Here is a 55,504-nt window from a genome sequence, read left to right as displayed (position 1 = left end):
TCGTGGCCTTCGGGTCCCCCTCGATGGGCGTCGAGGTCATCGAGGAGGGAGAGATGGAGCCGTTCTTCGCCGAGGCGCTTCCGGGGCTGAAGGGGAAGAAGGTCGCCATCTTCGGTTCCTACGGATGGGGCGACGGGGAGTGGCTGCGCACGTGGGCCGACCGCTGCCGCAGCGGCGGCGTAACGCTCATGGACGACGGCCTGGCGGTCAACGAGACGCCGGACGATGCGGCCATTGCGAACTGCACGGCCTGGGGGGAGAAGCTGGCGGCGTTCTGATCCGTCCCCTATCCCGCCGGACTGGAATACAAAAGGGACCGCCCTGCCGGGCGGCCCCTTTTTTGCCGCCCCGCATCCCGGTCCCCTCGAGGTCAGGAGTTTTCCCAGCCGACCGTCACTCCGCGATCACGGCCATAAGCGTCAGGGGCCCCTCCCGCGATACCTCGAGCCCATGCCGCTGTCCCCGCATCGTCAGGGAGACGTCGCCCGGCCCCACCTCGCGCCGGGACCCATCGTCGTCCGTATAGATTCCCTTACCGGAGAGGACGATGTAGATCTCCTCGTCCGTCTCATGCGTGTGGAGCCCGATGCTCGACCCCGCTTCGAAGGTCATCCTGCTCACCATTTTGAAGCGGCTCTCCGCCGGGCCCTCGCCGCGCGCTATAGCGGAAAGACACTGAGCCTCCCCGACTCCCCCCTGGACCTCACGCCTTATCGTCGATTTCTGTTCGGCCGTCTTGAACAGCATGGCACATCCCGCCCCTCCATGTTTTTGTGCCCCGCGTTTCTCAAAAAAGCAACGCCGGGCAAAGCCTCCCGCTCCACAAAAAATTATACCCTCCCCGGATGGCTTCGGCCCTCGCCGGAGGATGAACGCCCCCGGCCCGAAGAACAAAAAACACGGGCCTCGGAATTTTCCGGAGCCCGTGCCGCATTGTTCCCCCATGACGTCGGGACGGCCAACCTGTCGCTACGCCCGGGCTTTGTCTCCGTTCGCCCCGTCCGTCTGCGGCTTGTCCTCAACGCGCGCGCGCTCCTGAATCTGGTTGCGGATATCGTGAGGCGAAGGCATGTTGGCGACAAGAATCTCGTAGCTGTCGGTTCCGGAGGAGGCGACGGCGATATCCCCCACGTTCAGAATGCGCTGTATGATCCGCTGGGTCACCTGAACGGTCCGGATGCTGCGCATCCCGATCTCTATGGACTCCCGCTTCAGGATGCCCTTCTCGAAGGCGACCTCGTCGGGACGGACGATCAGCGCGGTCTCCATGCGCTTGAAGAACATATTGCCGAAGACGACGAGGACGAACAGCACGAAAAATCCCCATAGAGCTTTCTGATAGGCGGCATCCATGGAGACATTGAGTGAGACGATGGCGACCAGCACGAGACATGCGACCATCGCCGCAATGTGCAGACAGAAGCTCCTCCATGCGGGTTTGTAAACGTACTCTTCCTTGTTTTGCGCTTCCTTGTTCATCGTACCGGCCTTCCCTTCGGATTGTCTTGTTTTTTCAGGTCCTGATTTCCCGCTTCCATCTCGGCTCGAACCTGCCTTGGCTCAAAACCATACCGCTTTTCATTATAACAAGAAGCGGAGGAAATGGCGGCGTGTCTTTTTATAATTTTTTCGTTTTCCCGCGCCTCCTTCAGGGCCTTAAACGAGAAGGACCGGATGAAGTCCGTCCCCCGGGCGGACGACCGGGGGAGAAAAGGGACAGATCGTGCTAAAGTATGGAGGGGAGGTGGCAGCGCAATGGACTGGAGGAAACTGGAGCGGGACCTGATCGACATCCGGCGGGACCTCCACCGCTATCCCGAGGCGGCCTGGACGGAGTTCCGAACGTCGTCGCTGATCGCGGAGCGGCTGGAGCGGCTGGGCTGCAAGCCCAGGGTCGGCCTGGACACGGTGGAGACCTCTGCGGTCATGGGGCGCCCTTCGGAGGAGGAGATCGACCGGCACATCGGGCGTGCGGTCACCCAGGGCGGCAACCTCGCGTGGATCGAGGCGATGCGGCGCTATCCCGGGGTCGTAGCGGTGCTGGACACCGGACGTCCCGGCCCCGTCGTGTCGCTGCGGTTCGACATCGACTGCGTGGAGGTGGACGAGGATACCTCGCCCGACCATCGGCCCGTCCGGGAGGGGTTCGCCAGCGTCAACCCGCATCTGATGCACGCCTGCGGACACGACGCCCACACGGCCATCGGGCTGGGTGTGGCCGAGGTGTTGACGGCCAGGGAGGGGCTGCTGAACGGGACCGTGCGCCTGATCTTCCAGCCCGGCGAGGAGGGCTGCCGCGGGGCCTACGCCATGACGCGCAAGGGCGTGGTCGACGGATCGGACTACTTCCTGGCCATGCATATCGGCGGCGGAGTGCCGTCCGGGACGTTTGGCCTGAACTCCCTGGGGTATCTCAGCACGACGAAGCTCGACGCGCACTTCACGGGCCGACCGGCCCACGCGGCGGGTGCGCCGCACGAGGGATGCAACGCCCTGCTGGCCGCGGCGACGGCGGCGCTGGGACTTCACGCCATCGCGCCGCACCGGGACGGGGCGATGCGGGTCAATGTCGGGGTGCTGAACGCCGGGACGGGCCGCAACGTCATAGCGGAGCACGCGGACATGAAGGTGGAGACCCGGGGCGAGAACCAGGAGATCGCCGACTACGTCTACGCACGCGCCGTCGAGGTTCTGAACGGCGCGGCGGCCATGTACGGCACGACGGTCGAGCTGGTGAAGGCCGGGGCCGGCACCACGGCCTCGGGGGACGAGGAGCTCGTCGCGAGGGCCAAGGAGTCGGTCCTGGCCCTGAACTGTTTCCGCGAGGTCGTCGATACCGTCCGGGCCGGGGGCAGCGAGGACGCGACGTGGATGATGCGCCGCGTCCAGGAGCAGGGCGGCCGGGCCACGTACATGGCGCTGGGCTCGGACATCACCGCGCCGCACCACAACGGCAGGTTCGACCTGGACGAGCGCAGCATCATCCAGGGGGTCCGGGCCGTCGCGGCCATCACGGAGGGCCTGCTGAGCTTGAAATAGTCGGGGTTCGGGGGCGCCTCCCCCGAAGCACTCGCGTTACCCTTACGGAGGTAGGATGATGAAGAAAAACATTGGTCCGATAACGGCCGGCTTTCCCACGCCCGTCGTCCTGGCCGGGACGACGGACGCGGAGGGGCGCCCCAACCTCGTCACGCTGGCCTGGGTGGGCGTCTGCTGTTCGGAGCCGCCCGCCATCCAGATATCGGTCCGTCCGGATCGATACAGCCACGCGGCCATCACCGAACGCGGGGCGTTCAGCGTCTGCGTTCCCTCGAAACGTCACGTGGACGAGACGGATTTCTGCGGCATCGTGTCGGGCCGCAGATACGACAAGTTCACCCTCGCGGGGCTGACCCTGGAGCCCGGCCCGGAGCTGGGGCTCCCCCTGGTCGCCGAATTTCCCCTCTGCTTCGAATGCCGGCTGATGCACACGTTCACCGTCGGGTCGCACGACCTGTTCGTGGGGCGGATCGTCTCCTGCATGGCCGAGGAGTCGGCGCTCGACGACCGGGGGCGCCCGGAGTCGGCCAGGCTGGACCCGCTGGTCTTCATGCCGGGGGACGGGTACTACGGACTGAGCCCCCGCATCGCGCCGGGCTTCAGCGTGGGCAGGCGCTTCCTGCCCAGAAAGGGGAACGATGGAAACGGCAGAGCTTCATAGCGTGCTTTTCTCCCTGGGGCTGACCCTGTTCGCCGGGCTCTCGACGGGGATAGGCAGCGCCATCGCCTTCTTCGCCAAGCGGACCAACACCCGTTTCCTGGCCTTCTCCCTCGGATTCTCCGCGGGGGTGATGATCTATGTCTCCATGACGGAGATCACGACCAAGGCCAGGTCCGAGCTGGTCGGAGCCGTAGGGGACAAGCTGGGGTCATGGCTCTCCGTGATCGCTTTTTTCTGCGGTATGATCGTCGTCATGCTGATCGACAAGTTCGTTCCCTCCCACGAAAACCCGCACGAGCTGCACCGCGTGGAGGAAATCCGGGGCGACGCCGGCGAGAGGGGACGGCAGCACGCCCTGATGCGCATGGGGATACTGACGGCGCTGGCCATCGCCATCCACAACTTCCCCGAGGGCATCGCCACCTTCATGGCGGGGCTGCACGACCCTCAACTGGCCATTCCCATCGCCGTGGCCATAGCGATCCACAACATACCGGAGGGAATCGCGGTCTCGGTGCCCATCTACTACGCCACCGGGGACCGCCGTCGCGCCTTCGGTCTGTCGTTTCTGTCGGGGATCGCGGAGCCCCTGGGAGCGCTGCTCGCCTGGCTGATCCTGGCCCCGTTCCTGAACGGGGTGCTCTTTGGCCTGATCTTTTCGGGGGTCGCCGGGATCATGGTGTTCATCTCCGTGGACCAGCTTCTGCCCTCCGCGCGCAAATACGGGGAGCACCATGTCTCGATCTGCGGCATGATCTTCGGAATGGCCGTGATGGCGGTCAGCCTGCTGCTTTTCCTGTAGTCTCCACTCTCTCCGTACGCCCCGAGGGGCGGCTTTCTCCATAGGCTATCATGGTGCGGAGTGCGGAGGGATTCCCCAAAGCGGTATGGGATTGCGGGAGGGGCTCGACCGGTGCGTCTTCCGCTGGAAGGAGTTGCCGAATGTACGACGTTCTTCTGAAAAACGGTATGCTGGTCCTGCCCGACGACGTGTTCGCCGGGGACCTGGCCCTGAGGGGCGGGCGCATTGCCGCGCTGGGATCCGGACTGGACGGTCCGGCCGCCGAGACGGTAGACGTGTCCGGCAAGCTGGTGCTGCCCGGGGCGATCGATCCCCACGTCCACATGGAGCTGCCCGTAGGGGGAACTCGCTCCTGCGACGATTTCCTGACGGGCACGCGCGCGGCGGCGGCCGGAGGCGTCACCACGATCCTCGACTTCACCGTGGGCAGCCGCGAGACGACGATGGTCGACGACCTCTCCGCCCGACTGAAGGCGGCGGCCCCGTCGGTCATCGACTACGGATTCCACGCGGAGATGGTGGGCTGGACGCCCGCACGGCTCGACGAGATGCGCGAGGTCGCGGAACGGGGCGTGCGCAGCTTCAAGTTCTTCACGGCCTACGCCGCCTCGGGGCGGCGCACGGAGAACGGTCCCCTCTTCGAGTCCATGAGGGTGGCCGCGGAGCTTGGGGCCGTGGCCTCGGTCCACGCGGAGGACGAGAGCCTGATTCAGGCGCGGCTGGCTCTGATGGAGGACTCGGAGAAGGCCCGCATGACGGCGCTCGGGCTCTCGAGGCCCGACCTCTGCGAGGCCTCGGCCGTGCACGAGGTCGTCTGGCTGGCGGACCGAGCCGGGGTTCAGGTCCACATCATGCACCTGAGCTCGGCGCTCGGGCTGGAGGAGGTTCGGGAGGCGCGCCGCAGAGGGACGGACGTGACGGCGGAGACCTGCCCGCACTACCTGCTGCTGACGGACGAGGTCTACGGCCGGCCGGACGCACGCTTTTACTCCGCCTCGCCGGCGCTTCGCGGGGAGGCGGACCGCCGGGCGCTCTGGGACGCCCTTGCGGCGGGGGACGTGGACTTCCTGTCCACGGACCACTGCCCCTTCACCTGCGCTCAAAAGGAGTGGAAGGGGGCGTTCGACCGCCTACCCTACGGAATGGGCAGCGTGGAGCTGATGCTGCCCCTGGCCTATTCCGAGGGCGTCCTGGGAGGACACCTCACGCTCAGCGGCCTGGCAGAGAGAACGGCCGCCGCTGCGGCAAGGCGTTACGGGCTCTGGCCGCGGAAGGGCGGCCTGCTGCCCGGGGCCGACGCGGACGTTGCGGTCCTGGACCCGGCCACGGAGTGGACGGTCTCCGCAGGGATGCTTCATTCGAGCTGTGACTTCTCCCCCTACGAGGGACGGACGATTCGGGGAAGGATCGAGCGGACCTACTCCCGCGGGGAGCTCGTCTACAGCCAGGGGACGTTTCCGGCCCGGCCGGGCCGGGGACGTTTCCTGGCGCGTTGAGGCCGTCGGACGCGGCGCGAGGTGACGGCGATGGCATGGGAAGGGACAAAGCGATGGATTCTGTTTGCGGCGGGGATGCTCTGCGGCATCGAGGCGGGGCACCTCTTCTACCTCGACCGCCCGTCGGCCGGGGGAGCGTTCCTGCTTCTGGCGGGGATGTTTCTGCTCTTCTCGCAGAGGGAACGCGACCGGCGCGAGGAGGAGCCCCCCGAGGAGATGCCGGCGGAGCCCGAGGGCGGCATCGAGGCGAGGCTGGCCCTCTTCGTCGCGGAGGAGGCTTTGAACGGCCTCAAGCGGATCGGGCGCACGATGCCCCCCTCCTCCATGGAGGTGGCCCAGCTGGAGGACCGGCTGAACGCGCTCCTCGGCGGCATGGGCGTCCCCGCTGAGGAACGAAGGCAGCTGGCCGAGGAGTTCGAGAAGCTCAAGGGACGGGTTCGGAGGAACGAAGGGCGAAGGGCCCTGAGCCAGAGCACGCGGCTGTAGCGGCTCAGGGACCCGCCCCGCCGCCGCTACGAGCCCCGGCCCAGAAACGTCTTGATGCAGTCCGCGACCCGCTTCACGTCCGAGTCCTCGAGAAGCGGGAACATCGGCAGGGAGATTGCGCCCCGATAGTAGCGCTCGGCCTCGGGAAAGTCGCCCCACCGGTAGCCGAACCGCTTTTTGTAGTACGGATGCAGGGGGACGGGCGAATAGTGCACCTGGAGCCTGATGTCGTTCTCCGCGAGGTGGGCGAAAAGGGGCCCGCGCGCCTCCGCGTCCACCTGGATGGGAAACAGGTGGTAGGCGTGCCCCTCGTGCGCGGGGGGCAGGGTCAGCCCCCGGACGTCCGCCAGCAGCTCCCGGTAGAGAGCGGCGATCTCCCGGCGGCGCCTCACGAAGGCATCCAGCCGGCGCATCTGGCTGAGCCCCAGGGCGCAATTCAGGTCCGTAAGCCGATAGTTCCACCCCAGAGTCTGCATCTCGCAGTGCCATGGCCCCTCGGGGGCCTCCTCGAAGTCCTCGGGGGTCCTCGTGATGCCGTGGCTGCGGAACAGCCGGAGCGCGTGAGCGTATTCGTCGCTTCGAGTCAGGACGGCCCCGCCCTCGGCGGTCGTGATGTGCTTCACGGGATGGAAGCTCAGGACAGTCATGTCGGCGTCGAAGCCGATCTTGTGCCCGTCCCGGTCGCCGCCCAGCGCGTGGCAGGCGTCCTCGATCAGGACCAGCCCGTGCTCGGACGCCAGCCTTCGGAACGGCTCCATGGCGAACGGATATCCGCCGAAGCTGACGGGCGCAACGGCCCGGACCCGGCCCTCCTTCGCCTCCTCAACTTCCCTCAGCTTCGCCTCCGCCTTGACGGGGTCGAGACAGAGGGTGCCCGGCTCGATGTCCGCAAAGACGGGCTCGGCCCCCACGTAGAGCGCGGAGTTCGACGTCGCCGCAAAGGTCATGGGCGTGGTCAGCAGCCGATCGCCGGGCCCCAGCCCCGCCGCGGCCATGGCCCCGTGCAGCGCCGCCGTTCCGTTGACGAACGTCACCGCGTGCTTCACGCCGGCGTAATCGGCCAGGGACCTCTCGAATGCCGCCACGGTCGGGCCTTGGGTGAGCCAGTCGCCCTTCAGCACATTGACGACCTCCGCGATGTCGTCGTCGTCAATCCACTGCCGCCCGTAAGACAAGTTCTTGGTGTTCACGCTAAATCCCCCTCCCGAGTTCAAGGAAGACACATCCCAGCACACCGGGCCGCCCCGGCTCCGTTTATTGTAGCATCCGTTGGAGCACCGGGCCGTAGGGTCACCATCCGCTCCTGAACCACCGCCGCCTCGTGAATATGCAACAGACCGGAAGCAGCCAGAGATAGACGGCACAGGGAAGGGTACCGGCCGACACGCCCGGCATCGTCAGCGGTACGGGATGGCCCCCCATTTTTATACAGGATGCCTTGGGACATTCCTTCAAGGAAGCGCCGATCAAGACGAAGGGGAGCGGCCATCCTTGCCCGGCCGCTCCCCCAAGCTACTTCACAAACATCCTTAAAAGCTGCGTCTCACCGCGGAAAAGCATGGACGGAGAAATATTGGGACATCCAGTGATCCGTCTCTGCACTCTCACCGATACTTTCCCAACAGGCCCAGTTTTTCGATCTCATCACGAATTTCACGCACTACCGCCTCACATGCCGGCTGGATAGGCAGGCGCGGCACGCCGCCATAGAACCCCGCCAGGTCCATCGCGGCTTTCATCCCTCCAATGCCGTAGCGTGCGGTCACACAGGAGTTCAGATGCAAAAGGCTCAATTGAATTTTCCGGGCGCTCTCGACCTCTCCTTTGCGGCAAAGCGCATACAGTTCGGCACAGAGGTCAGGCGCTACATTAGCCACAGCCAGGGTGCCGCCACATCCGCCCAGCAGCGTGGTGGCGAAAAGATAGCTTCCGGATCCGGCAAAGACCGAAAAGCCCTCTGACGCCCCCGCGATGATCTCGGCAATCTGGACGATATTGCCTCCGGAGTCCTTGACCCCGACGATATTGGGATGCGCGGAGAGGCGTACGACCAATCCGGAGGAAAGGTTGATGCCGCTGTTGCCCGGCATGTTGTAGACCATGACGGGGACCGGGCAGGCGTCGGCTACGGCGCAGAAGAACTTCTCGAGCGTCCCCTCGTTCAGGTCGCGCTTGTAGTAGCTGGGGTTGATCACGAGGGCGGCATCGGCTCCGCGATCGGCCGCAGCCTTGCTCAATTCGATAGTCTCCTTCAATGACTCGCACCCGGTTCCGGCGATCAGAAGTTTATTTGGAGAGATCCCCTTACGAATGGCCGAGATCAGGTCCAGCTTCTCCTGGCCGGAGAGCATCGCGAATTCCCCGTTGCTTCCCAAGGCGACAATACCGGCAAGACCCGTTCGGTCGAACTTTGTCAGATTCTCGGCAAACTTTCCGAAGTCGATGGCTCCATCGGCGCCAAAGGGCGTTGCAATAGGAGCGAAGACTCCCTCAATCTTCTTCATGATCCGTTTTCCTCCTTGTCTCCTTGTCCGCTAGACCACGAGGGCCCTTCTCATCCTTTCGACCGCCTCGAGCAAGTTTGCCATGGAGGTGGCGTAGGTCAGGCGGATGTTCTTTCGTGCCGCCTCTCCGAACGCCTGCCCCGGGGTCACCGCGACATGGGCCTCTGAAATCAGGTATTCCGCGATTTGCCAGGAGTCATAGTCCTTGTAGTCGACCTCCGGGAAAAAGTAAAAAGCACCCTCCGGCAGAGGACAGCGGACCCCCGGGATAGAATTGAGGGCCTCCGCAATCCGTCTCCGGCGCTTATCATACTCCTGCCGCATCGTCTTGACGCAGTCCTGAGGCCCCTGCAGGGCCTCCGTTGCCGCGGTCTGCCCAAACGAAGCCGCGCAGGTGACGACATGCTGCTGCACCTTCAAAATTTGCTCGGATAGAACGGACGGGGCCGCCAGATAGCCGATCCTCCATCCGGTCATCGCATAAGCTTTGGACATCCCATTGACGACAACGGTCCGATCGCGCATCTCGGGCAGCGTTGCAATGCTGACATGACGATGCCCATCGTAGACCAAATGTTCGTAGATCTCATCGCTGATCACCCAAAGATCATGCTTCAAGGCCACTTCGCGAATCACCTGGAGCTCTTCGGGACCAAGGACCCGGCCCGTAGGATTGTTAGGTGAATTGATTAAGATAGCCTTCGTACGCGGCGTGATTTTTCGCTCCAGCAATGTGGAGCGGACGGCGAAGTTATCGGCGGGAGAAAGGGACACGGCAACGGGGCGTCCGCCAATAAGTTCGATCAGCGGGCGGTAGCTGACCCATGCGGGTTCAAGATAGAGCACCTCGTCTCCCGGGTCCAGAAGGGACTCCAGAGCGATATAGAGCGCCAGTTTGCCGCTGGCCGTCGCGACGATCTCCCTGTCGGGGTCGTAGGAGAGTCCGTTCTCGCGGGAGAGCTTTTCCGCGATGGCCTTGCGGAACGCGGGGATGCCCTGGCTGGCGACATAGTGGGTCTGCCCGCCGCGTATGGCCTCGACCCCCGCATCCACGATATGGCGGGGAGTATCAAAGTCGGGGTCACCACCCCCGAGGTTAACGACATTCACGCCCTGCTGCTGGAGAGACCGGGCCCGATCCGATATGGCCACGGTGCTGGAACCCTTCAAGGCCCCAATCTTCTGTGAAAAATTCGGCATGGAAAGGCCTCCTTTTCCATGGAGTCAATCACTATCGAAAACGCTGCGATCCAACTGGCCCAGCCTGGACGCACAGACGGTACTTCCCACCAGGTCTCCGGTAATATTCGCCGTCGTGTGGGCAATATCAATAATCGGCCATATGGCGGCAAGGATGGGGATCAGGGAAAGCGGCAGGCCCAGCGTTTCCAGAAGGACCGTGGACATGACGATACCCGCTCCCTTCACACCTGCCGCTCCAATCGAAAGGAGCAATCCCAGATAGACGATCTGAAAAAGCAATCCCGGCGTAATGGAGACCTGAAAGAGATCCAGCGCGAAGACCGCGATAACCCCTATCGCGACGGCCATTCCGTTCATGTTGACGGTATTCCCCAAGGGAAGCGCAAAGCCGTAAATTGGTTCCGGCAATCCCAGCTTCTCCTCGGCAACCTGCATCGAAACAGGCAGCGTGGCTGCACTGGAGGTGGTTGTAGCGGCAACCAGCATGGCGGGAAAAATATGACGAAAGAAGCGCAGGACAGGCACCGAGAAGAATCTGAGAATCGGAGGATAAATCACGAGCAGGACAATTCCCACTGCAATGTAGTCCGCCAGGATGAACTTTAGAACGGCAGACATCATTTTATCGCCAATGGTCCCGACAAGAATGGCAACAAGGGCAAAGATACCGTAAGGGGCGAACTTCATGACAAAGTCCGTTATCTGGATCATGACCTCCGCCCCCTCTTGAAGGAAGCGCCTGAAGTTTTCCGTTTTTTTATCCAGGAGCAACAACGCAATCCCGACGATCAGAGAAAAGAAAATGATCTGGAGCATATTAGCGTTGGCCATTGCCTCGACGGGATTGGTAGGAATCCAGTTGAGAATCGATGCAACAACCGAGTAGCTCGCTGCCTTGATTTCGCCGACTGTGCCCAGAATGCCTTCGGCACCGATTCCCGGCCTTATTACAAGGGCCACGGCACAACCTACGGCAGCAGCCAAAAGTGACGAAAGGAGATAATAGGTCACGACGAAGCCTCCGACCCGGCGCAGGTTGGACGGGCTCCCCATCTTAGTGACGCCGGAGGAGAGAGTGAAAAAGACAAGCGGAACAATCAGCATACGCAACAGACGTATAAAAACATCTCCCAATGGCTGAAGAATCTCGGCCTTGGGACCGGCGACCCAGCCGACAACGATGCCCAGGAGAAGCATGACAAAAATTTTTTTATGCAGCGCCAATCCGGACCAGTATTTCATATTTTCCACACTCCTTTTATCCTTTTCGATTTTTCGCAGGAAGCGGAACGAATGAAGACAGGGGAACGTGGTTATGCCTTATACCTTCTGAAGGACGACAGATTAAGTCTTTCGGCAACGGGAAGAAGATCCAAGAGGTCGAACAAAGACTCCCCGTCATGAATTTTCTGGAGCAGTAACGATTCTTTATGCGCCACCGCTTCGGCCGATTCCGCAACGAGATCGGCCATTGCCGCCGGGACGACAACAACCCCATCCGCATCGCCGACAACGATATCCCCGGGTGAGACGCTGACACCGCCACAGGCGATCGGAACATTCACCGAGCCAGGCGAGTCCTTAAATCCACCCATAGGGGAAATTCCGGCCGAAAATACGGGAAAATCCATGGCAATGATTTCCAGCTTGTCACGGACTCCCCCGTCCATGACAAGACCCCCCAGAGATTTCTTCTTGGCCATGGCCGTCATCAGGGCTCCCCACAGTCCGGTATCGCGAAAACCGCAGGCATCGACAACAAGCACGTCACCAGGATGAGCCATCTCAAGCGCTACATGGCACATGAGGTTATCTGCCCTGTAGGTCTGCACCGTCAATGCAGGACCCGAAAGACGCATGGCATCGCTTAAGGGTTTGATCGAGCTGTGAACACAGCCGAACCGACCCAGCGCATCCCCGATTGCAGGCACCGACAGACGCCCCAAGCGCTGGATCGTCTCAGCGGAGACGATTTCGACCCGATCGTTGATTCTGAACATCGTCTTAGTCCTCCTGCGCAATGGAATAGGCGAGATGTGCACGTCTCCCCTTCAGGATAACGTATAGATGTAAAATTGAAAAACAACAATACGTTATACTATATATAAATATTTTTTATATTTTTGAGGGGAAGGAAGGAATTGAAGTGAACGAGCGAGGCATGGAGGCCTTCACCGCCATAGTGATGGGACAAACCCTGGGGCGCGCGGCAGAATTACTGAACCTGACGCAATCGGCTGTGAGTCATCGCCTTAAAGATTTGGAAGCAGAATTGGGCGCAATCCTGATCGACCGCCGAAAGGGGCTGAAAGCGATTCGCCTGACTCCGGCAGGTCAAGACTTTTTACCCTTGGCAATGCAGTGGCAGGAGCTTCATGGAAAGGTGGCCGGTTTCGCTTCCAAGGTTCCGGCTCACGCCCTGAGAATCGGCAGTGTCGACAGCATGAACAATCACATTTTGCCTCCTCTGTTTCAAGCGCTGAGAGAAAACGAGCCTCCCGTATTCTGCGAAGTTTCGACCAGCAATTCTGCCGTCCTCTATCACAAGATCGAAAGCCGGGAGGTGGATGTCGCTTTCGTACTACAAGAACTGCATTTTCCCTACGTAGCGGCGAAGCCTTTTACCCGAGAGCGCATGTTGGTGTTACGTACCGGCCGCGATAACCTTCCGGAAGAGGTCCGAGCCGAGGATCTGGAACCTCGTTTCGAGCTGCGTTTTCCGTGGGCCAGCCCCTATCAGCTCTGGCACGATAGAGTCTGGCCCCCTGAAGAAGTGGGCGAGCTTTCCGTGGACACTCTCCTTTTGATACGCAATCTGCTCCGGGATGAGCGCCAGTGGGCCATCATTCCCGAGTCATCCATCCCCTTCATGCTGGAACGCAATCTTAAAGTCCAGGCTCTGATTCCCCCGCCTCCAGACCGTTTGAGCTACAAGCTGACTCATCGCTATCCGAAAAGCACGACCGTCGAGGCTTTGGAAATCCTGGATCATTTGATCACAAAACTGGACTTCGTCAATGCTTACGCCGGACTGCTGTAGTTCGGCGTATATTTTAGAACCCTTGAGCGCCCTGCCCGCAGACGGCCCGGAGTTGCGGAATCACTCCCCGACCCTTCGGAACGCGCAGGAGACCAGGTGATCGTTCACCATGCCCGTCGCCTGCATGAAGGCGTAGACGATCGTCGGGCCGACGAAGCCGAACCCCAGGCGCTTCAAATCCCGGCTGATGCGCTCGGACAGAGGGGTCCGGGCCGGAATCTCGCCCGCCTCGCGCCACGCGTTGACCAGGGGCGTGAAGTCCACGTAGCGCCACAGAAAGTCGTCCAGCGTCCCGTGCTCCTCCCGCAGTCTCAAGTAGGCCCTCGCGTTCCGGACCATCGTCCGGATCTTCAGCCGGTTCCGGATGATGCCCTCCGTCTCCATGAGCTCGGCAATTTTCCGCTCGTCGTATTCGGCCACGATCAGGGGATCGAAGTCGTCGAACGCCGTCCGGAGCGCTCCCATCTTGAACAGGATGGTGGACCAGCTGAGCCCGGCCTGCATCCCCTCCAGGCAGAGCATCCCAAAGAGGCCCTGCTCGTCGTGCAGCGGAACGCCCCACACCCGGTCGTGATACGCACGCTCCAGCGGGCTTCGATCCGCCCATGGGCAGCGAATGATCTCTCCGTCCATCTTCATTCCTCCGCTCCGAATCGGTCCGTCCCCATCGTCATCGCCGCGGCCTGGCCGGCGGGGGAAGGGGCTTCGTCGTACTCTTGAGCCACAGGGAGATGTACTGGTCGTGCAGAAAAGCGGGGTAGTCCTGCGTCAGAGGGGGACGTCCGAACGAGAAGACCTCCGGACGGGACTCCAGGAGGCGGCGCAGCGCCTTGGGCGTTCCTCCGTCCATGACGGCCGTCACCTTCCCCTCCTTCCTGCGGTCGAGCTCCTGGATCAGGAGTTCCTGTTCCTTTCCCTTGCTCCACGCGGCCCAGTCGGCGGAGGCGGGACGCTCGATCCGGCAGCCCGCGGCCTCGAGAAGGGCCCCGCTGTACCCCGTCAGGTCGTACACGGGGATGTCCCGCAGAATCTGTCGCCCCGCGAGCACGGATCCGGAAAGCCGCGCCTGGAACTCCGCCAGACGGCGCTGATAATAGGGGTAGTTCGCGGGGTCCCAGTCCGCAAGCACGGTCAGCACGCGCTGGGCGACGAAGGGAAGCACCGACGGGTCCGAGAGCGCGGCGTCGATCTGCGGCGTCTCGATGGGAAACGGCAGGTACAGCGCCCTGAAATTGGGAAACTTGCCGGCATCCAGCCGGACACGGCGGGCATCGTCGGAATCGAGCGCCATGACCCGGGCGTCCTTGCTCAGGGAACGAAGCGTCCTCCCCCGCGCGGCCGGCACGGCGTCCCCGTTCGGGTTCCACTCCAGGAGCGGCGCGACCGCGACGTTCGGGCCGCCGATGAAGGAGGTCAGCAGGGCCAGCCAGGGCAGGGTCACGACGACATTCAGCACCTCGGCCCCGGCGCGGATCGGCAGAGTCAGAAGGAAGGCAAGAAGGAGGAGAAGCCTCAGCCCCCTCACGGAGGACACACCCCGCCTTCGTTTTCCGCCGCATCGAGGTCCTGCAGAACCAGCCCGGCGGCCAGCTCCTCCGCCTCCCTGCGGCTCGCCCCGACCGCGACGCGGTCGGCGTTCCCCACCCGGAGCCGGACCTGGAAATGGGGGGAATGGGACGGGCCGGAGACCGAGACGACCTCGTAGTGCGGGATCCCAAGGTCCCGGGCCTGCAGCAGGATTTGGAGGCGGGACTTGGCGTCCAGCTCCGCGCCGTCCTCCCCGGCGGCATCCGGGCCGCCGAAAAACAGGCGGCGCACCACGCGCTCCGCCTCCGGGACGCCGCCGTCCAGACAGACGGCCCCGATCAGGGCCTCCAGGGCGTCCTCGCAGAGGGAGGGCGGGAGGTCCCGATTCCGCATGGACCGGCCGAAGAGAAGGGCCCCCGCGAGGTTCAGGGACTCGGCCCTGCGGCAGAGGGAGGCCCCGCAGACCAGCGCCGAACGCATCTGCGAGAGCTCGCCCTCGGTCGCGTCCGGGTGCCGCTCGAACAGGATGCGCGCGACAAGGAAGCTCAGGACGGAGTCCCCCAGGAACTCCAGGCGCTCGTTGCTGAGCGACAGGCCGTGTTCGTGGGCGAACGAGGAATGACAGAGGGCCTCCTCCAGAAGCCCTCCGTCCTTGAAGCGGTAACCCAGCGTCTCCTGGAGCCCTTCCAGGTCTCGCCGGGCGAGCCGGGCGGCGTCCCCCTGACGGAGGTACGGCTCAAACGAAACGCTGAAAGGCGAGGACCCCGTTGTGCCCGCCAAACCCAAAGCTGTTCACCAGCATCCGGTCCACCTTCTTCTCCACGCCCCGGCCCGTCGAGAGGTTGATGTCGCACTCGGGATCGGGGGTCGTGTAGTTCAGGGTGGGATGGATATAGCCCTGCTCGATGGCCTGGAAGGAGGCGATGGTCTCGAGCGCCCCGGCAGCGCCCAGGCAGTGCCCGATCATGGACTTCGTGGAGGTGACGACGACGTCCTTCGCCCGCTCTCCGAAGACCTTGTGCACCATCATGGACTCCATCTTGTCGTTCAGCCCGGTGGAGGTCCCGTGGGCATTGACGTAGTCCACCTGCTCGGGGGACCAGCCGGCCATCCTCATGGCGTGTCTCGTGGCGTAGAGGGCGCCCTCGGCCTCGGGATCCGGCGCCGTGATGTGGCCGGCGTCGCAGGACGTGCCGTACCCCACAAACTCCCCGTAGATATGTGCTCCCCGGGCCCTTGCGTGCTCCAGCTCCTCGAGGACCAGCACCCCGGCCCCCTCGCCCATGACGAACCCGTCGCGGTCCTTGTCGAAGGGACGGCTGGCCGTCTCGGGGGAGTCCATACGGGTGGACAGCGCCTTCATGGAGGCAAAGCCCGCGATGCTGATGGCACGCAGCGCGGCCTCGGTGCCGCCCGCCAGAATGACGTCCGCGTCGTCGCGGACGATCGTGTGATAGGCCTCGCCCAGGCTGTGCAGCGAGGTCGCGCAGGCCGTCACAATGCAGAGGTTCGGCCCCTTGGCCCCGTGCACGATGGCCACGTAGGCCGTCGACATGTTGCTGATCATCATCGGGATGAAGTACGGGCTGACCCGGCGGGAGCCCTTCTCCATCATCGTCTTGAAGTTGTTGAACGAGGTCTCGATGCCGCCCTGCCCCGTTCCGATGTAGACCCCGAAACGATAGGGGTCCATGCTTTTGGTGTCCAGCTTCGCGTCCTCCACCGCCAGCTTCGAGGCGGCCACCGCAAACTGGATCGCCCGGTCGGAGCGCTTGGCCTCCTTGCCGTCCATCCACCGCGTCGGGTCGAAGTCCTTGATCTCGGCGCCGAACGTCACGGGGCAGTCCCCCAGCTCGAACGTCGTAATGGGGCCGACCCCGTTCCTCCCCTCCCGGAGCGCCTTCCAGTAGGCGTCCTTCCCCGTGGCGATGGGGCTTATGGGCCCAAGGCCCGTAACGACCACTCTTCTCATCTTCGTTTCACTCCCTGGCCGTGCCGTTCTATACGATAACGCCCGCCGCACGAAAGGGGGCGGGCCGCAGTTCTCATATTCCAATCATTCGACAGCCGTCTCGGTCCGCAGATTCAATAACGGGGGGAAGGCGTTCCTCCCCCCCTCGGACAACGGCGTTACTCGTCAACCCCGATCTTGCTCAGCGTGTAGCTCAGCGCCTCGCCCACCGAGGTGAGCTTCTCGGCGTCCTCATCGGGGATCTCGATGTCGAACTCCTCCTCGATGCCCATGATCAGCTCCACGATATCCAGGGAATCGGCGCCCAGATCCTCCACGAACGTCGCCTCCGGGACGATCTGATCCTCCTCGACGTCAAGACGCTCCGTGATGATCTCCTTCAGCCTGGAAAGGACTTCCTCCTTCTTCATTGTTCCTCACCTCCCTCCAGCAATATATCCTTAACACATCGTCATTCCGCCGTCAACCGCCAGGACCTGACCGGTGACGTAGGAACTCTCCTCAGAGGCAAAAAAGGCCACGGCCCGCGCCACGTCCTCGGGCGCCCCCATGCGTCCCAGGGGGATCTGCCCCAGGATCGCCTCCCGGACCTGCTCCTTCAAGACGCCGGTCATGTCGGTTCCGATGAATCCCGGAGCCACGACGTTGACCGTCACGCCACGCGCGGCGTACTCCCGCGCCACGGACCGGGAGAAACCGATCAGCCCCGCCTTGGACGCGCTGTAATTGGCCTGCCCGGCGTTGCCGACCAGCCCCACGACCGAGGCGATGCTGACGACGCGCCCCCACCGGGCCTTCGCCATGCCCCGGATGGCTGACTGCGTGCAGTAGAACGCGGAGTTCAGGTTGGCCGCCAGCACGGCGTCCCAGTCCTCGCTCTTCATGCGCATCAGCAGGTTGTCACGCGTGATCCCCGCGTTGTTGACGAGGATCTCGACCGGGCCCATCCCGGCCTCGACGGCCTTGAACAGGGCCTCGACCTGGAAGCGGTCCGAGACGTCGGCCCTGAAGGCCGAGGCTCGCGCGCCCAGCGCCGCCAGTTCGCCGCAGAGCGCCTCTGCGGCCTCCGCGCTGGCGTTGTAGTTCACCGCGACGTCGCACCCGTTTTTTCCCAGGGCCAGGGCGATGGCGCGGCCAATCCCGCGCGAGCCCCCCGTGACCAGGGCCAGACGGCGCGCCATCAGGCGGACCTCAGGGCCGCGGCCATGGCCTCCAGCGTCTCGGGCGTCCCGGCGGCCATCAGGTTCAGCCCCTTGCGTATCCTCTTGTTCAGGCCGCAGAGCACCTCGCCGGGCCCCAGCTCCAGGAACGTGTCCACGCCGTCGTCGGCCATGAAGGCCACCGAGTCCGACCACAGCACGGGACTGAAGGTCTGCGCATAGAGCGCCGCCTTGATGTCGGCAACCGTCGACACGGGCCTCGCGCTCACGTTGGCCACGATCGGCCAGCGCGGATCGGACCATGCGTACGTCTCGAACTGCGCCTTAAGCTTCTCGGCCGCCGGCATCATCAGGCGGCTATGGAACGGGGCGCTGACGTTCAGCATCACGGCCTTGCGGGCCCCGCGGGCCTTGGCGGCGGCAACCGCCCTGTCGACGTACTCCGCGATGCCCGAGATGACAACCTGCCCCGGCGAGTTGAAGTTCGCCGCCTGGCACTCCTCGTTCGGGGCGACCTCCCTGCACACCGCGACGATGTCGGCAGGCTCCAGCCCCATGACCGCGGCCATCGCCCCAACGCCCTCCGGCGCGGACTCCTGCATCCAGCGGCCCCGCTTGTTCACGAGGTCCACCGCGTCGCGGAACGCCAGGACGCCCGAGGCCACCAGGGCCGTGTACTCGCCCAGGCTGTGCCCGGCCCCGCAGGCGGGGGACAGCTTCACGTCCAGCTCGTTCTCCAGGGCCCGGAGCGCGGCGACGCTCGTCGTCATGATGGCGGGCTGCGTGTTGGCCGTGAGCTTGAGGGTCTCGTCCGGCCCCTCGAAGATCAGGCGCGCAAGATGCTGGGACAGGGCGTCGTCGGCCTCGTCGAAGACGGCCCTGGCCGAGGGGAAGGCCTCGTAGAGGGCCTTGCCCATCCCCACCTCCTGAGCCCCCTGCCCGGGAAAACACAGTGCGTATTTCATATGAGTCGGTACCTCCCAAATGTCACAACTGCTCGTCGTTCCTTACGGGACGCGTTGAACCCGACGATCGAATCCGACAAAGGGACCTCGAGGGGCCTCCGCCCTATTCGGGGTCGACGTCGCAGCATCCCTGAATTTTTTGCAGAACGTCCCGCGCCTCGCCGAAGAGCCGCTCGACGATCCGGCGTGCGGGCAGGATATCGTTCACCATCGCCGCGGACTGCCCCGACATCAGGGACCCCCAGTCGGTGTCGCCGTCCACGACCGCGCTGCGCAGGCGTCCCGTGCCGAGCTTCTCGATCTCCTCCAGAGGCGCCAGACGCGCGTCCAGTTTGTCGAACTCCGCGGTCAGCTTGTTGCGCAGGCATCGGACGGGATGCCCCGTGCGCTGGCCCGTCACCGACGTGCTCCGGTCCCGGGCGTCCAGGACCGCCTGCTTGAAGTTTTGGTGCACGGTGCACTCCGTGCAGCAGATGAAGCGCGTCCCCAGCTGCACGCCCTCGGCCCCCAGGGCGAAGGCTGCGGCGACCCCGCGCCCATCCGCGATGCCGCCGGCGGCGATGACGGGGATCTTGACGGCCTCCGCGATCTGCGGCACCAGGACCATCGTCGTCAGCTCCCCGATGTGTCCCCCGGCCTCCATGCCCTCCGCCACGACGGCGTCCGCCCCCTGCTTCTCGACGCGGCGCGCCTGCGAGACGGACGCGATGACCGGGACGACGATCGTCCCCAGCGGTTTCAGGCGCTCCAGCACCTTTCCGGGGCTGCCCGCCCCGGTCGTGACGATCGGAAGCCTGTGCCTGGCCGCCAGTTCCAGGGCGTCCGACGCCGTCGGGGACATCAGCATGATGTTGAGCCCGAAGGGCCGGTCCGTCAGGCCCTTCGCCTTGAGGATCTCCTGATCCAGGATCTCCGGCGGGGTCGCCGCCGCGGCGATGACTCCGATGCCGCCGGCATTGCTCACGGCCGCCGCCAGGGCGGCATTGGCCACCCAGGCCATGCCCCCCTGCAGAAGCGGATATTCCGTCCCCAGCAACTTGCATACGCGGTTGTTTACGATCATGAAATCCCTTCACCTCGATCCAGGGGACAGGCCCCTTTTAGCGAAAAATCAGTGCAGTTCCTTGCCCAGCTCCTCACGGATCTGCTCCACGCCCTCACCGACAATGAAGTTCCGGGCGGCCGAAAGCGCCCCCAGAACGGCCGGGGCCTTCGAGCGGCCATGGGCCTTGATGACCGTCCCCTTGACGCCCAACAAGGGGGTCCCCCCGTATCTCTCGTAGTTGAAACGCGCCCAGAGCGACTTGACCATGGGGACCATGAAGAGCATCCCGAGCTTCGGAAGGATGCGCCGTCCCACCTCCTGGCCGATGATGGACTTGGCCCCGTGCATGAGCCCCTCGCCGAACTTGAGGATCACGTTGCCCATGAAGCCGTCGCAGACCACCACGTCCGCATGTCCCCAGGCGATGTCGTCGCCCTCGACGTACCCCTTAAAGTTGAGGGAACTCTCCGCGATCAGGGCGCGCGCCCCGGCCACGGACTCGTCGCCCTTGATCTCCTCCGTGCCGTTCGAGAGGAGCGCCACCTCGGGGTTCCGCACGCCCAGGATCTTCCTGGAGTAGACGCTGCCCATCAGGGCGAACTGGTAGAGGTTCTCCGGCTTGCAGCGCACATTGGCCCCGACGTCCAGAAGAAAGGTGCAGCGCTCGATGGTCGGCAGGGGCGCACCCAGGGCCGGGCGGTCGATGCCCGCCAGACGCCCCACCACCAGCACCCCCCCCGCGACGATCGCGCCGGTGTTCCCGGCGGAGACGCAGCCCTGAGCCTCTCCGCTGCGCACCATCTCCATCGCGACGCGCAGGCTGGAGTTCCGCTTCCTGCGGATGGCGACGGCAGGCTGCTCATCCATCTCGATGATCTCGGGAGCGTGAACGACCCCAAGCCGCGCCCGCACCTCCGAGGATGCGGCCTCGAGATGCGGGAGGATCCTCCCCTCGTCCCCCGTCAGCACGACCTCCAGATCGGGGAAGGCCTTGCAGGCGTCTATCGCCCCCTTGCAGATCTCGTGCGGGGCGTTGTCCCCTCCCATCGCATCCAGAGCTACGGTCATTTTTTTCATTATATGGACACAGTCCCCTTATTCTCTTAGAAGGATTTTCGCTTCGCTTGGAATCCATTTCCCCATTCCGGGGACGACCGGAACGAAGGCAACCTACAACGGTACATCCGGCGCCGCCTCGCGTCCTTTGCGGATTCGGGAGTGGGCGCACGGGCGCTCTTCCGCTCAGCCGCCCCGAACCTCGACGATGAAGCGCCCGACGAAGATCTCCTTGTCCCCCACCCGGGTACGGACGCTGACGATGCGCCGCCCGTCGCGGCCCACCCCCATCTTGGCCCGGGCGATCAGGGTATCGCCCACAAGGGCGTGTCCCTTGTACTCCCCCCGCATGGAATCCACGATGACGACCTCGGCCTCCACCGCGGCGACCGCTATCGAGCTGGCCTGGGCATAGATGTAGTGATCCCAGATGATGTCCGTGGACCGGAAGGCCATCTCCCGCGTGGTGCGCAGGACGGAGAGCGCCCAGCGGTCGGGCTCCAGCTCCAGCAGCTCCCCCACGATCTCGCTTCGGCTCAGGGAGCGCAGCTTGCTGTTCGCCTGCTGCGCCATGCAGCGCACCCGCTCGCGCAGCTCCGGGACGCCCATCAGGGCGCGGTCCAGACGCACCGTGCTGACACTCACGCCCAACGTGGCCGCGAGCTCCCGGTCCGTAGCCATCGGATTACCCTCGATAATCCTGGCAAGGCGCTCCTGGCGCAGCTTTTTGGTGAGCCCGGCAAATTTGGCGATCTTAATGTTTTTCGTGCTTTCCGCGGTCTTGATGGCAGACGCCCCCGTTTCGGGATACCCCGCTCCTCCGGCAGACAGATCCAATTCCACAAACAGGCCCTCACCCTCCCGATGTTGGCCGGTGGCGAGATCCGAAGGAGGATGACAAACCGAACTTAGCACCAGGTATCAATAGCTGTTACGCTGACCTGAGTTGCAGTATAGGGGTGCCGGGCCCGATCGTCAAGAGCCGAACGACGACCCGATCTCCGCGTCGTCCGATGAAGGAAAGGCAACCCTGAGATTCTACATATCTCGGTCCCGGCAGAGACCGCTTCGAGGGACGCGCGCCCCCACGGAGAAGACGCGGCGCCGGCTCTTTCCCAAGCAGGCGCCGCGCTTGTTCAAGACAACACCGATGCACCCCATGACGGAAGCGCTTTTGCCTCCGCCCCCACAGTCACCGGACGGGCGCGGCCAAAGAGCCCTCCGCCTCGCCGCTACCCGGCCGCGGGGACCTCCACCGTCACCTCGCGCTCCTGGATCTTCTCCGTATCCCCCCAGTCCTTCGGGGACGCGACGGAGAGCTCCGTGAGGTTGAGCGTGGTCCCATCATCGGAGACCGACTGCAAGACGTAGCTCCTCGTCCCGTCGGCCGCCTTCAGGACCGTCTCCGCCCCAACCGCCGCGTCGTACAGCACGGCGGAGAGCCACAGCGACACCCCCTGAAAGGCGCCGCTTTTGGTATCACGGACGTCGTCTATTCGGGTAAAGGCAAAGCGGTGCGGGCCGACCCAGGCCAGTCCGCCGCGCAGCCCCGGGAATCCGGGCCCCTTCTCCATCCCCTTGCCGTCAACCGTGAAGAGCGTGAAGAACATGTCGGGGCGCGCTCCGCCGGTGACGAGCACCAGCCGCCCGCCGTCGGGGCTCCAGACCAGGTCCTGATACTCCTCCCGGGCGTCGAGGGGGATGAACGCCACGCTCCTCCCGTCCGGGCCAAAGAAGAAAACCCCGGTCTCCTCCTTTTGGACGGCCTCGGACGTCTCGCTCCCCACCACACACCAGAGGGCGATGCCGTTCTCGATCCCGTCGGGAACCTGATGGACCTCACAGTCCAATGCCATCCCCCCGCGGGTCACGCGCCCGTTCTCGAGGGCGAAGCCCGTCGGGACGGGAATCGGCGCAGCCGCCGCGGCGCCCGCCAAAAACAACGCCAGAACACAGAACACCACCATGCCGTATCGTTTCATTCTCTCCAACCGTCCTTCCATCTCCGACTTGATCCGGCCTGTTCGCCGGCGATCTTCAGGGACCTGTCTCCCTATGCCAGGGAGAGTATAGCCCACTTATACTTCCCGTTCCACCTGCAGGGCTTCGTGACCGCCTGGAAGGCTGCGTGGCGGTCCTTCGCCATGATGGCGTCGGGGCCGAATCACGAGCCCGTCGCCGTCGTGATCGACGAGGACCTTCCACAGGGAAGGGGGAGGACCTTCCGGATGAACTGGAAATCGTCGCAGATCAGGCAGATCTCGCCATCGCAGTTCAACATTGTTCCTCCACAGACGGGAGCGACCATGCCCTCGTTTCAGAATACCCCAAACTTCGAAGGCCCAAGCCGCAAACAGGGCAATGGACAGAATCCATCACCAGGTATCAATCGCCGTTACGCCGATCTGAATTGCGGTGCGGGGGCTTCCGCCCCCGCAGTCAAAGCCATGGGAGCGAAGCGAGCGGCTGCCGAAAGACTCTCCTATTGTTGTTGCCAACTCCGAAATATGTTGATAAACTTGGATCGAGGTGAGACGTTTTGAGACAAGATCTGGAAGAATGGCTGAAGGGGAACACCGACAAACTGAAGAGGCTGGAGGCGTCCGGAAAGTACTCCGGCCTGCCGGTCGTTCGTCTTGCAGCGTCCTCCGAAGCGTCCTTCAGGCCCGTTCCCGAGGACTCCACGGCGCTTCAGGCCGACGAAGCCTCTCCGGCGGCCGAGGGGAAGCCTGCTGCCGAATTCGACGATTCGCCCGAGTTTCCCCAGGAGGAAGCCTCGCCTTCCGACATCCGGGAAGGGGATCCCGCCTCCTCGTCATCTTCTTCTCCATCCCATTCTCAGGGGCCTGCCGAACCTCCGCTCATCCCCTCGGAGGAGGTGGTTCGCCCCGAGCCGGACAAGCTCGCCGTCACTCCGGAGCGAGAGGAACGGGAGAGCTCCCCCCTCACGGAGGACCTCGCGTTTCAGGAGGGGAAAAAAGAAAAAAAGGAAGAGGAAAAAATGGACGAAGCGATTCTTCCGACGAACGACGGGGAGGATGGGCCTCCCGAGGAGATCGGCGGGGACATATCGACCGATGCTCCATCCCGGGAAGCCCCCGAGGATAGGACGGTCCCCTCGGAGCCGTCTCCTCCCAATGAGGAGACGGACGCCGCCCCGGAGCCCGAGGGCCGTGAAGCCGACCATGCCGCGCACCTGCGCCGCGTCACTCATACGAGGAGGGCGGCGGTGGAGTCCTCGAGTCCCGGGCAGGTCCCGCAGCGCCGGATGAGGCTTGCCCTGCTCTGTACCGTCGCGATCCTGGTGCTGGGGACGACCTTCGCCCTGTACCGCCATATCCAGAACAATTCTCAGAGCGCCATCGCCCAGGAGGCCCAAACCCTCTACGACGAGGGGCGCTATGACGAGGCCATGGCCTCCTATCAGCGGGGGTTCGATCGCTACCCCGATTCCCGGGAGTTCCTGTTGGGGCTGGCGCGCTCCTCCGTGAGGGCGGGCCAGCCGGACCAGGCCCTGACGGCGTGGCGCCTTTACCTCGACCAGATCCCCGAGGAGGATAAGCCCGATCGGGCCCAGGCGCTCTACGAGATCGGCCGCCTTTATGCCCAGAAGAGGGCCCCGGACAAGGCGATAGAACACCTGGTCCAGTCCTCGAACCTGGATCCGACCCGCTATGATACGCACTTCGCACTGGGACGCCTGCTCGAGGAGCGGAACAGGCCGGCCGAGGCCTTGAACGCCTATCGCCACGCCCTGGAGCTCCGTCCCTCCTCCCAGGAGGCCCTCGATGCCGTGAAACGCGTCGCAGGGCTGGTCGTCGATCAACCCGTCTCGACGCGAGGGCCGGATCGGGAATACGAGAAGCACCTCGAGGTGGGGGCCGTGGCCCTGAACCTGAAACGCTATGACGACGCCCTGTCCCACTTCAATCAGGCCCTGTCGATCAAAAGCGACGACGAACGGCCGTGGCTGGGGCTCGTGGGCGTTCATCAGGGCAAGGGGAACGATGCCGAGGCCCTGAAGCTTCTGCAGGACGCTCAAAAGCTTCTCCCCGACAGCGTGACCATCGGAGCGAAGATCGACGAGTTGAACCAGAAGCCGAAAAAAAAGGAGAAGCCTGCATCGGCCTCCCCGGCGAGGCGCAGGAAGAAATCCGTCGAAAAACAGTAAAACACCGATCGAGACAAGGGCGCATACCGGTCCGAGGGGGGCTGGGCCCAAACGACACCGAGGGGGGACGGCAAATGACAAGGCTGGCGTCAAATCCGTTCGAGGCCGCCAGAATTGAAGCTCACGAGGCCTTGGCGAGTACGGTGACCAGGGCATTGAGCAAGAAGGGCTACGAGGCCGTTTTTGCTCCTACGAAGGAGGACGCCCTGGCGGAGGTGCTGAAGCTGATTCCGGAGGGCGCCGTCGTCGGCGTCCCGGGCACGGTGACCATCCGGGAGATCGGGGCCATGGAAAAGCTCGCCGAGCGGGGCTGCACGATCCGCCACCACTGGAACCCGAGACTCACCCCGGAGGAGCGGATGCAGACACTGATGGACGAGTACTGCGCGGACTACTTCCTCACCAGCGCCAACGCGGTCACCCGGGACGGGATGATCGTGAATATCGACGGCAACGGGAACCGGGTCAGCGCCATGGCCTGGGGGCGCAATGTCCTGATCTTCGTCATCGGGGTCAACAAGGTTGCGGGCTCGCTGGAGGAGGCCATAAACCGCGCCCGGACCGCGACGCCTCCCAACGTCCTTCGGCTGAACGGGAACACACCCTGCATCCGGACGGGCCATTGCGTCGACTGCGATTCTCCGTCCCGCGTCTGCCGGGCGCTCCTGATTCTGGAGCGCCCGACCATGGGGAGAAGGACACACGTCATCATGGTGGGGGAAAGCCTGGGGTACTGACCCCGCTCCACCCCCGCACGAAACCGGGCCATCCGCCCGGCAGAGAGGAAAGACAGGCATCATGCAAAACCGAGACAAGATAGCGCTCATCCTGGCCGGGGGGCAGATCGCCCATCGCAGGAAGGAAAGCGCCAGGGAAAGAATTCCGCTGAAGTGGGAGGAACTGAAGACGTTTCTCCCGGAGGAGCTTCACGAGGAGATTGCGCCGCAGGAGTGGAGCTTTCAGCCGCTCTCGCACTATACGCTGCGGATGTGCAGCGATCTCGTCCAGCTGGCCGCCTCCCAGGTCAAGGAGGGGGCGAAGGGCGTCGTCGTAACCTGCGGCACGCAGGCCCTGACGGAGCTGGCCTACTTCGCGGACCTCGTCTGGAGCTTTCCGCAGCCCCTCGTCTTCACGGCATCCATCTTCAACGCGGGGGTGCCCGGCAGCGAGACCGCCCTGCACCTCGCCCAATCCGTTCAGGCGGCCCTCTCCGAGACCTGTTGGGGACAGGGGGCCATCGTCTGCGTCCAGGACGCGCTCTACACGGCCGCCGATTTCATCCACTTCTCCAACTCCAGCCGCTCCGGCTTCCTCTCCTTCCCCAGCGGCCCGCTGAGCATCTTTTCGGAGCCCTCGGGGGACCTGATCCCCCTGAGGTCCCCCAGACGCGGCAAGGTCCTGGACGTCGAAACCGTACCCGCGCGCGTCATCGAGATCGTCGACGCCTCGCTGGGCGGAGGGGACGTCATCCTGAACGCCCTGCTGGACAAGCGCATCGAGGAGGTGGAGGGGCTTGTCGTCGCCGGGTTCGGCAACGGGGAGGTTCCCCCATCCTGGGTCCCGCTCCTCCGAAAAATCCTCCGCACCGACATCCCCGTGGTCCTGACCTCCCGCTGTCCCGCCGGCTGCATTCAGGCCTATACCGACTTCGAGGGCAGCGCCGCGCACCTCCTGGAGATGGGGCTGCTCAGCGGCGGCGGCCTCTCGCCCCTCCAGGCCCGCATCCGCCTCGCCCTCGCCCTGGGCTCCGGCCTCAAGAGCAAGGACTTGAGCGACTACATGCAGGACTCGTGACATGGCCCTCATCGCCATAATAGGCCGTCCCAACGTCGGCAAGTCCTCCCTGTTCAACCGCCTGATCGGACGCCGGGAGGCCATCGTCGACGACACGCCCGGCGTCACCCGGGACCGCATCTACGGTTCGGCGGAGTGGCGCGGCAAATCCTTTTACGTCGTGGACACGGGGGGCATCCTCGGCGAGGAAAGCGCCTTCAGCGCGGGGATCGAGGCCCATGTCAACGAGGCCATATCGGAGTGCGACATTCTCCTGATGGTCGTCGACGGACACGTGGGGATCACCGCGGCCGACGAGAGCGTGGCGCACCTGCTGCGCCGCAGCCGAAAGCCCGTCGTGGTCGCCGTCAACAAGATGGACGACCTCAAGCACGAGGTGCACGTCATGGACGCCTTCTCCCTGGGGTTCGAGCACGTGGTGGGGGTCAGCGCCCTCCACAAGCGCAACCTGGAGGACCTGCTGGACCTGCTTGCCGGCCTGCTGCCGGAGGAGGCGGAAGGGCCCCGGGACGAGGACGAGATCCGCCTCTCCATCGTGGGGAAGCCCAACGTGGGCAAGTCCAGCCTGCTGAACCGCTTGGCGGGGGCCGAGCGTTCGCTGGTGAGCCCTCTGGCGGGGACGACGCGCGACCCCGTCGATACCTCCGTCGTCATGGATGGCCGGAGGTTCCGGCTGATCGACACCGCGGGCCTGCGCCGGAGGGGCCGCATGGACAGCGCCCTCGAATATTACTCCTTCGTGCGGACCCTGGCTGCCGTGGACCGTTCCGACGTCGCGCTGCTGCTGATGGACGCCTCCGACCCCTGCACGGATATGGACAAGAAGGCCGCCGCGCACGCGGTGGAGAAGGGCAAGGGGCTGATCCTGATCCTGAACAAATGGGACCTCGTCTCCTCCCGGGATCGTCCCGGGGATACGATGACGAAACGGATACGCGAGGACCTGCCCTTCCTGACCTGGGCGCCGATCCTCTTCACCTCCGCCCTGAACGGGCGGGGCGTCGGCAAGATCGCCCAGGCCGCCGTCAACGTGTTCGAGAACCGCCGGCGGCGCATCCCGACCAACGCCCTGAACCGACTGATGCGCGACGTTCTGGCCTTCGACCGCCTCCCCTCCGGCAGAAGGGGCAAGGCGCTCAGGATCTACTACTGCCTCCAGTCCGGGGTGGAGCCGCCCACCTTCGTCTTCTTCGTCAACGACCCCGGCATCGTGGACACGGCCTTCGAAAACCACGTCAAAAAGGAGCTCCGCGCCCTGGAGAACTTCACGGGATCGCCCTTGCGGGTGTTCTGGCGCGGCAAGGAGCAGGAAGGATAAGCCAAAAAACAAGAGCGCCCGCCCCTCGAATGAAGGGGCGGGCGCTTCGTAGGGTTATCCACTCATCTCCCCGACGTTGCGGGGGCTCAGCGGGAACAGCGCAGGGGCAGCTCGAGTCCGTTTTGCCGAAGCAGCGCCTCGTCCCCGAGTATCGTCTCGAGGTCCCCATCCGCGGCGACGCGCCCGTCGAACAGCACGACGGCCCGGCCGCACACGTCCAGGGCCATGTCGAGGTCGTGGGTCGCCAGGATGAGGGGCTTATCCAGCTCCCGAAGCACCTCGATCACCCGGCGGCGGGCCCTCGGGTCCAGGGCCGCGGAGGGTTCGTCCAGCACCACGATCTCCGGCCGCATGACCAGGATTCCCGCCAGAGCCGCCATGCGCTTCTCCCCGCCCGAGAGGCGGTGAGGCGGCCGCTCGGCCAGATGTCCGACGTTCAGGGACTCCAACACCTCCCGGGCCCTCGCATGGGCCTCCTCGGCGGGTACCCCGTGCGCAACCGGCCCGAAGGCCACGTCCTCTACGACCTGCGGCATGAAAAGCTGGTCGTCGGGGTCCTGAAAGATCAGACCGACGGCCTCGCGCAGACGCTTCAGGTCCTTCCCGACGGGAACGCCCTCCAGCGACACCGTCCCCGTCTGCGCGGCGATGCAGCCCGCCAGATGGAGCATGAGGGTGGACTTGCCCGAGCCGTTGGGCCCCACCAGCGCGAGCTTCTCCCCCCTTCCCAGCGTGAAGGAGACGCCGTTCAGGGCACGATGTCCGTCGGGGTAGGCGTAGCAAAGGCCGCAGACCTCGAGAGGCGCTCCGGCGGAAGCGACCGTCTCCGGCGCCGCCGGGGACGACGCGCTGCGGACCGCGTCCGCGCCCGTTGAATCCCGATTCATCTCCCGACTCATCCTCAGGGCCTCCAGACGAGGGAAAACGACAGGATGACCGCGACGTTCAGAGCAAACAGCAGGCAGAACAGGACGTCCCGCCCCTGCCAGCACAGAGGCCGGCCCTGGCAGAACCCCGCCATTCCCCCGCGGCACCGGATCGCGAGCATCATCCGCTCCGAGCGCTCCGAGCCGTGCACCAGCGTCGTCCCGAGCATGCAGGCGAAGGTCCTGCACATCGGGATCCCCTTTAAGTCGGGCCCCCGAAGCTGCACAGCCCGCACCATCGTCCCCGCCCGCTCCGCCAGGATGAAGATGCAGCGCGTGGAGAGCAGCAGCAGGATCCGCAGTTTCTCGGGGACCCTCAGGCGGGCCAGAACGCCGTCCACCCTCCCCACGCCCAGCGAGAGAACCATCCGGCTCAGCAGGACCGAGATCAGGTTCAGTTTGAGCAGAATGAGGCCGGCAAACCTCAGCCCCGCAGCGGAGAAGGGCCCCCAGAAGCGCTCGCCGGGATAGGTCAGCATCAGGAGCAGGGCGATGAACGCCCCCACGGCGTTCAGGTGCAGCAGTTCCCTCGCCAGAGGGCCGGGCTCGCCCAGGAAGAACAGGACCAGTACGACCGGCACGCCGCAGAGCAGGGCCGGAAACGACCGCACGGAGGCCAGGACAAAGGCCAGAACAAGGGCGCAGAGCACACGTCCCCGCGGGTCGAAGCGGTCCAGCCCCGTCGGCGTGGCCTCGGCCCGAAGGGCGCTCGTATCGAGCTGCATTCCCCCGCTATCGCTCCACGCCCATCAAAAGGTCCGGGGCGGCGCGCTTCATATAGGCGACCATGAAGGCCGTGATGGCCCCCTCGATCAGGGCGAAGGGGATATGGGCGAGGAAGACGGTGTTGGCGATGACCGACAGGTTGGTGTCCGTCCCGCGCAGAAATATCTCCACCCCCAGGGCACAGAGCATGACGGCCAGGAAGCCGGCCAGGAAGGCGAGCACGAATGCCGCCCTACCGCTGCTTCTGCGGATCGGGGCGGCGAACAGCAGATAGGCGGCGAGCGCGGGGACCGCGACATCCACCGTGTTCACCCCCAGGACGACAAGCCCTCCGAACTGGAACAACAGGGCCTGGAGGACCAGGGCGACCATCACGGCAGGAAAGGCCGACCATCCCAGGACCAGCCCCATCGGGGCGATGAGGGAGAGGTGGGTCGAGCTCGGAGGGATCGGAACGTTGATCAGGGAGGCCAGGAAGAACGCCGACGAGAAGAACGCGACGCGCACGATCTTGTCGGCGTCGAGCTTCTTCAGCCCAATCGCCGTTCCGACCCCGGCGATGGCCCATCCCGCGGTCAGCATCTGAGAGGAGAGCATACCCTCGCTGATGTGCATGGACCCTACACCGTCCTTCTGCGGCGGAACAGGAGGACGAACGCCGCGATATTGAAGAGCAGGCTGACACCCAGCCCGGCCCGGAGGTAAAGATCCAGGCCCTCGGGAGCCGCCTTCTTCTCCTGGACGATTCCGCCCGCCGCCCCCCCCGACATGAACTCCTGAGTCACGTCGATCTCCGCCTCGGCCCTGTGCCCGTCGTCGTCGTTGACGACGACCCGCCACTTCCCCGGCTTGTCGGGGACGAAGGCAAAACGCCCGCCCGCATCGGTCCGACCGGACTGATAGGCGATCTTCTCGTCGGACGGGGAAAAGACCTCGGCCTTGAGGTAGCTCATCAGCTCCCCCGTGGAGTAGAAGAAATCCAGCGCGACCGGCCGCAGGTCGGACTCCTGGTAGCCCACGCCGTGGGCCGACGCCATTCCCGAAAAAAGGCCCAGGCCGACGGCAACCGCCAGCCCAAGCATAGCCATTCTGAGACGACCCGGCATCCCACTCACTTTCGTCTCACTCCACTTCATTACTTCACTTCAAAGATCAAAAAGGCCTTGCGCGTGACGGAATCGTACTCGCCCTCCTTGCCCGGCAGATCCTTCTTCATGGCGCGCACGCCCCAGAGCCCCGGCGCCGTGATCTTGATATGAGCGACGCCCTGGACCGCATCGGAGGCGTAGGCGTAGGTGTTCTCGTACGGCGCAAAGCCGTCGTACGTCGCCCACACGGGACCGGAATAGGGCTTTCCATCCACCAGGATCTTGACGTCGAAGAACTCGCCCACCTTCGCATCCGCGGGGTTGGTCACCGGGATGATCTCCAGGGGCTGCCCCGTCTCCACGGCGAAGTTCTTGTCGTCTTTCGAGGCGTTGACGATGGCCTTGACGAACTTGTCGTTCTTGGTGGCCTTCACGACCTTCAGGCCCTGAGCCTCCAGTTCCTTGCGGGTCCCGGACTTGCCGCCCTCGTTCGTCGTGCACCAGACGCCGCCATCCTTGTTGGCGAGGATAACCATGGAGCCGTCGTCCGCCGCCGGCACCGAAAAGTCGATGCAGAGATTTTTTTCGTTCGGCTTCAGCTCGGCCTCCTGCAGCTTGCCGTCCTTGAAGACGCCCGCCTTGATGCGCTCGGCGTCCTCCACCTCCTCCGGGACGATGAACTTGTGCCCCGAATGGATCTCGACCGTAAGCGTCCCGCCCTTCTCCACATCCATTTTCTGAGGCTTCATCACCAGCTCGTGCGCAAAAGCCGCCGTCGAGAGCCCCATTGCCAGAAGCGCCGCCGATACGATACGTCCGTACTTCATGATACCCATCCTCCTCGATGATCTCGTCCCAATACCGACACCCGGCGCACCCACGGTGCACCACCCTTCAGTAAAAAGCGCGAAGCCAACAAAAACACGCAGATATGCAGATACGAAAAACCCCTCGCCGCGAAGGAACAGGACGAGGGGACATACCGCCATTTGTTCCGTCTCCATCGCTCGTGGACAGGATACCTCTCTCGTCCGCCGGGCATTCCGGCTTTACGGCGGCGGGACCGCGCGGGACTTGCACCCTGCTTCCCCCAACGGACGAGGCGTTATGCAAAATCTGATGAATTCTCACCAATTTACGTTTCAGATTATAGCACACCTCCCGGCGCCCCTGCACTCGCTTTTATGCGGAGACGTCCCACTCACCCTTCCTTCACGAACACCTGGCGCCGGGATATGGAGTTGATGTAGTCGTCCTCCTTCAGTTTCAGGCCCCGCTCGCGGCAAAGCTCGGGGTAGACGTTGTTCCAGTTGTCCCGGTTCCCCTCGCCCCAGCGGCAGAAGGGATACCAGATGATCCCCCAAAGGCCGAACCGCGGCCGGCTCCAGTCCACCAACAAAAAGGTCCCGCCCGGCCTCAGCAGGCGCGCCGTCTCCGTGATGGCGGCACGCCGAACCGCGGGGGGCGTCTCGTGCAGCGCCATAGAGGTCATGACCAGGTCGAAGTGTCCGTCGGGAAAGGGAAGCTCGTCCATGGACGCCCTCAGAAACTCCAGCCCGCAGGCGAAGGCCCCGGCCCCCCGGCGCGCGCACTCCAGCTGGTCGTCCGAGATGTCGGCCCCCACGATCGACGCGTCGGCGGGGCTCTTCTCGGCCAGGGCATAGCTCAGGCCACCGGGACCACACCCCAGATCGAGCGCCCGGCCTCCCGGGCCAAGCTGCAGGTCCCCCACGGCCCGACGATAAAACCGCTCCTGAAATCCGAACAGCGCGGCGAGCCGCCGATAGCTCTCCCCTCCAAATATGCCCCTGAAGGCCCTGCCCTTACCGCGAAAATCCCGTGCACCCTTCGTCATCGTGCCGACCTCCTCCTTATTGAACCTCTTGTACCTCCTTGAACCGCCCAGGAGGTACAAGTCCCCTGCGACAAAAAGCGAACCACGAACCGCGTCCTTCCCAATTTTCTTGAAGGGCCCCTCAGGGGGCGCTGCCTCGAAGAGGCTCCTCCCTCTGCCCCTCCTCATTCCGCCCCTCCAGGGCAGCGTCCAGAGCACCCAGAAAATCCCGCAGAAAGTCCCTGTCCCTCTCGGACGCGTCCGCCAGAAGGCCCTCCACCAAGCGGTCGAACTCCGCGTGGAGACGCTCGTGGAACAGGTAGGCACGCTCGCCCTCGGGCGTCACCCTCAGGATGCGGCGGAGACTGCTGTCCTCGTCCCTCTCCTTGACGAGCATCCCCTTCCCCTCCAGCTTCATCGCGATCTGGGACACGGCCCCCCGCGTCACCCCCAGCACCTCCGCCAGGGCCGTCATGTGCCGGTTCGGGTTCTCCTTCACGCATTTGATCATGTGGATCTCCGCTGCAAAAAGGGGCGTGTCGGTCCCGTAACGGTGCAGCCGCTCCTGAGCCTCCTCCAGCTTCAACATGACGTTCAGCAGGCGATAGCTGATCCTGTTCTCGTTGGCCTCGTTGATAATCTTCATGCTCCAAATTGTATAGCATATATACAATAGGGACAAGAGGCATGGGGCATCGCCGCTTCGTGTTATGATGGAGGAAACTCTTTCGAAAGGGCGGATGAGACGGGATGGGACACGACATCGATTTTTATTGGAACGCCTCGGTGGCCTTCCACGGACATGCCTGTCCGGGGCTGGCCATGGGCTGCCGGATGGCTGTGGACGCCGCCGCGCTGCTGGGCGTCGACGAACGGTGCGGGGACGAGGAGGGCGTGTGCATCGCCGAGACGGACGCCTGCGGGCTCGACGCAATCCAGGCCGTCTGGGGCTGCACCATGGGCAAGGGGAACCTGCTGCTGAAGCCCCGGGGCAAACAGGCCTTCACGTTCTACCGCCGCGGGGCCCCGGAGGGACTTCGCCTCTATTGGTGTGCGCCCCGGTCCGACGAGCGGACGCGGGAGGAGAGGATGACCCATTACCTGAGAGGCCCGGCGGAGGAGCTGTACCGTGCGACGCGCGTGGCCGTCCCCGCCCCGGACGAGGCCCGCGTGAGCCCCTCCCTCGTCTGCACGCGCTGCGGCGAGCGGACGGCCGAGCCGATGGTACGCCTGCTGGAGGGGCAGCCCTATTGCCTGGACTGCTTCGCCGATCCCTCGCGGATTCTGCGGTAGGGGAAGCGCCGAGGGCCCGACCTCCCGACGCGGAAACTCCGCAATCGTCGGAAGCAACATTCACGGCCTCCCCACTGTCCTTCCGCCGCTTTTCCTTTGCGCTTACTCCGTGCGTGCGCATCGCGCCCATCCCACCGTGCGTATCCCTCCTTATCTCCTCTCCTCTCATTCCATAAAATCGACAAAATCGACGCCCACCGGCCGGTGGGCGTCGATCGATTTGCCGCGAACCTCGCGGTATGGGCTCCCGAAACGGAAGTAAGATGGCTCATACTGAGGAGAACGAGCCGGAAAAACAAGGGAATGCCGATTCAGTCCATAAAGCCTCCCTAGTCTTTTCCGCCCTTGACGAACATTCCTTCCTTCATGATGATCTCCATCTTCTCCACAGCCACGTTGCGGATGTTCTCCAACGGGTTACCGGAGAGCACCAGCAGGTCGGCGAACTTGCCGGCCTCCACCGTCCCGGTGACGTCCCCGACCATCAGCATCTCGGCCCCGATCTTGGTGGCGGCCATCAGGGTGTCCATCTCGGAGATTCCCGCCTTCTCGACGAAGGAGTACATTTCGCCCAGCGCCGTGATGCCGTAAGGGGTGAGGCTGGAGCAGAACGAGTCCGATCCGATCGTGAGTCCGATGCCCTTTTCCTTGGCCTTGCGGAGGTTCGCATAGACGCGGTTGAGCTCCTTCTCCGCCACCGTGGCGCCCTCGTACTTGTCGTGGACCTCGGGGATGTAGGGCGGAGCGTAGGTCTTGAACCACTCGTTCAGGAACTGGATCGTGGGGCAGAAGTAGATGCCCTTCTTCGCCATGATATCCAGGCATTCGTCGTTCAGCGTCTGGCCGTGGATGATCAGATGCACTCCCGCCTTGGCGGAGTCCAGTGCGCCGCCGTAACCCTCGGCGTGAGACCACACGGGGATGTGCACCATGGCGCACTCGTCCACGACAGCCTGAATCTCCTCAAGCGTGTAGTGCTGATCCAGCTTCTGGTCCCAGCGCCAGATGCCGCCGCCCGTGGACCAGATTTTGATCGCGTCCGGATTGTCGCGCAGACGCCTGCGGACGGCCTTGCGCAGGTCCCAGGGACCATCCACCCGCTCGGCCCAGGGATGAGACTCGTTGTTGTAATAGGCCGGCAGCTTGTGGCTGTCGCCGTGGCCGCAGGTGCGGCAGAATCCCAGGCCGGTACCGACCACGCGGGGCCCCGTCATGACGCCCGCCTCGATCATGTCCCGAATCTGCAGCCCCGACCGGGATATCTCGCCCACCGTGGTGAGGCCGCGCTCGAGGCACTCGTGCGCCTGCTGCACCGCCACAACCGACTTCTGGACTACGTTCTCCAGCACCCAATCGCTGTCGTCGTCGGTGAGGTTCCCGGAGAAGTGCAGATGGCTGTCCACCAGTCCCGGGATGATCGTCTTTCCGGATACATCGACCTTCTTATAGTCCCCCCCGAATTCCTTCCGGGGCCCCGCGTACTCGATCTTGCGATCATTCACCAGCACCAGGGAATCCTTTACAGGCTCGGCTCCCGTACCGTTGATCAGCAACGCCCCTACAAACGCCGTCTTTGCCACAACAATCCCCTCCCAACCTCAAAAGTATTTGAAACACAAGCACCAACACAAGCCTTACACAGCCCCAAAACCGGGGCTCAGCGCCCTTTCGACAAGGCCCAAGGCCCGACGTCGATCAGGCGGCATGGAACACAACGAAACGAACAGAATCGAAACGGACGAACTCAGTCCGCGACCGCTCTGCGGCCGGACAGAAGCCTGAGCAGCAGCCCCAGGACGACCCAGCCGGCAACGATTCCCCACTCCACGGCATTGAGCGCCGCGGGGCTGTACGGGACCACCATCAGAAGGACGATGATACCGCCGGCAACGCAGGCCCCCAAGATCCCAAGCCTGCCGCCCGGCACCTTGTAGGGCCTGGGGAGGTCGGGCTCGCTGAAGCGCATCCTGAGGCAGGCCAGGCTGACCATCATGCAGGCGAAGATGAAGGAGAGCGCGGAGACGTTCGTCAGCGGGACCAGCAGCTTCTTGCCGAAGAACGGCCCAATGAGCGTGAAGGCCGCCATCAGCACGCAGGCCGTCCTGGGCGTCCCCGACTTCGCATCCAGTTTCGCGAAGGAGGCCGGAAGCTGCCCCTTGCGCCCCATGGCCAGCATGATGCGCGTCGTGGCGCCGAAGAAGGAGTTCATCGGCCCCATGGGGCCCAAGGTGCCGATGCAGAGCATGGCGACGTAGAGCCACAGGTTGATGTTGCGCAGGCATGAGAGCGCCGGAACGGGGCTCTTCACGAACTCGGTCCAGGGGACGATCGTACCGAACGAGTAGATGCAGACCATGTAGAATACCCCGGACGCGAGCAGAGCCATGCTGATGACCTTACCGAACTTGTTCCAGTCCAGCCCCTCGGCGGCCTCCTCGGCCTGTTGGGGAACGGTGTCGAACCCGGCGTAGAAGAACGGGGTCATGACGAGGACGGCCAGGACCCCCGACCAGAGGTCCGCCACGCGCGTCCGGGTCATCGCGCCCTGGACCTGGGAGAAGATCGGCAGGATGTTCGACGGCCCGCCCTTGACGAGGGATATGCCCATCGCGAGCAGCATGCCGCAGAGCAGGGCTTTGGCCAAAAACGCCTGGAGCCGGGCGGCCGAGGACGCCCCCCTGAGGTTCATCGCCACCACATAAGCGGCAAACAGCAGGGCGATGAGCGTCGGGAAGAGGTAGACGTCCGCCCCGAGGATCGTGTAGAGCTTGACGGACCTCAGGATGGGGAAGAAGTCCCCGAACATGTCCGAGACCAGGGTGGAGATGGCGATGGCCTCCCATGGACACAGAATCCCGTTGCCCAGGGCGAGAAACCAGCCGGTGATGTAGGACATCGTGGGCCCGAAGGTGCGGTCCACATACTCGACGATGCCCCCCGAGATCGGAATGGCCGCCGTCAGCTCCCCGAAGACCGCGCCGATCGGCAACAGGAACACCGCTCCAATGGCGAAGGCGATCATGGCAGCAACCGGACCGCCGCCAATGACCATCCAGTCCCCCACCAGGAGCACCCATCCCGTCCCGATGATGGCCCCGAATCCGATGGTGAAGAAGTTCCAGTTGGTCAGGGTTTTCTTCATCCCCGACCCGTGTTCCGTCTGCGACATTCTCAACGCTCCCCTCAACAGGATTGACTGCAACACAATAAATTTAAATACGTCACCGCAAGAAGTCCAACGATTTGTCATAAACAACGGTTTCACTGTCCCCAACCTACGGGCTCCCGGCCCGTCGCCCCTCTCACCCCCCGCCGAAGGAATGATATACTGATTTTTGAGGGGAAACACTTCCGCTGCACTGCTGCAAGCCAGAGACATCGAGGGGGGGGACTTCGGTGAACTACGTTGCGCTTTGTGACGACAACGCTTGTGATCTGGAACTGCTCGGGAGCTATTTGAGGGAACTGCGAGACGGAAGCAATGTGGGGATCGTGCCTTTTTCCTGCGGACACAAACTTCTTCAGGCCTATAGGGGCGGCGAGCGATTTCACCTCGTCATCCTGGATATGTGCATGGAAAAAATCAATGGCCTGGATACGGCGCGCGAGATCCGAAAACTGGATTCCGACGTGCCCCTGCTCTTCGTCACGGGAACGGCCGAGTACGCCCTGGAGGGATACACGGTTCAGGCCTCTCGTTACCTGCTCAAACCCGTGGACAAACAGTTTTTCCTTCACAACGTCAGACACCTGCTCCAGCCCAGGGAAACCCCGTCCCGCTATATCTCGTTCACATGCAGTTCCGGCCTCATGAAGGTACCCCACGACTCCATCCTCTACCTCGAGTCCTTCAAGCGGACGGTGGTGCTGCACACGTCGAAGGGACAACACAGTTTTACCGGGCGCATCGGAGAAATCGCGGAAAAGCTGGAGAAGCACGGATTTATACGCGTCCACAAAAGCTATGTGGCCAACCTGGGCCACGTCGAATGCATTTACAAGGAGACCGTCCGTCTGGACTCCGGACAGTCGATCCCTTTGGGGCGACAGTACGGAAAGACCGCGCAGGCGGCAGTGCTGCATCACGGACTGGCCAACCTCTGACACCGGGCCAGGGAGATGAGCTTGCAGGATCTGGTCGCCTATGTAGTGCTCTCCGCAGCGGAGACGTACGTCTTCCATATGTTCTTCAAGGCGCTTCTGCGCCGCAACGAACGTCACGACGTGATCTATGCCGGAGGGCTGGTCGTCTACTACGTGTTCCAGTTCGTGTCCTACGTTCTCCAAAGTCCGCTGTTCTCTATGGCCCCCCTGTACATGGCGTTTGCCCTGCTCACCGTTTTTCATTTCTATCATGGGAGCAACCAGGTCCGGGGGGCCGCAGCCTTCGCCTTCGTGCTCCTCAACTACGTCTGCAAGGTACTGGCGGTAGCGCTCACCTCGGCCCTCTCGCGGCGTTACCTGCCGGACATCCCGTTTCGACTGGTCATGGGGCACTTCGACCAGATTCTGTCCTGCTGTTTCGTAGCGGCCGCATCCTTCGTGATCACCCAGCTGCGGTCCGTCAAAAACCGCCGGATCAACTGGCTGAGCAACTCTATCCTCTGCATCGTCACGGTCGCGAACAGCCTTCTGGTGCTCTGGCTCTTCTGGAACCACGGAGCGGCCGTCGACAACCTCCACATTTACGTCGAGGCCGCTTTGCTGTTGCTCTGCACCACGCTCTTTCTCTTTTTCTTCATCGAGAAGGCGCAGCAAATCAACACGCATTACTACCGAACCGAGATGCTCCATCAGCAGCTCGAAATGCAGTCCCGCTACTACGAGCAGATGGAGACGCACCAAAGAGAGATTCAGGCCATCCGGCACGACATCCAGAACCATATGCTGTACATCATGTCCATGATCGAGAAGGGGGAGAGCGGGGCCGCCCTCGAGTACGCAGAAAAACTCCATACCCGGATCGTCTCCGCCCGGCATCACAGGTTCTGCAGGAACAGCGTGGCGGACATCCTCCTCAACGCCAAGTACGCCGAGAGCCGTGCGAACGGAATCATCCTGAGCGCCCATGTCGACCTGCCCGCCTCCCTTCCCATGGACACCCTGGATCTCTGCATCCTCCTGGGCAATCTTCTGGACAATGCGATCGAGGCCTGCAAGCGGATTGAAGACGCAGATGCGTTACGCACGATCTCGGTCCGCAGCGGGATCAAGGGGACCAACCTGCTCCTCTCCATCAGCAACACCTATAACGGAGTACTACGACAGAACGGAGGACGGTACGAATCCCTCAAAAAGAACCGCAGGGTCAGCGGCCTGGGGCTCTTCAACGTCAGAGACGTGGTCGAACGCCATCACGGGACCATGGATATCCAACACGACGAGAACAGGTTTTCCATTTCCATCCTGCTGCGCCTGGGAGAATCCGCCTGACGCACCCTCAGTCCGGTGTCATTCGTTACCACAAATCCGCCTTTCGTGACCTCCCGCCTCGATTGCCATAGGAAAATCGGCTTTTTTGTGGTATGTATTGAGGTGTGCTTTTCGATGGGGTGTCGATGGAGCGAAATGATGGGGTAAAACGAACGTTCGGAGGACGAACCCGGCGCACAGGTTTCCAATCGGTCCCAAGAGGAGAGGTTTAGCTATGGCTTTAGTGTATTTCATTCTCTGGCTGACGGTGAACGGAAGGGTTACGACGGAGACCGTAACTCTGGGTATTCTCGTCTCCGCGGCGCTTCATCTGTTCTCACAGAGGTTCCTGTCCGTCCGCCCCGTGTCCCCCGCCTCGATGCTGCGTCTTTTGCCCAGGGTATTGTTCTATCTCGCCCTCCTTTTCATCGAGATCGTCAAGGCCAACCTGCAGGTCATCCGGCTGGTCCTCTCCCCCGTCATCGAGGTGGAGCCCTGTCTGGTCCGTTTTCGCACCGACCTCAGGTCCGAGGCCGCCCGAGTGGCGCTGGCCAACTCCATCACCCTGACCCCCGGCACCCTCACCGTCTCCCTCGAGGGAAACGACCTCCTGATTCACGCCCTGGACCGCGATATGGCCCGGGGGGTGGACGAGTCCGTCTTCGTCCGGCATCTGCGCCGCATGGAGGAAACGGCCGGGACGAAGAGGGAAAAGATAAAGGAGGCCGTTTCCGATGCCTGACGCTGCAGCGCTTCAAGGTGCGCTCCTGCTTGGAGGTGCGGTTTTTCTGTCCGTCACCGTCTTTTTCTGCCTGTTGCGGGCCGTGCTGGGGCCCCGATTCACCGACCGCGTCATCGCCGTCAACATCGTGAGCACCAAGGTCATCGTTTTGATCTCCATGCTGTCGTTTCACATCGGGGAACAATATCTCGTGGACATCTGTCTCATCTACGCCATCATCAGTTTTCTGTCCGTCGTGGTCCTGGCCCGGGCGGTCCTCGGCCGGCAGGACCAAACGGAAAAGCCTGAAAACGGGAGGGCATCCTCATGATACGCCTCGCCATCGCCGCCGTCCTGATCCTGAGCGGCCTGTTCGTTCTGGGCGTCGCGACGCTCGGCATCTTCCGATTCGATACGGTACTGAACCGCATCCATGTGGCCGCCAAGTGCGACACCCTGGGGGCCGTGCTGGTGCTGTCCGGCCTGGTCGTCCTCAGTGGGCTGAACACGTTCTCGCTCAAACTGGGGCTCGTCGTCGCCTTCCTGTGGCTGGCAAACCCCGTGGCAAGCCATCTCGTAGCCCGGGCCGAGGTGGCCACGAACGCACATATCGCCGAGACCTGCGACATCCTGGATATTGAGGACCTCGACGATATCGGCGGCCCCGGCCGTCCAACGGCCCCCTGCGTGGGCTCCTCCCCACGCCCAAACCCCGGAAAGCGAGGGACCGAATCATGAACATAGTCATGAACATGAAGGGCATGGCGGAGCTGCTCGAATGGCTGTTGCTGATCTTTCTGGTCGTCTGCTCCGTGGCCGTTTCGGTCTCGCGCAACCTGCTGAACACCGTCATCATCTTCATGGCCTACAGCCTGGTCATGGCGGTGCTGTGGGTCCTTCTGCAGGCTCCGGACCTCGCGGTCACCGAGGCCGCGGTCGGGGCCGGGGTCACGAGCGTGCTGTTCTTCCTGACCCTGGAGCGTCTGGGTATTCTGGGCAAAAAACGTCCGCCCGAGGAAAGCGCTTCGATGGAGGAGGAACACTCCGATGAATGATACCCTGAAAGCATTCTGGAGACATTTTCTCGACTGGGTTGAGGGAAACGGACCGCGCCCGAAAGACGAGGTCATGATTCCCGAGCCCCCTCCCAGGCTCCCATTCTCCGAGACGGCCCCCGCACGCACCCTCAAGCACTGTGAGAGGAGCATCCGGGAGCGCTACGACGAGTGGATGGAATGCCGCGGTCCGCAACTGTTCTCGCGTTTCTACTCGGGCATGAGCGTCCTTACCTGCATCGTTCTCGTCGGGCTGCTCCTGCTCACCGTCTCCGAGCTACCGAGGTTCGGCAACCCCTCCAACCCCGCCAACAACGTCGTGGCCCAACGCTACGTGGAGCGCGGCCTCGAGGAGACCGGCGCCACGAACATCGTCGCAGGCATGATCCTCGACTACCGGGCCTTCGACACCTTCGGGGAGTCGGCGGTGCTCTTCACGGCCGCCATCAGCGTCATCATGCTGCTTTCGGCCTCCGGGCAAAAAAACGCGGCGAGTGCGGGCGGAAAGCGCCGCCATGGAAGGTATGGGGACGACGCCATCCTGCGCGGAGTCTCCGCTCTGGCGATACCCGTCATCCTTCTTCTGGGGGCTGCGATCGTCGTGAACGGCCACCTCTCGCCCGGCGGGGGGTTTTCGGGCGGCGCGGTCCTGAGCACCGCGCTGATCCTGTACGCGAACGCCTGGGGATTCGAGCGGATTCGGCACGTCTTCTCGATTCGGACGTTCACCCTCTCCAGCTGCGGCTCTCTCCTCGTCTACGCGCTGGCGAAGGGATACGCCTTCTTTACCGGGGCCAACCATCTGGAGTCGGGAATCCCCACGGGCGAGCCGGGGGCCATCCTGAGCGGAGGGCTGATCCTGCCTCTGAACATCTGCGTGGGAATCATCGTCGCGGGAACGCTCTATGGGTTCTACGCGCTCTTTGGCGAAGGGGAGATCTAGGATGCTGACGGAGGGACTGTTCGTCAACCATTACGAGGCCGTCGCCGTGATCCTCTCGGGCATAGGGCTGACCAACCTGCTGCTCCAGAGAAACATGATCAAGAAGATTATCGGCCTGAACATCATGGACACGGCGGTCTACCTTTTTCTTGCCGCCAAGGGCTACGTGGCGGGCCGCGCCGCGCCGATCGTCCAGATTGCCCAGGACGGCATTCCAATTGCCGGGTCCTATGTCAACCCCATTCCCGCCGGACTGGTCCTGACGGGCATCGTCGTTTCCGTGAGCGTCACCGCCTTTGCGCTGTCCCTGACGCTGCGCCTGTACGAGGCCTACGGAACCCTGGACATCGATGAGGTAATCGAACGGATGCGGGCACGGCGCGCCCGGGAGGAAGGGGAACCATGACGGAAACTATCAGTCCGTTTGCCTATAACATTCCGTTCTTCAGCATTTTTCTGGCCATGCTTGCAGCGATCGCCGCGCCCCTGCTTCCGCGCACGTCGCGTGCCGCCGAGCGGCTGACGATGGCCGTCACCGCTGTGGTTGGCGTGCTGTCCGCGTACCTGCTCGCCAACGTTGCCGGGACGGGGGACAGCTTCACCTTCATGATGGGGCACTTCCCCGCGCCATGGGGCAACGAGCTGCGCGCCGGGCCCCTGGAGGCGCTTCTGGCCCTCTTCTTCTGCGCCTCCATGTTCCTGTCCCTGCTGGGGAACGTCGGTTCCACCGAGGAGGACATCCCGGCGGAACGCCGGTATCTCTTCTGCGTCATGGTCAACCTGATATTGAGCTCTTTGCTGGCGCTCATCTACACCAACGACATCTTCACGGCCTACGTGTTCATCGAGATCAACACCATCGCCGCCTGTGCCGTCGTCGCGGTGAAGGACTGCGGCGAGACTATCCGGGCCGCGCTGCGCTATCTGGTGATGAGCCTGGTCGGCTCCGGTCTGATCCTCATCTCCATCTGTCTGCTCTACGACCTGACGGGACATCTGCTGATGCAGCACATGCGCGCCTCCATCGCGGAGATGACGGCGGCAGGACGCCATACTCTTCCTCTGACCGTCTCCCTGATCCTGATGACGACGGGCCTGGCCATCAAAAGCGCGCTTTATCCGTTCGGCTCCTGGCTTCCCGACGCGCACGGCAACGCGACGAACGCGTCGAGCGCCATCCTCTCCGGGCTGGTGCTCAAGGGACATATCTTCCTGATCGTCAAGGTCTTCTTCCGGGTATTCGGCACGGATACCGTTCGGTTCCTGCATATGGACAGCGCCCTGCTGTTCTTCGGCATGGCGGGCATGGTCATGGGATCGCTGCACGCGCTGCGCCAGACGAACCTGAAGCGCATGATCGCCTGGTCCTCCATAGCGCAGGTCGGATACATCTTCCTGGGGATAGGGCTGAACACGGCCGTCGGAATCGCCGCGGGCTGTCTGCACATCCTCGTCCATGCAGTGATCAAACCGATGCTCTTCACCGCTGCAGGAGGCCTGATCGCGGTCTCGGGGCACAAAAAGGAAATCCAGGCCCTGAGGGGCGCGTTCTACCGGAACCGCTGGGCCGGCGTGGGGCTGATCGCCGGGGCCTGTTCGATGATCGGCATTCCGCTGTTCGCCGGTTTCGCCTCGAAGCTGAACCTGGCCATGGCCTCGTTCGAGAGTCCCGCCGTCCTTCAGGGGCTGGCGGTGCTCGCCCTCAGCACACTGCTGAACGCGCTCTACTACATCCCTGCGGTGATCGTCATCCTGACGTCCCAGGGCGACGCCGCCCCCTCTCTATCGGCTGCAGGGGAGCCTGTTCCCCCGTTTTTCGGTGGGGCAATGGCGGCCTTTCTGGCGTTGAACTTCCTCCTGGGCCTGTTCTACGACCCGATAATGCGAATAATCGGTCAAGGCCTGGCGGTCCTGGGATAATCCCCGGCCCCGATTCCCGCCGGGGGGCGAAAACCGGAGTCAAAAACCAGGGTTGGAAGAGAAAAAACGCGTTTTCCGGACCGACGTTCGTCTCGACGGGGCCCGATAGATCGCCGGCACTCTATTGTAGGACCTGGCCCCCGGAGAGAGATTCCCCGATATATCGTTTTCGTCTCGCTCTCGGGGCTCCGGCTCGGAAGCTCCGACCTTAGGGAGGTGAACCTTCTATGAATCTGTCCCCGCTCATGATCTTTCCGGTTCTGTTTCCCATCGTCTCGGGTATGGCGCTCATGTTCTTCCGTCCGGGTACGGACGAGCATCGCCATCGTTACGAGACATTCGTCGTCCTCATGAACGCCCTGCTGGTTTTCGTCTCCATCACGAGGGCCGGCGACGGGACCCTGACGCTTTGGAGAGCGACGGAGACTCTGGCTCTGTCCTTCCGCATGGATGAGCTATCCAAAACCTTCGCCGTTCTGGTTTCGGTGATCTGGCCCATCGTGACCTTCTACGCCTTCGGGTACCTGAAGCGCCGGCCGCCGGAGGACCGCTTCTTCGCCTTCTTCCTCACGACGCTCGGCATCCTGATCGGCATCGCCTATGCCGCGAACTTCCTGACGCTCTACCTCTTTTACGAGCTGCTGACCTTCGCGACCCTGCCTCTGGTGATGCACTCCCAGAAACAGGAGGCCATACGCGCCGCCATGAAGTACCTCTTCTACTCCATAACGGGAGCGTGCCTGGCCCTGACCGGATTTTTCTTCTTCTATCGATACGGAGTCTCCACAGATTTCACGCCTGGCGGCGTCCTGGATGCCGCCAAACTTGCGGGGAAGGAGAACCTGATGCTGACGGCCTCCTTCCTGACCATCATCGGGTTCGGCGCAAAGGCGGGATTGGTCCCGCTGCACGCCTGGCTCCCGGCGGCGCACCCCGTGGCGCCTACCCCCGCGAGTGCGGTGCTGTCCGGGCTGATCACCAAGGCGGGGGTGGTGGCCATCATCCGCACAATCTACTTTCTGGCCGGCCCCCGGTTCCTGCGCGGAACCTGGGTGCAGACGACGGTGCTTTCCCTTTCCCTCATCACCATTTTTATGGGTTCGATGCTGGCCTACATGGAGAAGCATCTGAAAAAGCGCATCGCCTACTCGTCCGTAAGCCAGGTGTCCTACATCGTCCTTGGGCTGATGCTGCTCACCCCGGACGGCGTGACGGGAGGCCTGCTTCAGCTCGTGGCCCATGCCTTCGCCAAGAGCTGTCTGTTCCTGAGCGCAGGGGTGATCATCTACTTCAGGCTGCCCGACTCCAACTATCACTATGTCGATCAGCTCAGAGGAGTGGGCAAGGAACTTCCCGTCACCCTTACCTGCTTTACCCTGGCCTCCATGTCCCTGATCGGCGTTCCTCCCACCGGTGGGTTCGTCGGCAAATGGTTCCTGGCGGTTGGGGCGCTCAATCCAGGGCTCGGCCGGATGGGGCTGTCCGGGGTGATCGTGCTGCTGATCAGCGCGGTGCTCACGGCGGGCTATCTGCTGCCCATCGCCATAAGCGCCTTTTTCCCCGGAAAAGATTACGACTACGAGACGCCGATGCCTCCCAGGCCCCCCCTCATCATGCAGATCCCCCTGATATTCCTCAGCCTGGCAGCCTTATTGACGGGCGTATTCGCCGGTCCCCTGGTTCGGTATTTCGGGCAGTTCGCGGCAACGGTCCTTTAAGGGCAACCATCCTTCAAGTTAGGAGACAAATTCGATGTCAGCCTGGTTTCTTCTCCTTCCCATCCTGATCCCGTCGGCGGCCGCCCTGGTTCTCTCCTCGACGAAGCCGCGGACCGGAACGGAGCTTGCATTCCGCGTGGGAGCCATCGTAACGGCAAACTCGATCCTCACACTGCTGATCGCATGGTACGCTCCGGCGGGGGCGCTGCCCCTGCTCCGCCTTTCCTCCACCCTGGCGTTCGCCCTGCGTCTCGATGGCCTGGGGATACTGTTTTCCGTGCTCGTGTCGGTCCTCTGGGTGCCGACGACGTTCTACGCCCTCGAGTACATGAAGCACGAGGGGCGTGAAAAAGCCTTCTTCTCCTGGTTCATCCTGACCTACGGCGTGGTGCTCGGTATCGCCTTCTCCGCGAACCTGTTGACGCTCTACTTTTTCTATGAGCTCATGACCCTGACCACGCTGCCCCTGGTGATGCACGCCATGGATGACCGCGCCAGGGCTGCCGGCAGAAAGTACCTGATCTATTCGGTCGGCGGCGCGGCCTGCGCCTTCATCGCACTGGTCTTCACGATCGGGCACGGCGCCGGAGCGTTCTTTGCCATGGGGGGAAACCTGGATGCGACCGTAGCGTCCGTGCCCCGGGATACGTTGCTTACCGTCTATCTTCTGGGATTTCTGGGGTTCGGCGTCAAGGCCGCGCTCTTTCCGTTCCACGGATGGCTGCCCTCCGCATCCGTAGCCCCTACCCCGGTCACGGCGCTGCTCCACGCCGTGGCCGTCGTCAAGGGCGGCATATTCGCGATCATCCGCCTGACGTATTTCGTCTTCGGCCCGGAGCTCCTGCGCGGGAGCTGGGCTCAGGTCACCGCACTGATTCTGGCCTGCGTCACGATCGTCTACGGCTCCTCCAGAGCGTTGGCCTCCCGGCACCTGAAGCTGCGCTTCGCCTGGTCCACGGTCTCACAGCTTTCCTACATCCTGCTGGGGGCTCTGCTCCTGACCCCGGAGGGGCTCGCCGGCGGCCTGACCCACATGGCCGGACACGCTCTAATGAAGATCAATCTGTTCTTCTGCGCAGGGGCAATCCTGTATAAGACACACCGGGAATACCTGTCCGACATGCGCGGCATCGGCGCGGGGATGCCCAAGACGCTCTTCTGCCTTGCCGTTTCGGGGATGGCCCTTTCCGGCATTCCTCCGCTGGCGGGCTTCGTGGGCAAGTGGCAGATCGGGACCGCCGCGACGTCCGCCCCCTACGGCTATATGGGCCTTACCGCCCTGATGATCTCGGCACTGCTGACGGTGCTCTATATTTTCTCCATCCTTGGCATCGCCACCATGCCCGGCAAGGGGTTTGATTTCAAGACGGCCAACCAGGGCGTTGAGGATCCAAACGCCCTGATGACCATTCCGATGTTCCTCCTGGCCGCCGCCGCCATTCTATATGGGCTGTACGCGGGGCCGGCGATCCGCTTCTTTGGACGGATCGCCGCGGGCGTGCTCTGATTCGGTATGGGATACGCCCCATTTTTGTCGAGGTGATCGCATGAGTGGCAATTACATCCTGCTGTTTCCGATCGTCTGGCCGATGCTGGGAGGGGTGATGTCCTTCCTCGCCGGGCGCGCCAGCAAACGTCTCCGCGACTATATCGCCGATGTCGTAGCCCTGGTCGAGCTCGCCGCGGTCTGCCACCTCGGATATTTTCTGGGGGACGGGCAAGCCTCCTTTCTGCGCATCGACGGATTCTGCGTATTCGGCCTTTCCCTCAAGCTCGACGGGTTCCGGTTCGTCTATCTCGTCGTCATCGCCTTCATGTGGCTGGTGACCACGATGTTTTCCCGCGAGTATCTGGCCCACTACCGAAACCGGAACCGCTACCACCTCTTCGTCCTCTGGACCCTGGGGGCCATCGTGGGCGTCTTCCTCTCCGCGAACCTCTACACCACCTTCATCTTCTTCGAGATCATGTCGCTGACCTCCCTGGTCATGGTCATCCAGGACGAGACGCACGCCGCCTTGAGCGCCGCGCAGACGTATTTGGCCATCACCATCATCGGAGGACTCGTCACCCTCCTGGGACTTTTCCTGCTCTACATCCAGACCGGGACGCTGGACATGGCCCTTCTTCCCGTAGCCACAGCAAGCATTCTCAATCGTTCGAAGCTCTACATCGCGGGTATCCTCATCTTCGTCGGGTTCGGGGCCAAGGCCGCCGTGTTCCCCCTCCATATCTGGCTCCCCACGGCGCATCCGGTGGCTCCCGCCCCGTCGAGCGCGCTGCTCTCCGGCGTCCTCACCAAATCCGGCCTGTTCGGGATCCTCGTGCTCAGCACGGGGATATTCCTTCACAACGCGCTCTGGGGACTGATGCTCCTGGCGCTCGGCGTGAGCACCATGGTCATCGGCGCCGTGCTCGCTCTCTTCTCGGTCGACATCAAACGGACCCTTGCCTGCTCGTCCATGTCCCAGATCGGGTTCATCCTCACGGGCATCTCCATGCAGTGCTTCCTCGGGGAGGACAACGCCCTGGCCGTTCAGGGAACCATGGTCTATATGGTCAACCACTCGCTGGTCAAGCTGGTGCTCTTCCTCGCCGCAGGCGTCATCCACATGAATACCGGCAAGCTGAACCTGAACGAGATCCGGGGCTACGGGCGCGGCAAGCCCCTGCTTATGTACATCTTCTCCATGGGGGCGCTCGGCCTCGCCGGGGTACCCCTCTGGAGCGGATACGTCGGCAAGACGCTCATCCACGAGAGCATCGTCGAGCACATCCACCAGCTGCACCTGCCGACGCACACGCACACGGGCGCCATCTCGGAGCTGCTCCACTCCGGACTCTTCACGCTGCAAAACGAGGTGGTCCTGTTTCAGGCCGTGGAATGGATATTCCTGATCTCGGGGGCCCTGACCGCGGCCTACATGCTCAAGCTCTTCGTCGCGCTCTTTCTGAGCAAACCGGCAAAGCCCTCGCGCTCCAAACGAGCCTACGTCAGCACTCCAAACGCCATACTCCTTACGCTGACCGCATCGATACTCCCTCTTTTGGGGTTTTTCCCGCATAGCCTGATGACCCCGATCGGAGCATTGGGCGCGCCGTTCATGAACGGACACCCTCCTGCGCATCCCGTCGATTACTTTGCATGGAGCAACCTGAAGGGCTCAGTGCTGACACTGGCCCTGGGCGCGGCCTTCTACTTCAGCATCGTCTACGCCCGCCTGATGCGGCGCGGACCGGACGGACACCGCTACTATATCGCTCCCTGGCCCAAATGGCTGGACCTGGAACGCACCATTTACCGTCCCATTCTGACCAGGCTGCTGCCCTTCCTCGGCGCCTTCTTTGCGCGATCGGTCGACCTCCTCTGCGACGGACTCGGTTCCTGGAGCTTCTCCCGTGGGTTGCCCTTCCTCAGCGCCCTGTTCGCGAGAGCCACAAGCGCCCTGTGCGATGGCCCCATCTCCTGGCTGCTCGCCCGGACCTCAAGCAGGCGTTCCGCGCCCTTCCCTGGGAACAGCAACGGCGTCGCCGTCCACGCCGAGAGGGACATCCCCTCCTTCCGGACCGTCCTGCCCTCGAGCCTCGCCTACAGCCTGCTGGCCTTCGCGCTGGGGCTCCTGTTCGTCCTGATCTATCTCCTGGTATGAATGACATCGGGGAGGACGGCCAGAAGACCGTCCTCCCCTTTTTCAGTTATCCTATTCAGCGGATTTGTCCCCCACCTACTTGAAAACGATCTCCCCGTCGTCCTCGCCCGATTTTCCACCATCCGAAGGCTCGGGGGACCCTTTTTCGTCCGACAACCCGGCATCCGATGGAGCCGCGTCATTGTCATTGTCCCGCTTCTTGGGGGCCGGCGCCGGAGAAGCGTCGTAGTCCGCATCGTGCGCGTTCCTCGTGCGGTCGAGGAAAGCCTTGGGCGGTCGCACCTCGAGGTACGTGCTGGAGTTGTTGATCGTGTACCACAGGCCGTCGATCTCCTTCACCCACACGGGCCTCGGACTGTCGGCCCCGGAGCTTTGGAGGAAGACCCTCAAGTATCCCTGTTCCTGCGTCCTCTTGGTCACGACGAGATTGAAGTTGTCCGGCGACATCCGGTAATCGTTCTCGGGCGAGGTCCCCGCCGCGAAGCTGCGGAAGATGTGGTGCCTCTCGGGATCCCGCAGGCGCTCCGCGAATGTGGCCAGGTTGTACGACTGTTCGATGGGCCTGTCGTAGTGCAGGGCGTAGCGCACCATCTTCGAACCCTCGGCCCGCGTCGCCTCGTCGATGTAGCAGAACACGGCCTCGAAATACAGCTTCAGCGCGCCCTCCGGCGTCCTGCCCTCCTGCTGGTAGCGGGCCTTGAACTCCTGATAGTTCCGCGGGAGCGCGGCCCGGGCCTCCCGTCCGACGACGACGAGCAGAGCCGACAGCGCCAGCACGGCGGAAAGTTTTTTCAAACGCATGCCGTTCACCTCCCCAACATAATCGGTGCTCTACTTGGACCAGTACACATTTTCCACTTTGATGACAAGTTCGAGAGATCTGAAGCTGCTCTCCTTCAGGGACTTGAAGACATGCCCGTAATAGCCGTCCTTGCACCGGTATATGGGGCGCCCTTTCAAGTTGAAGAGGTAATTCTGCTGCTCGTCCCACTCCTTGATGTTCAGGTCCTCCCCGTTCAGGGAGTAGAAGGGTTTTTCGCAGATGAAACATTTCCACTCCGTCAAAGTCGCGTTCACGGAGCCGCCGTCCTTCATGGCGACGAACCGCTGCAGGTTCTTGGAGACGAACTCCATCGTGGCCTCCCCCTCGCGTTTTTTGTCGAAGATGTGCGACTTGATTCCCCCCTTGCACTCCTCCAGACGCTTACCCGCCTCGCCCAGCTTCGACAGCCTGTTGAGCTGGACATCCTGTACCATAAGTTTCTCATCGTCCAGCTTATCCCCTTTGAAGCTGTAATAGATTTTGTCGCACACCCGACACTGGTACTCCACGATCTGCACCTTCGTCACCGCAAAGGCCGTCCCCACGGGGAACAGCACGCAGAACAGCAGGACCGCCAGGAAGGAGAACCCTATCGACCGTTTCATCTTCAAAAACCTCCCTTTTCGTTTTTTGACGTCACGCCGCCTTGCCCTTACGCCCCTTCACAAACAGGAGCCCCAGCAGGACGACGACCCCTCCGAGGAGAGACGCCGCCAGAACGGGCCGGAATCGGATCCATGCAACGGCAATGACCAGGAGCGACCACGCCAGCCCCAGCAGGAAGGCCACAAACCCCGTCCCCGCCCCGACGATGCTTCCCAGGATCGGGATCACGTCTGCGATGACGGAGAGCGGACGGAAGATCGCCCCCAAGCCGACGATGACGACGATCGTTCCCACGACGCGCAGGATCCAGGCCGTGGTCGCATTGTCGCTCTCGGCGCCGGCGAACATCTTCTCCATGCCGACCGTACCCATGTTCAGTCGGCTGAAGGTGTAGCCGTTGGAGGCAGTGAACTTCTCGAAGGTGTTCCCGGCCACCTGCGCGATGATGGACACGTCGGCCGGAGGCGTCTGAGTGAAGGTCACGCGGACATCGCCGATCTGCGGCGAGCCGGGTTTCTCTCCAAGGTAGAGGACGTTGCCCTGCGCGTGGACGTAACGGTCCTGAGGCTGAACCGCGCTCGCCCCGGCATCCCGGACCGCGGCGTCCAGGGATGCCAAGTCGGAGGAGCCCACCGCCGGAAGCACAAGGTTCCCCACCGGGCCGGCCTCCACCAAGAGCCCCTCGAAGATCGCCTTCTTCCTCTCCTCGTCCAATACGATATTCAGCGGAACGGCCCCGCCGATGGAGCGCTTCAGGAAGTCCGGCAGCGTATAGGCCCCGAAGGAAACATTAGACGCGTAGAGCGTCTCGTCCTCGTACTTGGCCAGGACCTTGTTGCGCCCCTGATACTCCGGGTCGCGGAACTCCCCCGAGTCGATCGGTTCGCCGACCCATTCCTGGGTGTAGGTGTAGGTGGTGACGGTCTCCTCACCGCCGCCCAGCTTCTTGCGCTTCTCCTGCCTGGAGTGCTCCTCCCACTGATAGTACTCCACCTTCCGGCTGATGTTGATGGCCGTGGCGGACGCGCCGAAGATGGGGTCCGTGAGCACGTCCCGGGTTTCGGCCCGGCCCGTCGCATAGATCACCTTTCCCGCCAGGGCGGGATCGACCCTGGAGATGTCGTCCACCTCGACCGCGACGCTGCGGGCCTCGTTGATCGCCCCGCCCGTCTTGACGGTCCGGCCCTCGTTCCAATACAGAAGGCACGTCCCCGCCACGACCAGGACAATGCCCGCCACTATCCCCTTGAACGCGCCGCCCAGACGGCTTCCCCAACTTGTCTGCGTAGTCTCCGTGTAAGCCATTGTCCGCTTCCTCCTCAAAATAAAGTCAAGCAATCAGCCTCTCTCAAGACCGCCGGGATGGCCCGAAGAAATCTATACGATGATAATGATAGCGTTCGCCGTTTTATGCAACCCCCCCGGGGGTGGATATCCGGGGTGGTTTTTGCCATTCCCCTCGCCCCCCTTTCCGGTGTGCCGCCGCACGCACCGCTTTACAATCCGCCCCCCTTCCCGTATAGTTCAGGAGGCAGCACGAAAGGTATTACCTTTCAGGAAAGAGGGCATAGGATACAGGATGTCCGGCAAACGTGGGAAAAAATTTCAATCCACCCTTCAATCGCGGCTTCTGCACGAGATGCGGGAGGGGGCCTTCCGCGGCGCGAAGTACCTGCCCAGCGAAAACGACCTGGCCAAACGCATGGACGTCAGCCGCACGCAGCTCCGGGACGCCCTGGCCCGGCTCGAACGCGAGGGGTTCATCAGCCGTCGGCACGGCGTGGGGACGATGATCAACCGGCACGTCCTGGCTCTGGCGGTCCGCATGGACCTGGAGGTCGAGTTCCTCGAGATGGTGGAGCGGTCGGGCTATCGCCCGGATGTCGTCCTCCTTTCAACGGAGCGCCTGCCTGCCGGGGCCGGAGCGGCGGAGCGGCTGGGGCTAGAGGCGGAGGAACCGGTGCTGCGGAACGTGCGGCTGGTGACGGCGGACGGGCGGCCTGCGATCTACTGCGAGGACTACATCCCCTTCCGGATGGTCCGGGCCCCTCTGCCGGACCCTAAGGAGATGGAGCTCCCGATCTTCCATTTTCTCGAGGATCACTGCGGAGCGGAGCCCTGCATGGACCTGACGGAGATCAGGGCCGTGCCCGCGGACGGACGCATCGCGGAGGCGCTGGGGCTCGCGCCCGGGACCCCGCTGCTCTATATGGACGAGGTGGACTACGACGTCGCGGGCCGTCCGATCCTTTACGCCCGGCAGTTCTACGCCGACGGCATCATCCGCCAAACGCTGATGAGGAAAAAAATATAAGTCTTTAAGGAGAGGACCATGAAAAAAGTTGCCGTGATTCTGGGGAGCGACAGCGACCTTCCCGTGGCGGAGCGCGCGTTCGGCGTGCTCCGATCCCTCCGTATCCCCTTCGCCGCGCACGTCATGTCGGCACACCGCACGCCCGACGCCGTGGCGTCGTTCGCGAGGGGCGCAAGGGGCGAGGGGTTTGGGGCGATCATCGCCCTGGCGGGCAAGGCTGCGCACCTGGCGGGCGTCGTCGCCGCGCACACGCGCCTTCCCGTCATCGGGGTCCCGGTCCGGTCCCCCGACCTCGGGGGGGTGGACGCCCTGCTCTCGACCGTCCAGATGCCGTCGGGCGTACCGGTCGCGACGGTGGCCATCGACGGGGCCGCCAACGCCGCATGGCTCGCGGCCCGGATCCTCGCCGTGGAGGATGGAGCGCTGGCCGCCATGCTGGAGGAGCGCGCCGAGGCCATGGAGCGGGAGGTCACCCAGAAGGACGCCGCCCTGCGCAAACGGCTGGAGACCGAACCATGACCGCCGGGCGTGAGGACTACGCCCGGTCCGGCGTGGACGTGGAGGCGGGCTACGAGGCGGTGCGTCTGATGGCCGCGTCGGTCGCGCGCACCCGGACCTCGGGCGTCCTGTCGGAGCTCGGCGGGTTCGGCGGCGCGTTCGCGCTCCCGGCCGGCCTGCGCGAGCCGGTGCTGGTCAGCGGAACGGACGGGGTCGGGACCAAGCTGAAACTGGCCTTTCTGACGGGCCGGCACGACACCGTCGGCATCGACTGCGTGGCCATGTGCGTCAACGACATCCTGTGCAGCGGCGCGCGGCCCCTGTTCTTCCTGGACTACATCGCCGTGGGCAAGAACGTCCCGGAGCGGGTGGCGGCCGTCGTCTCGGGCGTGGCCGAGGGCTGCGTCCAGGCCGGCTGCGCGCTGATCGGAGGCGAGACGGCGGAGATGCCGGGCTTCTACGCCCCGGACGAATACGACCTGGCGGGCTTCGCCGTGGGGGTGGCCGAGCGCTCCGAGATGCTGGACCGCAGCCGGGTCCGGGCGGGCGACGTCCTGATCGCCCTGCCCTCGTCGGGCCTGCACTCCAACGGGTTCTCGCTCGTCCGCAAGGTCTTCGATGTCGAGCGGCGCGACCTGAACGCGGCCGTGCCCGAGCTCGGCACTTCGCTGGGCGACGCGCTGCTGACCCCCACGCGCATCTACGCACGCCCCGTGGCCGCCCTGCTGCGGGAGGTGCCGGTCCGGTCCCTGGCCCACATCACGGGCGGCGGGTTCCACGAGAACATCCCGCGCAGCCTGCCCGACGGTCTGACGGCCCGCATCGACCGCAAGGCCCTGCGCGTCCCTCCGATCTTCCGCCTGCTGCAGCGCGAGGGGGGGCTGGACGAGGACGCGATGCTCCGGATCTTCAACATGGGCGTGGGGATGACCGCGATCGTCGGGCCGGAGGATGTGGACGCGGCCGTGCGGGTGCTGCGCGAGAACGGGGTGGAGGCGTACCCGATCGGCACGGTCGTCCCGGGCACGGAGGGCGTCGTGCTGTGCTGAGCGCGCGGATTGCCGTGCTGGTCTCGAGCGGGGGGACCAATCTCCAGGCGCTCCTGGACGCCCAGGCCGAGGGCCGCCTGCAGAGCGGCAGCATCGTCCTGGTCCTCTCCAGCCGCGGCGACGCCCGAGCCCTGGACCGGGCCCGCGCCCACGGCGTGCGGGCCGAGGCCGTCGAGCGCCGCGCCTTCCCCGACGCGGCGTCGTTCGAGCAGCGTCTGCTGGAGCTGCTGGGCGAGGAGCGCATCGACGTCGTCGTCCTAGCGGGGTTCCTGCAGATCCTGAGCGGCGCCTTCGTCGCCTGCTACGCGGGACGGATCGTGAACATCCACCCCTCGCTGATCCCCTCCTTCTGCGGGCGCGGGCTCTACGGCCTGAAGGTCCATAAAGCGGCGCTGGACGCAGGGGTCCGGATCACCGGCGCGACGGTACACCTCGTGGACGCGACGCCCGACGGCGGCCCCATCCTGATGCAGAAGGCCGTGGAGGTGCTGCCGGACGACACGCCGGAGACGCTCCAGCGCCGCGTGATGGAACAGGCCGAATGGCGCCTGCTGCCCGAGGCGGTCGAAAGGCTCTGCAGAGACCTTGGGGCTCCGCCCCAAACCCCGCCAAGGGAGCAAGCCCCCTTGGAACCCCTTATATCCTTCCCAGGGGGGGGCGTTGCCCCCCCCTGGGAAGGATCAATGGGG

At 63.7% G+C, this 55,504-nt stretch carries 58 protein-coding genes and 1 riboswitch (1 of these 59 cut by a window edge); of the genes, 28 read left to right on the top strand and 30 right to left on the bottom strand.

Going from position 1 to position 55,504, the window contains the following annotated elements; all coding sequences use genetic code 11:
- On the top strand, positions 1-278 hold the 3' portion of the coding sequence (locus ABLA28_RS00290; protein WP_299298052.1) for a flavodoxin. It extends 151 nt beyond the left edge of the window; only the last 278 of its 429 coding nucleotides appear in the window; the start codon falls outside the window, past its left edge; its stop codon occupies positions 276-278.
- A gap of 115 nt (positions 279-393) precedes the next feature.
- On the opposite strand, the gene ABLA28_RS00285 is transcribed toward ABLA28_RS00290, so the two are convergent.
- Together ABLA28_RS00285 and ABLA28_RS00280 are read right to left on the bottom strand one after the other, a co-directional pair.
- A complete protein-coding gene (locus ABLA28_RS00285; protein ID WP_347712034.1) occupies positions 394-747 on the bottom strand; it encodes a cupin domain-containing protein in 354 nt (117 codons plus the stop codon).
- Between the two features lie 222 nt (positions 748-969).
- On the bottom strand, positions 970-1,479 hold the full coding sequence (locus ABLA28_RS00280) for a PH domain-containing protein (RefSeq protein ID WP_347712033.1): 510 nt from the start codon (positions 1,477-1,479) through the stop codon (positions 970-972).
- 276 nt (positions 1,480-1,755) lie between these two features.
- Between ABLA28_RS00280 and ABLA28_RS00275 the strand changes: the two genes are divergently transcribed.
- From ABLA28_RS00275 to ABLA28_RS00255, 5 genes are all read left to right on the top strand, one after another.
- On the top strand, positions 1,756-3,039 hold the full coding sequence (locus ABLA28_RS00275; RefSeq protein ID WP_347712032.1) for an amidohydrolase: 1,284 nt from the start codon (positions 1,756-1,758) through the stop codon (positions 3,037-3,039).
- 58 nt (positions 3,040-3,097) lie between these two features.
- A complete protein-coding gene (locus ABLA28_RS00270) occupies positions 3,098-3,700 on the top strand; it encodes a flavin reductase family protein (RefSeq protein ID WP_347712031.1) in 603 nt (200 codons plus the stop codon).
- A complete protein-coding gene (gene zupT, locus ABLA28_RS00265) occupies positions 3,678-4,502 on the top strand; it encodes a zinc transporter ZupT (protein WP_347712030.1) in 825 nt (274 codons plus the stop codon). The genes ABLA28_RS00270 and zupT overlap by 23 nt, the downstream gene beginning before the upstream one ends.
- A 140-nt stretch (positions 4,503-4,642) precedes the next feature.
- On the top strand, positions 4,643-5,998 hold the full coding sequence (hydA, locus tag ABLA28_RS00260) for a dihydropyrimidinase (protein ID WP_347712029.1): 1,356 nt from the start codon (positions 4,643-4,645) through the stop codon (positions 5,996-5,998).
- A gap of 30 nt (positions 5,999-6,028) precedes the next feature.
- Positions 6,029-6,484 carry a hypothetical protein gene (locus tag ABLA28_RS00255; protein WP_347712028.1) on the top strand — a complete coding sequence of 152 codons (456 nt, stop codon included), beginning with the start codon at positions 6,029-6,031 and terminating at the stop codon, positions 6,482-6,484.
- A gap of 26 nt (positions 6,485-6,510) precedes the next feature.
- On the opposite strand, the gene pseC is transcribed toward ABLA28_RS00255, so the two are convergent.
- From pseC to ABLA28_RS00230, 5 genes are all read right to left on the bottom strand, one after another.
- Positions 6,511-7,674, bottom strand: coding sequence for a UDP-4-amino-4,6-dideoxy-N-acetyl-beta-L-altrosamine transaminase (gene pseC, locus ABLA28_RS00250; RefSeq protein ID WP_347712027.1), 1,164 nt, complete (start codon positions 7,672-7,674; stop codon positions 6,511-6,513).
- A 414-nt stretch (positions 7,675-8,088) separates the two neighbouring features.
- Complete coding sequence (locus tag ABLA28_RS00245; RefSeq protein ID WP_347712026.1) at positions 8,089-8,988, bottom strand: dihydrodipicolinate synthase family protein; 900 nt, start codon at positions 8,986-8,988, stop codon at positions 8,089-8,091.
- A gap of 30 nt (positions 8,989-9,018) precedes the next feature.
- Positions 9,019-10,188 (bottom strand): pyridoxal phosphate-dependent aminotransferase, encoded by a 1,170-nt coding sequence (locus tag ABLA28_RS00240; RefSeq protein WP_347712025.1) that lies wholly within the window; start codon positions 10,186-10,188, stop codon positions 9,019-9,021.
- A gap of 24 nt (positions 10,189-10,212) precedes the next feature.
- Positions 10,213-11,433 carry a dicarboxylate/amino acid:cation symporter gene (locus ABLA28_RS00235; protein ID WP_299302977.1) on the bottom strand — a complete coding sequence of 407 codons (1,221 nt, stop codon included), beginning with the start codon at positions 11,431-11,433 and terminating at the stop codon, positions 10,213-10,215.
- Between the two features lie 71 nt (positions 11,434-11,504).
- Positions 11,505-12,191, bottom strand: coding sequence for a 4-carboxy-4-hydroxy-2-oxoadipate aldolase/oxaloacetate decarboxylase (locus ABLA28_RS00230; RefSeq protein WP_347712024.1), 687 nt, complete (start codon positions 12,189-12,191; stop codon positions 11,505-11,507).
- A 146-nt stretch (positions 12,192-12,337) separates the two neighbouring features.
- On the opposite strand from ABLA28_RS00230, the gene ABLA28_RS00225 reads away from it, so the two are divergent.
- A complete protein-coding gene (locus ABLA28_RS00225) occupies positions 12,338-13,231 on the top strand; it encodes a LysR family transcriptional regulator (protein ID WP_347712023.1) in 894 nt (297 codons plus the stop codon).
- A gap of 60 nt (positions 13,232-13,291) precedes the next feature.
- Here ABLA28_RS00225 and ABLA28_RS00220 read toward each other — a convergent pair whose 3' ends face one another.
- The 11 genes from ABLA28_RS00220 to ABLA28_RS00170 form a co-directional block, all read right to left on the bottom strand.
- The gene (locus ABLA28_RS00220; RefSeq protein ID WP_347712022.1) at positions 13,292-13,864 is read right to left on the bottom strand and encodes a DNA-3-methyladenine glycosylase I; all 573 of its coding nucleotides are present in this window, start codon (positions 13,862-13,864) and stop codon (positions 13,292-13,294) included.
- 37 nt (positions 13,865-13,901) lie between these two features.
- The gene (locus tag ABLA28_RS00215) at positions 13,902-14,765 is read right to left on the bottom strand and encodes a hypothetical protein (protein ID WP_347712021.1); all 864 of its coding nucleotides are present in this window, start codon (positions 14,763-14,765) and stop codon (positions 13,902-13,904) included.
- Positions 14,753-15,538, bottom strand: a complete 786-nt coding sequence (gene rnc, locus ABLA28_RS00210) for a ribonuclease III (protein WP_347712020.1) — start codon at positions 15,536-15,538, stop codon at positions 14,753-14,755. Before rnc ends, ABLA28_RS00215 begins: the two co-directional genes overlap by 13 nt.
- Positions 15,495-16,730 (bottom strand): beta-ketoacyl-ACP synthase II, encoded by a 1,236-nt coding sequence (fabF, locus tag ABLA28_RS00205; protein WP_347712019.1) that lies wholly within the window; start codon positions 16,728-16,730, stop codon positions 15,495-15,497. The genes rnc and fabF overlap by 44 nt, the downstream gene beginning before the upstream one ends.
- Positions 16,731-16,888: 158 nt before the next feature.
- Positions 16,889-17,140, bottom strand: a complete 252-nt coding sequence (acpP, locus tag ABLA28_RS00200) for an acyl carrier protein (RefSeq protein ID WP_299298189.1) — start codon at positions 17,138-17,140, stop codon at positions 16,889-16,891.
- Between the two features lie 30 nt (positions 17,141-17,170).
- A complete protein-coding gene (gene fabG / locus ABLA28_RS00195; RefSeq protein WP_347712018.1) occupies positions 17,171-17,911 on the bottom strand; it encodes a 3-oxoacyl-[acyl-carrier-protein] reductase in 741 nt (246 codons plus the stop codon).
- Positions 17,911-18,855, bottom strand: coding sequence for an ACP S-malonyltransferase (gene fabD, locus ABLA28_RS00190; RefSeq protein WP_314717728.1), 945 nt, complete (start codon positions 18,853-18,855; stop codon positions 17,911-17,913). The genes fabG and fabD overlap by 1 nt, the downstream gene beginning before the upstream one ends.
- A gap of 103 nt (positions 18,856-18,958) precedes the next feature.
- Positions 18,959-19,918 carry a nitronate monooxygenase gene (locus ABLA28_RS00185; protein WP_347712017.1) on the bottom strand — a complete coding sequence of 320 codons (960 nt, stop codon included), beginning with the start codon at positions 19,916-19,918 and terminating at the stop codon, positions 18,959-18,961.
- Between the two features lie 48 nt (positions 19,919-19,966).
- Positions 19,967-20,968 carry a phosphate acyltransferase PlsX gene (gene plsX, locus ABLA28_RS00180; protein WP_347712046.1) on the bottom strand — a complete coding sequence of 334 codons (1,002 nt, stop codon included), beginning with the start codon at positions 20,966-20,968 and terminating at the stop codon, positions 19,967-19,969.
- A gap of 174 nt (positions 20,969-21,142) precedes the next feature.
- Positions 21,143-21,709: a transcription factor FapR gene (gene fapR, locus ABLA28_RS00175; RefSeq protein WP_299298206.1), complete on the bottom strand. Its 567-nt coding sequence runs from the start codon at positions 21,707-21,709 to the stop codon at positions 21,143-21,145.
- Positions 21,710-22,188: 479 nt separating this feature from the next.
- The gene (locus ABLA28_RS00170; protein WP_347712016.1) at positions 22,189-22,938 is read right to left on the bottom strand and encodes a hypothetical protein; all 750 of its coding nucleotides are present in this window, start codon (positions 22,936-22,938) and stop codon (positions 22,189-22,191) included.
- A 557-nt stretch (positions 22,939-23,495) separates the two neighbouring features.
- On the opposite strand from ABLA28_RS00170, the gene ABLA28_RS00165 reads away from it, so the two are divergent.
- The 4 genes from ABLA28_RS00165 (at position 23,496) to der (ending at position 28,239) form a co-directional block, all read left to right on the top strand.
- Positions 23,496-25,127, top strand: coding sequence for a tetratricopeptide repeat protein (locus tag ABLA28_RS00165; protein WP_347712015.1), 1,632 nt, complete (start codon positions 23,496-23,498; stop codon positions 25,125-25,127).
- Between the two features lie 74 nt (positions 25,128-25,201).
- Positions 25,202-25,864 carry a lactate utilization protein gene (locus tag ABLA28_RS00160; protein ID WP_347712014.1) on the top strand — a complete coding sequence of 221 codons (663 nt, stop codon included), beginning with the start codon at positions 25,202-25,204 and terminating at the stop codon, positions 25,862-25,864.
- Positions 25,865-25,925: 61 nt separating this feature from the next.
- The gene (locus ABLA28_RS00155; protein WP_347712013.1) at positions 25,926-26,921 is read left to right on the top strand and encodes an asparaginase domain-containing protein; all 996 of its coding nucleotides are present in this window, start codon (positions 25,926-25,928) and stop codon (positions 26,919-26,921) included.
- 1 nt (position 26,922) lies between these two features.
- A complete protein-coding gene (der, locus tag ABLA28_RS00150) occupies positions 26,923-28,239 on the top strand; it encodes a ribosome biogenesis GTPase Der (RefSeq protein WP_347712012.1) in 1,317 nt (438 codons plus the stop codon).
- Between the two features lie 86 nt (positions 28,240-28,325).
- On the opposite strand, the gene ABLA28_RS00145 is transcribed toward der, so the two are convergent.
- From ABLA28_RS00145 to ABLA28_RS00115, 7 genes are all read right to left on the bottom strand, one after another.
- A complete protein-coding gene (locus ABLA28_RS00145) occupies positions 28,326-29,138 on the bottom strand; it encodes an energy-coupling factor ABC transporter ATP-binding protein (protein WP_299298166.1) in 813 nt (270 codons plus the stop codon).
- Between the two features lie 2 nt (positions 29,139-29,140).
- On the bottom strand, positions 29,141-29,890 hold the full coding sequence (locus ABLA28_RS00140; RefSeq protein WP_299298164.1) for an energy-coupling factor transporter transmembrane component T: 750 nt from the start codon (positions 29,888-29,890) through the stop codon (positions 29,141-29,143).
- A gap of 7 nt (positions 29,891-29,897) precedes the next feature.
- Positions 29,898-30,506, bottom strand: coding sequence for a cobalt transporter CbiM (gene cbiM, locus ABLA28_RS00135; protein ID WP_299298163.1), 609 nt, complete (start codon positions 30,504-30,506; stop codon positions 29,898-29,900).
- A 5-nt stretch (positions 30,507-30,511) separates the two neighbouring features.
- Positions 30,512-30,979, bottom strand: coding sequence for a hypothetical protein (locus ABLA28_RS00130; RefSeq protein WP_347712011.1), 468 nt, complete (start codon positions 30,977-30,979; stop codon positions 30,512-30,514).
- Positions 30,980-31,026: 47 nt separating this feature from the next.
- Positions 31,027-31,806 (bottom strand): DUF4198 domain-containing protein, encoded by a 780-nt coding sequence (locus tag ABLA28_RS00125; protein ID WP_299298161.1) that lies wholly within the window; start codon positions 31,804-31,806, stop codon positions 31,027-31,029.
- Positions 31,807-31,994: 188 nt separating this feature from the next.
- Positions 31,995-32,118: riboswitch (cobalamin riboswitch) on the bottom strand.
- A gap of 62 nt (positions 32,119-32,180) precedes the next feature.
- Complete coding sequence (locus ABLA28_RS00120; protein WP_347712010.1) at positions 32,181-32,834, bottom strand: class I SAM-dependent methyltransferase; 654 nt, start codon at positions 32,832-32,834, stop codon at positions 32,181-32,183.
- A 121-nt stretch (positions 32,835-32,955) separates the two neighbouring features.
- Positions 32,956-33,459 carry a MarR family transcriptional regulator gene (locus ABLA28_RS00115; protein ID WP_347712009.1) on the bottom strand — a complete coding sequence of 168 codons (504 nt, stop codon included), beginning with the start codon at positions 33,457-33,459 and terminating at the stop codon, positions 32,956-32,958.
- A gap of 104 nt (positions 33,460-33,563) precedes the next feature.
- Here ABLA28_RS00115 and ABLA28_RS00110 point away from each other — a divergent pair, with 104 nt between their 5' ends.
- Positions 33,564-34,106, top strand: coding sequence for an FmdE family protein (locus ABLA28_RS00110; protein WP_347712008.1), 543 nt, complete (start codon positions 33,564-33,566; stop codon positions 34,104-34,106).
- A gap of 329 nt (positions 34,107-34,435) precedes the next feature.
- Here ABLA28_RS00110 and ABLA28_RS00105 read toward each other — a convergent pair whose 3' ends face one another.
- On the bottom strand, positions 34,436-35,686 hold the full coding sequence (locus ABLA28_RS00105; protein ID WP_347712007.1) for an amidohydrolase family protein: 1,251 nt from the start codon (positions 35,684-35,686) through the stop codon (positions 34,436-34,438).
- Between the two features lie 164 nt (positions 35,687-35,850).
- Positions 35,851-37,275 (bottom strand): APC family permease, encoded by a 1,425-nt coding sequence (locus ABLA28_RS00100; protein WP_347712006.1) that lies wholly within the window; start codon positions 37,273-37,275, stop codon positions 35,851-35,853.
- Positions 37,276-37,502: 227 nt separating this feature from the next.
- Between ABLA28_RS00100 and ABLA28_RS00095 the strand changes: the two genes are divergently transcribed.
- The 12 genes from ABLA28_RS00095 (at position 37,503) to ABLA28_RS00040 (ending at position 49,525) form a co-directional block, all read left to right on the top strand.
- Complete coding sequence (locus ABLA28_RS00095) at positions 37,503-38,210, top strand: LytTR family DNA-binding domain-containing protein (protein ID WP_347712005.1); 708 nt, start codon at positions 37,503-37,505, stop codon at positions 38,208-38,210.
- Positions 38,211-38,231: 21 nt separating this feature from the next.
- Complete coding sequence (locus ABLA28_RS00090) at positions 38,232-39,539, top strand: GHKL domain-containing protein (protein WP_347712004.1); 1,308 nt, start codon at positions 38,232-38,234, stop codon at positions 39,537-39,539.
- A 214-nt stretch (positions 39,540-39,753) separates the two neighbouring features.
- Positions 39,754-40,260, top strand: coding sequence for a Na+/H+ antiporter subunit E (locus ABLA28_RS00085; protein WP_314718403.1), 507 nt, complete (start codon positions 39,754-39,756; stop codon positions 40,258-40,260).
- Positions 40,253-40,570, top strand: coding sequence for a monovalent cation/H+ antiporter complex subunit F (locus tag ABLA28_RS00080; protein WP_314718401.1), 318 nt, complete (start codon positions 40,253-40,255; stop codon positions 40,568-40,570). The genes ABLA28_RS00085 and ABLA28_RS00080 overlap by 8 nt, the downstream gene beginning before the upstream one ends.
- Positions 40,567-40,977 carry a monovalent cation/H(+) antiporter subunit G gene (locus ABLA28_RS00075; RefSeq protein WP_347712003.1) on the top strand — a complete coding sequence of 137 codons (411 nt, stop codon included), beginning with the start codon at positions 40,567-40,569 and terminating at the stop codon, positions 40,975-40,977. Before ABLA28_RS00080 ends, ABLA28_RS00075 begins: the two co-directional genes overlap by 4 nt.
- Positions 40,974-41,294 (top strand): hydrogenase subunit MbhD domain-containing protein, encoded by a 321-nt coding sequence (locus ABLA28_RS00070; protein WP_347712002.1) that lies wholly within the window; start codon positions 40,974-40,976, stop codon positions 41,292-41,294. The genes ABLA28_RS00075 and ABLA28_RS00070 overlap by 4 nt, the downstream gene beginning before the upstream one ends.
- The gene (gene mbhE / locus ABLA28_RS00065; protein ID WP_347712001.1) at positions 41,287-42,237 is read left to right on the top strand and encodes a hydrogen gas-evolving membrane-bound hydrogenase subunit E; all 951 of its coding nucleotides are present in this window, start codon (positions 41,287-41,289) and stop codon (positions 42,235-42,237) included. Before ABLA28_RS00070 ends, mbhE begins: the two co-directional genes overlap by 8 nt.
- 1 nt (position 42,238) lies before the next feature.
- A complete protein-coding gene (locus ABLA28_RS00060; RefSeq protein WP_314718396.1) occupies positions 42,239-42,643 on the top strand; it encodes a cation:proton antiporter subunit C in 405 nt (134 codons plus the stop codon).
- Positions 42,640-44,157, top strand: coding sequence for a proton-conducting transporter membrane subunit (locus ABLA28_RS00055; RefSeq protein ID WP_347712000.1), 1,518 nt, complete (start codon positions 42,640-42,642; stop codon positions 44,155-44,157). The genes ABLA28_RS00060 and ABLA28_RS00055 overlap by 4 nt, the downstream gene beginning before the upstream one ends.
- A 227-nt stretch (positions 44,158-44,384) precedes the next feature.
- Positions 44,385-45,875, top strand: a complete 1,491-nt coding sequence (locus tag ABLA28_RS00050) for a proton-conducting transporter membrane subunit (RefSeq protein ID WP_347711999.1) — start codon at positions 44,385-44,387, stop codon at positions 45,873-45,875.
- 34 nt (positions 45,876-45,909) lie between these two features.
- Positions 45,910-47,382, top strand: coding sequence for a proton-conducting transporter membrane subunit (locus tag ABLA28_RS00045; RefSeq protein ID WP_347711998.1), 1,473 nt, complete (start codon positions 45,910-45,912; stop codon positions 47,380-47,382).
- A gap of 40 nt (positions 47,383-47,422) precedes the next feature.
- On the top strand, positions 47,423-49,525 hold the full coding sequence (locus tag ABLA28_RS00040) for a proton-conducting transporter membrane subunit (protein ID WP_347711997.1): 2,103 nt from the start codon (positions 47,423-47,425) through the stop codon (positions 49,523-49,525).
- A gap of 75 nt (positions 49,526-49,600) precedes the next feature.
- Here the strand turns inward: ABLA28_RS00040 and ABLA28_RS00035 are convergent, their stop codons facing one another.
- Genes ABLA28_RS00035 through ABLA28_RS00025 form a run of 3 tightly spaced genes read right to left on the bottom strand, consistent with a single transcriptional unit; the run spans position 49,601 to position 52,259 of the window.
- The gene (locus ABLA28_RS00035; protein WP_347711996.1) at positions 49,601-50,326 is read right to left on the bottom strand and encodes a hypothetical protein; all 726 of its coding nucleotides are present in this window, start codon (positions 50,324-50,326) and stop codon (positions 49,601-49,603) included.
- A gap of 30 nt (positions 50,327-50,356) precedes the next feature.
- Positions 50,357-50,953, bottom strand: a complete 597-nt coding sequence (locus ABLA28_RS00030; protein WP_299300862.1) for a hypothetical protein — start codon at positions 50,951-50,953, stop codon at positions 50,357-50,359.
- Between the two features lie 31 nt (positions 50,954-50,984).
- The gene (locus ABLA28_RS00025; RefSeq protein WP_299300860.1) at positions 50,985-52,259 is read right to left on the bottom strand and encodes a TMEM43 family protein; all 1,275 of its coding nucleotides are present in this window, start codon (positions 52,257-52,259) and stop codon (positions 50,985-50,987) included.
- 274 nt (positions 52,260-52,533) lie between these two features.
- On the opposite strand from ABLA28_RS00025, the gene ABLA28_RS00020 reads away from it, so the two are divergent.
- The 4 genes from ABLA28_RS00020 to purN all read left to right on the top strand — a co-directional run.
- Entirely contained in the window at positions 52,534-53,268 is a 735-nt protein-coding gene (locus ABLA28_RS00020) for a GntR family transcriptional regulator (RefSeq protein WP_347711995.1), read from the top strand.
- An 18-nt stretch (positions 53,269-53,286) separates the two neighbouring features.
- Positions 53,287-53,787 (top strand): 5-(carboxyamino)imidazole ribonucleotide mutase, encoded by a 501-nt coding sequence (gene purE / locus ABLA28_RS00015; RefSeq protein WP_347711994.1) that lies wholly within the window; start codon positions 53,287-53,289, stop codon positions 53,785-53,787.
- Complete coding sequence (purM, locus tag ABLA28_RS00010; RefSeq protein ID WP_347711993.1) at positions 53,784-54,815, top strand: phosphoribosylformylglycinamidine cyclo-ligase; 1,032 nt, start codon at positions 53,784-53,786, stop codon at positions 54,813-54,815. Before purE ends, purM begins: the two co-directional genes overlap by 4 nt.
- Positions 54,809-55,504, top strand: a 696-nt coding sequence (gene purN / locus ABLA28_RS00005) for a phosphoribosylglycinamide formyltransferase (protein WP_347711992.1), incomplete at its 3' end; no start/stop codon positions are given. The genes purM and purN, both read left to right, overlap by 7 nt.

It is taken from the genome of uncultured Fretibacterium sp. (assembly GCF_963544685.1).
Classification (GTDB): domain Bacteria; phylum Synergistota; class Synergistia; order Synergistales; family Aminobacteriaceae; genus CAJPSE01.
The sequence above is the reverse complement of the archived record's forward strand: the minus strand, read 5'-3'. Positions and strand labels throughout refer to the sequence as shown.

What these genes read in the sequence shown, in the direction of transcription:
- ABLA28_RS00285 (WP_347712034.1), bottom strand. Translation starts at nt 747, where the DNA reads ATGCTGTTCAAGACGGCCGAACAGAAATCGACGATAAGGCGTGAGGTC.
- ABLA28_RS00280 (WP_347712033.1), bottom strand. Translation starts at nt 1,479, where the DNA reads ATGAACAAGGAAGCGCAAAACAAGGAAGAGTACGTTTACAAACCCGCA.
- ABLA28_RS00275 (WP_347712032.1), top strand. Translation starts at nt 1,756, where the DNA reads ATGGACTGGAGGAAACTGGAGCGGGACCTGATCGACATCCGGCGGGAC.
- ABLA28_RS00270 (WP_347712031.1), top strand. Translation starts at nt 3,098, where the DNA reads ATGAAGAAAAACATTGGTCCGATAACGGCCGGCTTTCCCACGCCCGTC.
- zupT (WP_347712030.1), top strand. Translation starts at nt 3,678, where the DNA reads ATGGAAACGGCAGAGCTTCATAGCGTGCTTTTCTCCCTGGGGCTGACC.
- hydA (WP_347712029.1), top strand. Translation starts at nt 4,643, where the DNA reads ATGTACGACGTTCTTCTGAAAAACGGTATGCTGGTCCTGCCCGACGAC.
- ABLA28_RS00255 (WP_347712028.1), top strand. Translation starts at nt 6,029, where the DNA reads ATGGCATGGGAAGGGACAAAGCGATGGATTCTGTTTGCGGCGGGGATG.
- ABLA28_RS00245 (WP_347712026.1), bottom strand. Translation starts at nt 8,988, where the DNA reads ATGAAGAAGATTGAGGGAGTCTTCGCTCCTATTGCAACGCCCTTTGGC.
- ABLA28_RS00240 (WP_347712025.1), bottom strand. Translation starts at nt 10,188, where the DNA reads ATGCCGAATTTTTCACAGAAGATTGGGGCCTTGAAGGGTTCCAGCACC.
- ABLA28_RS00235 (WP_299302977.1), bottom strand. Translation starts at nt 11,433, where the DNA reads ATGAAATACTGGTCCGGATTGGCGCTGCATAAAAAAATTTTTGTCATG.
- ABLA28_RS00230 (WP_347712024.1), bottom strand. Translation starts at nt 12,191, where the DNA reads ATGTTCAGAATCAACGATCGGGTCGAAATCGTCTCCGCTGAGACGATC.
- ABLA28_RS00220 (WP_347712022.1), bottom strand. Translation starts at nt 13,864, where the DNA reads ATGGACGGAGAGATCATTCGCTGCCCATGGGCGGATCGAAGCCCGCTG.
- fabF (WP_347712019.1), bottom strand. Translation starts at nt 16,730, where the DNA reads ATGAGAAGAGTGGTCGTTACGGGCCTTGGGCCCATAAGCCCCATCGCC.
- acpP (WP_299298189.1), bottom strand. Translation starts at nt 17,140, where the DNA reads ATGAAGAAGGAGGAAGTCCTTTCCAGGCTGAAGGAGATCATCACGGAG.
- fabG (WP_347712018.1), bottom strand. Translation starts at nt 17,911, where the DNA reads ATGGCGCGCCGTCTGGCCCTGGTCACGGGGGGCTCGCGCGGGATTGGC.
- fabD (WP_314717728.1), bottom strand. Translation starts at nt 18,855, where the DNA reads ATGAAATACGCACTGTGTTTTCCCGGGCAGGGGGCTCAGGAGGTGGGG.
- ABLA28_RS00185 (WP_347712017.1), bottom strand. Translation starts at nt 19,918, where the DNA reads ATGATCGTAAACAACCGCGTATGCAAGTTGCTGGGGACGGAATATCCG.
- plsX (WP_347712046.1), bottom strand. Translation starts at nt 20,968, where the DNA reads ATGACCGTAGCTCTGGATGCGATGGGAGGGGACAACGCCCCGCACGAG.
- ABLA28_RS00170 (WP_347712016.1), bottom strand. Translation starts at nt 22,938, where the DNA reads ATGAAACGATACGGCATGGTGGTGTTCTGTGTTCTGGCGTTGTTTTTG.
- ABLA28_RS00160 (WP_347712014.1), top strand. Translation starts at nt 25,202, where the DNA reads ATGACAAGGCTGGCGTCAAATCCGTTCGAGGCCGCCAGAATTGAAGCT.
- ABLA28_RS00155 (WP_347712013.1), top strand. Translation starts at nt 25,926, where the DNA reads ATGCAAAACCGAGACAAGATAGCGCTCATCCTGGCCGGGGGGCAGATC.
- der (WP_347712012.1), top strand. Translation starts at nt 26,923, where the DNA reads ATGGCCCTCATCGCCATAATAGGCCGTCCCAACGTCGGCAAGTCCTCC.
- ABLA28_RS00145 (WP_299298166.1), bottom strand. Translation starts at nt 29,138, where the DNA reads ATGAGTCGGGAGATGAATCGGGATTCAACGGGCGCGGACGCGGTCCGC.
- ABLA28_RS00140 (WP_299298164.1), bottom strand. Translation starts at nt 29,890, where the DNA reads ATGCAGCTCGATACGAGCGCCCTTCGGGCCGAGGCCACGCCGACGGGG.
- cbiM (WP_299298163.1), bottom strand. Translation starts at nt 30,506, where the DNA reads ATGCACATCAGCGAGGGTATGCTCTCCTCTCAGATGCTGACCGCGGGA.
- ABLA28_RS00130 (WP_347712011.1), bottom strand. Translation starts at nt 30,979, where the DNA reads ATGGCTATGCTTGGGCTGGCGGTTGCCGTCGGCCTGGGCCTTTTTTCG.
- ABLA28_RS00125 (WP_299298161.1), bottom strand. Translation starts at nt 31,806, where the DNA reads ATGAAGTACGGACGTATCGTATCGGCGGCGCTTCTGGCAATGGGGCTC.
- ABLA28_RS00120 (WP_347712010.1), bottom strand. Translation starts at nt 32,834, where the DNA reads ATGACGAAGGGTGCACGGGATTTTCGCGGTAAGGGCAGGGCCTTCAGG.
- ABLA28_RS00115 (WP_347712009.1), bottom strand. Translation starts at nt 33,459, where the DNA reads ATGAAGATTATCAACGAGGCCAACGAGAACAGGATCAGCTATCGCCTG.
- ABLA28_RS00110 (WP_347712008.1), top strand. Translation starts at nt 33,564, where the DNA reads ATGGGACACGACATCGATTTTTATTGGAACGCCTCGGTGGCCTTCCAC.
- ABLA28_RS00100 (WP_347712006.1), bottom strand. Translation starts at nt 37,275, where the DNA reads ATGTCGCAGACGGAACACGGGTCGGGGATGAAGAAAACCCTGACCAAC.
- ABLA28_RS00085 (WP_314718403.1), top strand. Translation starts at nt 39,754, where the DNA reads ATGGCTTTAGTGTATTTCATTCTCTGGCTGACGGTGAACGGAAGGGTT.
- ABLA28_RS00080 (WP_314718401.1), top strand. Translation starts at nt 40,253, where the DNA reads ATGCCTGACGCTGCAGCGCTTCAAGGTGCGCTCCTGCTTGGAGGTGCG.
- ABLA28_RS00075 (WP_347712003.1), top strand. Translation starts at nt 40,567, where the DNA reads ATGATACGCCTCGCCATCGCCGCCGTCCTGATCCTGAGCGGCCTGTTC.
- ABLA28_RS00070 (WP_347712002.1), top strand. Translation starts at nt 40,974, where the DNA reads ATGAACATAGTCATGAACATGAAGGGCATGGCGGAGCTGCTCGAATGG.
- mbhE (WP_347712001.1), top strand. Translation starts at nt 41,287, where the DNA reads ATGAATGATACCCTGAAAGCATTCTGGAGACATTTTCTCGACTGGGTT.
- ABLA28_RS00060 (WP_314718396.1), top strand. Translation starts at nt 42,239, where the DNA reads ATGCTGACGGAGGGACTGTTCGTCAACCATTACGAGGCCGTCGCCGTG.
- ABLA28_RS00055 (WP_347712000.1), top strand. Translation starts at nt 42,640, where the DNA reads ATGACGGAAACTATCAGTCCGTTTGCCTATAACATTCCGTTCTTCAGC.
- ABLA28_RS00050 (WP_347711999.1), top strand. Translation starts at nt 44,385, where the DNA reads ATGAATCTGTCCCCGCTCATGATCTTTCCGGTTCTGTTTCCCATCGTC.
- ABLA28_RS00045 (WP_347711998.1), top strand. Translation starts at nt 45,910, where the DNA reads ATGTCAGCCTGGTTTCTTCTCCTTCCCATCCTGATCCCGTCGGCGGCC.
- ABLA28_RS00040 (WP_347711997.1), top strand. Translation starts at nt 47,423, where the DNA reads ATGAGTGGCAATTACATCCTGCTGTTTCCGATCGTCTGGCCGATGCTG.
- ABLA28_RS00035 (WP_347711996.1), bottom strand. Translation starts at nt 50,326, where the DNA reads ATGCGTTTGAAAAAACTTTCCGCCGTGCTGGCGCTGTCGGCTCTGCTC.
- ABLA28_RS00030 (WP_299300862.1), bottom strand. Translation starts at nt 50,953, where the DNA reads ATGAAACGGTCGATAGGGTTCTCCTTCCTGGCGGTCCTGCTGTTCTGC.
- ABLA28_RS00025 (WP_299300860.1), bottom strand. Translation starts at nt 52,259, where the DNA reads ATGGCTTACACGGAGACTACGCAGACAAGTTGGGGAAGCCGTCTGGGC.
- ABLA28_RS00020 (WP_347711995.1), top strand. Translation starts at nt 52,534, where the DNA reads ATGTCCGGCAAACGTGGGAAAAAATTTCAATCCACCCTTCAATCGCGG.
- purE (WP_347711994.1), top strand. Translation starts at nt 53,287, where the DNA reads ATGAAAAAAGTTGCCGTGATTCTGGGGAGCGACAGCGACCTTCCCGTG.
- purM (WP_347711993.1), top strand. Translation starts at nt 53,784, where the DNA reads ATGACCGCCGGGCGTGAGGACTACGCCCGGTCCGGCGTGGACGTGGAG.